Source organism: Streptomyces sp. NPDC004732 (assembly GCF_040609235.1).
Taxonomy (GTDB): Bacteria; Actinomycetota; Actinomycetes; order Streptomycetales; family Streptomycetaceae; genus Streptomyces.
This window is the reverse complement of record NZ_JBEXJR010000013.1, coordinates 54987-111034: the sequence shown is the minus strand read 5'-3', so window position 1 is coordinate 111034 and position 56048 is coordinate 54987. Positions and strand designations below refer to the sequence as shown.

The window sequence follows — 56048 nt, the reverse complement described above, 5'->3', positions numbered from 1 at the left end:
GACCGCCGTGTGCGGGCCGGTATGAACATGGACGGCCACTTCTACGCCCCGCCCAGCGGGATCGGCGGCCGCCCCTTCCTGATGATCGGCGCCGAGACGATGCACACGCCCGGCGTCGAGGACGGCAAGAACTGGGACGAGACCTGGCAGGGCCTGGACGGCTGGAAGCGGTGGCTCACCGTCAAGGGGTCGGGGCACTTCACGTTCACCGACGTGCCCGTCCTCGCCGAGCAGGCGGGGGTGGCCGACCCCGAGGTGCCGCTGTCCGGTGAGCGCTCCGAGCGGATCACGCGCGCGTACATCGGCGCGTTCTACGAGCAGTGGCTGCGCGGCACCCCGCAGCCGCTGCTCGACGGACCGACGCCGGGGAATCCCGAGGTGACCTTCCAGCGACGCTGACCGGTCGGGCCGCCAGGAACCCCTCGCGGTCCGGCTAGCATGTAACACATGAATGACAATAATGACCCTTACGAGCTGCGGGTGGAAGTGCCGTCCGTCGAGACCTTCCGCCGCCTGCGCACCGATGCCGGTCTCTCCGACAGGGCCCCCGAGGCCGTTGCGCTCGCCCTGCCGAACACCTGGCACGGCGTGGTGCTGCACCACGAGGGCGAGCCGATCGGCATGGGACGGATCATCGGTGACGGCGGCACCGCGTTCCAGGTCGTCGACATCTGCGTACACCCCGCACACCAGGGACGCGGCCTCGGCAGGCGCATCATGGCCGCACTCACCGAGGAGCTGGAGCGGCGCGCGCCCGCGACCGCGTACGTCTCGTTGATCGCCGACGGCCCCGCGCGCTTCCTCTACGAGAAGTTCGGCTTCGCCGACACGGCGACGCACGACTCGATCGGCATGTACCGCTCGATGCCCGGTTGATGACCGATGATGACCGGTTGACGACCGCCCGGCGACCGTGTGCCGACGGCGCGGGCCGCCCGGTGCCGGATCCCGTACGGATCCCGCGCCGGGCGGAGAGGTTGGTCCGCACCAACTCCTTGACGGGGCCCTGGAGTCTGCCTTAAATCAAGTACTGAACGAAGTGAGCACGACGGATCATGCGCCGCGTTCACTTCTCGACACTCCTTTGTCATGCGCATGCCCCACCCGCCACCGCCCCCACGCGAAGCGATGTGATGACAGTGCCCACCTCCCTCAGCCGCCGCACCAAGCTCTGCGCGCTAGCCCTGGCCTGCGGAGCCGCAAGCCTGAGCATGCTCCCCACAGCCTCGGCGGAGACCACGCCCACGACCGGGGCCCGTTCCTCCGCCCCGTCGGCCGCCGCCACCTTCACCGAGGACTTCAACGGCCCCGCCGGATCGGCCGTCGACGGCAGCAAGTGGCAGATCGAGACCGGCGACAACGTCAACAACCACGAGCGGCAGTACTACACGTCGGGCAACAAGAACGCGGCCCTCGACGGCCAGGGCAACCTGGTCATCACCGCCCGCAAGGAGAACCCCGGCAACTACCAGTGCTGGTACGGCCGTTGTGAGTACACCTCGGCCCGCCTCAACACCTCCGGCAAGTTCACGCAGACGTACGGCCACGTCGAGGCCCGGATGAAGGTGCCGCGGGGCCAGGGCATGTGGCCCGCGTTCTGGATGCTCGGCGCCGACATCGGCAACGTGGGCTGGCCCAACAGCGGCGAGATCGACGTGATGGAGAACGTCGGGTTCGAGCCGTCCACCGTCCACGGCACGCTGCACGGCCCCGGCTACTCCGGCTCGGGCGGGATCGGCGCGGGCTACACGCTGCCGGGCGGGGAGGCGTTCGCGGACAAGTTCCACACCTTCGCGGTGGACTGGTCACCGAACAAGGTCACCTGGTCCGTGGACGGCAAGGTCTACCAGACCCGGACCCCGGCCGACCTCAACGGCAACAAGTGGGTCTTCGACAAGCCCTTCTTCCTCATCCTCAACCTCGCGGTCGGCGGGTACTGGCCCGGCGACCCGGACGGCGGCACGACCTTCCCCAAGCAGCTGGTCGTCGACTACGTCCACGTGACAGGGGGCAACGCGGCTCCGACCGGCGGCTGAGGCCCGCCGCGGCGCGCTTTCCGGGCTCCGGCGGGGCCCGGGAGGCGGTCGGCAGGGCCGTCCGGCACCACCCCCCGCCGGTCGGTGCCCGGCAGGGCCCGCACACCGGTGACCCAGGCCACTTCGAGGGGCCGACGGCTGTGAGGCCACTCATAGGGGCCACGTCACATGCTAAGGACGGTAGTAGCAGCCCCGAGGCCCGGTACGGGGCCTGCGGCTCCGCGAGGGAGGGCTCCGACCAGGGCCTCTTCGTATCTCGGTAGTACGTCACATGATTGCGTCCGCCCCCGGGCGCCGCTAACCCTGGCTGAGTCTTCGGGACGCCGGGATCGCACAGCAGGCACAGTCGCCCGCTCGATCCGGCGCCCCATCTCGTCCCCATCCAGGAGTTGCACCCGCATGTCTCTGACGCGTACCGCCCGGACCCGTAAGTTCTCCGTCGCCGGCATCGCCGCCGCCGGAGCTGCCGCCGCCGCCCTGACCCTCGTCCCCTCCCCCGCCCACGCCGCGGAGCCCGCTCAGGCCGCCGCAGCCGCGCCGCAGGCCGCCAAGGGCGACAAGAACTACCCCGAGAACCTCGACGGCTGGATCCGCGAGTCCCTGGACATCATGAAGTCCAAGGGCATCCCCGGCAGCTACGAGGGGCTCCACCGCAACATCATCCGTGAGTCCGCCGGTGACCCGAACGCCCAGAACGGCTGGGACGTGAACGCCCAGAACGGCACCCCGTCCAAGGGCCTGCTGCAGGTCATCCAGCCGACCTTCGACGCCTACCACGTCGACGGCACCCCCAATAACCTGACCGACCCGGTCGCCAACATCACCGCGGCCGCGAACTACGCCGCCGACAAGTACGGCTCCATCGACAACGTCGACTCCGCGTACTGAGCCCGGGACCTCCGTAACCACCTCCCGGTCCCCGAGCCCGACCCTGAACCCCCGATCGATCCGCTGATCCGCTGATCTCCCGGTTCGCGAAGAGAGGCAGCGCATGCCGCACGAGAGCCATGACGAGCACCCGGCACACCCGGTAGACGGCCCCTCGGTGCCCGGCTACGGGCCCGCCCGGGTCCGCGGCTCGCGGCGCAAGCCCCGGAAGAAGGCCCTGCGGTACGTCGCGTGGGGCGCCCTGGGCCTGACCCTGGTCGGTGGCGGAGGCGTCGCCTACGCCTGGCAGCACCTCAACGGCAACATCCAGGGCACGGACGTGAACGCCGCCCTCGGACACGACAGGCCCGCCGGACAGCGGGACGGGTCGATGAACATCCTCCTGCTCGGCTCCGACTCGCGGGCAGGGACCCACGGCCGGTACGGCAGCGGTGTGAGCGGGGCCCGGGCCGACACGGCGATGGTCCTGCACGTCGACAAGTCCCACCAGAAGGCCTCGGTCGTCAGCATCCCGCGCGACACGATGGTCGAGCGGCCCCAGTGCACGCAGTCCCACGGTGGCGGCGCGGCGGGCGCCCAGCAGGCCATGTTCAACTCGTCGTACCAGGTGGGCGGGCCCGCCTGCACCGTGAAGACGGTCGAGAAGATGTCGGGCCTGCGCATGAACCACTACCTCGAAGTCGACTTCAAGGGGTTCCAGAAGCTCATCGACGAGCTCGGCGGCGTGGACATCACCACCCGCAAGGCCATCAAGGACCCCAACAGCGGCCTCTCGCTGACCGCAGGCAAGCACACGCTCAAGGGCGAAGAGGCGCTGGCGCTCGTCCGCACCAGGCACGGTGTGGGTGACGGCAGCGACCTGGGCCGGATCCAGCTCCAGCAGGCCTTCATCAAGGCCCTGATCCACCGCGCCAACACCGTCGACCCGCTGAGCGACCCCGCCAAGTCGTACGGCCTCGCGGACACCGCGACCAAGACGATCAGCGCCGACTCCGACCTGGCGTCGGCGGACAAGCTGATCGGCCTGGCCAAGGAGCTGAAGGGCATCAGCCCCGACCGCACCGACATGGTGACGATGCCGGTGACCTACGACGCACAGGACGCGGGCCGGGTCCTGCCGCTCGACAAGGCGTCGCACCGGGTCTGGACCGCGCTGCGCCACGACGAGCCGATCCCGAAGTCCGCCACCAAGGAGTCGGTGGGCGACCGGACGGACTCTCCGGTGTCGGCGGGTTCCTGAGCACTCAGGCGGAGGCCGAAGCGGAAGCTGAGGCTGAGGCTGAGGCTGAGGCTGAGGCCACGAAGAACGGAATGGCGACGAGGAAGCGGCCGGACTCGGCCCGTCGGCGCTGTTCGGCCAGCCATTCGTCCGCTTGGTCGCGGCCGACCGCCCCGGCGGCACAGACCGGGTCGACGAGCCTTTCGAGCAGCGACAGCATCGCGGGGTCGGTGAACACGCTGGTGTGCACCTCCACCGTGACGTCGTCGAAGCCACCGGTCAGGAGCAGGCCGCGGTACTGACGGCCCGCGCGGGGCATGTCCAGGATGTCGGCGCGGGCGTGCACGATCGTGCGGGTGAGCGCCGCGTCGGACGAGTCGATCATGATGGCGTCCCAGTCCTGACCTACCAGGACGATCCTGCCGCCCGGGCAGAGGACCCGGCGGGCCTCCGCCACCGCGCGCCCCGGCTCCCGGAGCAGGTGGAAGACCTTGTCGGCGCGGTAGCCGCGCACGCTTCCGTCGGCGAACGGCAGCTCCTCCGCCCCCGCCTCCCGGAACTCCGCCTCCGGCCACCGCTCCCGGGCCGCCGCCAGCATCGACCGACCGGGATCGACGCCCACCGCGCGGACGCCGCGTCCGGCCAGCTCGCCGACGGCTCGCCCGGCGCCGCAGCCGACGTCCACGACCGTCGAGCCCGGGACGAGGGAGAGCAGTTCGTAGGAGCGGTCCCGCAGCCGGGTGGCGCTCGGCATCCGGTCCGCGGCGTCGAGGACGGCCAGCAGGGCTTCGGTGTCGCGGTGAGTGTCGCGGTGCTCTTCCACCGCTTCGTGATGCACCTTGTGATGCGCGTCGTGATGCGCTTCCTGATACGTGGACATGGACGTCATGCTGCGACTTAATGTCGACATGAAGTCAAGCGACGACGGCGGCGGTGTCGGCACCGGCACCTTGAGCATCGGCGCCATCGCGGCACGGTTCGGTCTGGCCACGCACGTGCTGCGGCACTGGGAGTCGGTGGGCCTGCTGGCCCCCGGCCGGGACACCGGCGGGCGCCGTCGCTACGGCGCGGACGACCTCACCCGCGTGGCGACGATCCTCATCCTGAAGGAGGCGGGTCTCGGCCTGGACACCATCAGGAGCCTGTCCTCGACCGTCGACCGCGACACCCGGCACGAGATCCTGCGCCCCACGGCCGAGGAGCTCCGGTCGAGAATCGCAGCGGCCCAGGCCTCGCTGGAGCTCATCGAGGGCGGTCTGAACTGCGCGTACGAGGACGTCACCCACTGCCCGAACTACCGGCGGCTCATCGCAGAGCGGACCGGCCACGAAATCCGGCAGGAGAGCGGGTGAGCGGGTGAGTGAACTCTCACCCTCCACCTCATGTCGAGGGTCAGAGTCCACTCGATACGGTCAGCAGACCGGCTTCGACAGAATCCGAGCGGTTTCTGTTATCGCGGCGGGCGCAGGGCGTCTCCCCTGTGTCGGAGGAGACAGGCCCCCCACAAAGAGAGTGGACACAGCGTGAGCAGCGAACGCCAAATCGCGATGATCAGGGCAGCGCAGGACGGGAACCAGCGGGCGCAGGACGCGCTGGTGGCGGAGTACCTGCCGCTGGTCTACAACATCGTCGGACGGGCCCTGAACGGCCATGCGGACGTGGACGACGTGGTGCAGGAGACCATGCTCCGTGTCCTCGGCGGCCTGGACGGTCTGCGCAGCCCGGAGACCTTCCGCAGCTGGCTGGTCGCCATCACGATGAACCAGATACGCGGCCACTGGCGGGAGCGCGCTTCGGGCGCGATACCCGCCGGTGGTGGCCTCGCCGACGCGTACGACGTGGTGGATCCCGGCGCGGACTTCGTCGATCTGACCATCACCCGGCTCGGGCTCTCGGGACAGCGCAGGGAGACCGCCGAGGCGACTCGCTGGCTGGACGAGGACGACCGGGCGCTGCTCTCGCTGTGGTGGCTGGAGTCCGCGGGCGAGCTCACGCGGGCGGAGGTCGCCGAAGCGCTGGAGCTTTCGTCGCAGCACGCGGCGGTGCGGGTACAGCGCATGAAGGCGCAGCTGGAGACGGCGCGCGTCGTCGTGCGTGCCCTGTCCGCCAACCCTCCGTGCGCGGGTCTCCAGCAGATCACCGCAGGCTGGGACGGGGTGCCGTCGGCGCTGTGGCGCAAGCGGCTGGCCCGGCACGCCCGCGGCTGCTCGGCCTGCGAGGGCCACTGGTCCAATCTGGTGCCCGCCGAGGGTCTGCTGGTGGGGCTGGGGCTCGTCCCTGTGGGCTCCGCGCTCGCCGGTCTGGTCGTGCCGCCGGACCTCGTCGAGGTCGGCTCGGCCTCCGCCACGTCCGTGCACGGGTCGGCGGCTCCGGTCTCCGCTCGGACGCAGGCCCGCCGTGATCGCGCCAGACGCCGTCGTCGTACGACCGCAGTGGCCGCCGCGGTCGTCGCGCTCGGCATCGGCGGTGGCGCGGTGCACCTCCTCACGGGCCCGGACTCGGACGAGGACACCCCGTCCACCGCCGCGGCCCCCGCCTCGCCCACCGACACATCGGCCTCGAAGAGCGCCTCCCCCTCCGCCTCCCCCAAGCACTCCGCGTCCCCCAGCGCCAAGCCCACCCCGAGCAAGACGAAGAAGAAGCCGAAGCCCAAGCCCAAGCCGACGCCGAGCCGCACCTCGGCCAAGCCGAAGCCGAAGCCGGAGGCGTCCGACCCCGCGCCGCCGAAGCCGAGCGGCACGGCCGCGCAGGTCGTCGCCCTGGTCAACACCGAGCGCTCGAAGGCGGGTTGCGGTCCGGTCACCTCCAACGACAAGCTCGCCACGGCGGCCACCAACCACTCCGCCGACATGGCGGCCCGCGACTACTTCGACCACACGAGCCCGGACGGCAAGGACCCCGGCGACCGCATCACGGCGGCCGGTTACCGCTGGAGCACGTACGGCGAGAACATCGCCCGCGGTCAGCAGAGTCCGGCTTCGGTGATGGACGGGTGGATGAAGAGCCCCGGCCACCGCGCCAACATCCTCAACTGCGACTTCAAGGAACTGGGCGTGGGCATCCACAACGGCTCCGGCGGCCCCTGGTGGACACAGGCGTTCGGCACGGCGCTCTGAGCAGCTGCGCTCAGAGCCCTGATCCGTGACACTCGGCGAGCGAGAGGTTGCCTTTCGCCGCCGAGTGGTTGAGCCGATCGGCGGCACTTGGCAGGCTCGTGCCTCATGACTGATGACTTCGCCAAGGACTACCTGCACAACGACCTGCGAGAGAGTCGCAAGGTGCTGCTCCGGAAGCTCGACGGGCTCGGTGAGTACGACATCCGTCGCCCGCTGACCTCGACAGGAACCAACCTTCTCGGCCTGGTCAAGCACCTGTCGCTCTGGGAATCCAGGTACTTCGGCGAGGTCTTCGGCCGACCGTTCCCCGAACCTCTGCCCCGGTGGGACGACGAGGCCTCGCGGGGCGCCGACCTGTGGGTGACCGAGCACGAGACACGCGAGGAGATCACCGACCGCTACCGTCGCGTATGGGACCACGCGGACGCGACGATCACCGCACTCACCCTCGACTCCCCCGGCCACGTGCCCTGGTGGCCGCACCCCGACGTGAAGCTGTTCAACATCCTGGTCCACCTGCTCACCGAGACCAGTCGGCACGCCGGACACGCCGACATCCTGCGGGAACAGCTCGGCGGTCCGACGTCAGGAATCAGCGCCAGCGGTTGTTGCTGATGTGGTCGCCTGCGAGCCAGCGGGCGAGGTCGGCGTGTGCCGTGGCGCGCCGCTCGGCGTCGATCTTCTCCACGTCGGGGTGATCGACAGCAAACTCCAGGATCAGCCCGTTGGGATCCGTGATGTAGAGCGAGACGCAGAACCCGTGGTCGATCACATGGGCATCCGCCTTCGTACTACCGGCATCACCGGCATCACCGGCCGCGATGACGCGCTCCCGTATGGCTTCTTGGGTCGCCGCCTCGACCTTGAAGGCGATGTGGCGCAAGGGGGTGGCATTGATCTCGGTCTTGAACTCTTCCTGGTGCTCGGGGTCGGCGAACTGGAAGAAGGCGAGTGCGCTGCCGTCGGCTAGGCCGTAGAGGGCGTGGCTGTAGACGCGCTCGGCCCCGAACAGCACCTCGCGCTCGGTCCACGTGGCCACCAGGGGCAGGCCGATCACGTCCTCGTAGAAGCGCCGGTTGGCTTCCTGGTCGTCGGTGATCCAGGCGTGGTGGTGGAGGCGGAGCGGCAGGCTCTGGGGTTCGGCCTGGGGCTGGGGTTGAGCCTGGTCCTGGGTCCGGGTCCGAGTCTGGGTCTGGGTCATCTCGGGTCATCTCCATTGTTCAGACGGGGTGTTGGGCCGGATACCTGTATGGCCTCCGACGCTCTGCCCAGCATGCCGCCCAGTACTGTTGAATGTTAAATCACTTTGAGCCATTGTTCGCGGGCAGCTCCGCTCCGTCGTGGAGAGAACCGGTCCCGTCCATCTGCCTCCAGACCGGAAAGATCACCGGACACAGCGTGGCCAGGAGATATACGCCGCCAACCGTCAGCAGCGCGGAAGGCAGGCCGACCGAATCCACAAGAACGCCCGTCGCCAATCCGCCCAGCGGAGTGGCCAGTTGGACCGAGGCGGTCGTCGCACTCAGCACACGGCTGCGGAGTTCCTCCGGCACCGCCTCATAAGTCACCGTGGCCATGACGGGGTTGAGCACTCCGCAGGCAAGACCCTCGACCGCCATGGTGAAGGCCAGCGGCGTGAAGGTGTCGGTGAAGGCGGCGACCACGAACCGCGGCAGGCCGACGACGAGAAACGCGACCGTGAACACCGGCCACCGCCGAAAACGGCTGCCCACCGCCCCATAGACCAGCGCCCCCACGAGGGCACAGGCCCCGAACACCGCGTTCAGCAGGCCGAGATCAACGGAACCAGCAAGCTCCTCACGGGCATGCACGGGGAGGAGTACGGCGCTCCAGCCCTGGTCGAGGCCCCTGGTGACCAGCGTCATCAGGCACAGGCCCAGCAGCAACGGCGCGGCCGCCACGAAGCGGTAGCCCTCCGCGAGTTCACGACGGTAGGCGCGCGGCGACGTCGGCCCGACCCACCGCCCGGCCCGCGCCTCGGGCAGGCCGCGCACCCCGAACGCGAACAGCGGCGCGGACACCGCGAAGGTCGCGGCATCCACCAACAGGACGTACTCGGCGTCGAGTACGGCGATCAGCACGCCTCCGAGAGCGGATCCCGTCAGCGCCGCACAGCGCGCCGCGCCGTCGTACAACCCGGCAGCCCTGGACAGCGGCATTCCGGCGCGTTCGGCGATCGTGGGCAACAGCACGCCGCGGGCAGTTTCACCGGGCGAACGGAACAGCCCGGTCATCGCCATCAGCACGCACAGCATCCAGAACTGCAAGAGGCCGACGAACTGCAGGAACGGGATCGTCGCAACGGCGACTCCGCAGGCGAGATCCGAGGCGACACTCACCCGCCGTCGCCCGATCCGGTCGATGACCGGACCACCGACGAGCGCGGCGAGCACTACAGGCAGCAGCGCGCAGAACGCGACGATCCCCACTTTGGCGGCGCTACCCGTGCTCTGCAGTACGAGCCACGGCACGGCCATGTACGTGAGGCAATTCCCGCTGATCGAAACGAGGTTGGCGGCAAGAACCGCTGCCAGAGGACGGCGATCAGCCGTCGAGAAGTCGGTCGAGAAGAAGTCGTCGGACACGACGGTGGTCTCCCATAAGGGGAAGCGCCCACCGCGAACGGAGCAGGTCAGCCGGTGGGCGAGGCGAAGTGGTCAGCGTCTGGCGCGCAGGGCGAGGCGCACCGCGATGCGGTGTCCACGAGCAGCGCCTCCCACACTTCGCCGGGATGACCACCCGGCACCTCCACGCATCCTCCCCGCTGACGCTGGTCCTCCGCAACGACGATCCGTACACAACGGTCCAGCCGTTCGGTACACCGGTGATTTCGCCGATGTCTGTCCACCGTCATCAGCGGCACGGTGAGACCGCCAACCAACACGGCGGTCTCCGCCGGGGCGCTCTCCTCTCCCCCGCATGCCGCCCCCGCGTGGTTCCGCCACGACGAGAGGACCCCTCCGTGCAGCTGCACGCCTTCTCCCGCCCAGTGGTGCGGGCCTGTCTGGCCGCCGCGGTCGCCACCGCGGGGCTTCTCGGCACCGGTCTCGCGCCGGGCGCCCAGGCCGCCGCGGACAACCCGTACGAGCGCGGCCCCGAGCCGACCGTCTCCAGCATCGAGGCGCCGCGCGGCTCCTACGCCGTCTCGCAGACCACGGTCTCCTCGCTCGGGGTGTCCGGGTTCGGCGGCGGTACCGTCTACTACCCGACGTCCACGTCCGACGGCACGTTCGGCGCGGTCGTCATCTCGCCGGGCTTCACCGCCTACCAGTCGAGCATCGCCTGGCTCGGGCCGCGACTCGCGTCGCAGGGCTTCGTGGTCTTCACGATCGACACCCTCACCACCCTCGACCAGCCCGCCAGCCGGGGCCGTCAACTCCTAGCAGCACTCGACTACTTGACGAAGTCGAGCTCGGTGCGCGGCCGGGTCGACGCGTCCCGGCTCGGCGTGATGGGGCACTCGATGGGCGGCGGTGGCTCCCTGGAGGCGGCCAAGAGCCGTACGTCGCTCAAGGCGGCGATTCCGCTGACCGGCTGGAACACCGACACGACCTGGCCCGAGGTGCGGACACCGACGCTGGTGGTGGGTGCGGACGGTGACACCGTGGCCCCGGTCGCGAGCCACTCCGAGCCGTTCTACGAGTCGTTGCCGGGCTCCCTGGACAAGGCGTACCTGGAGCTCAACAACGCCACTCACTTCACGCCGAACTCGTCCAACACGACCATCGCGAAGTACAGCATTTCCTGGCTGAAGCGGTTCATCGACAACGACACCCGCTACGAGCAGTTCCTCTGCCCGCTGCCTCGGCCGAGTCTCACGATCGAGGAGTACAGGGGCAACTGCCCTCATACTTCTTGACACTGACGGAGTATCAGGGACTGGAGAGTCGTCGTCCGTCGCCGGGGAGCCGGTGGCGGGCGACGCCTGCGTGTCCGGCGCAGGCCCTCTCGTGTCCGCTGCACAGCTGTCGCTTGTGCTCGTGCACACCCTGGTGCGGACGCCGGTGGTGGCGTGCCCAGAGCCGCGGACCCGGGGCTTCCAGGCCGTGTTACGCGACAGTAACGTGCGGGCGTGACCCTTTCGACGTCGTCCGTACCGAGCGCGCTCGGGCCGACCGGACTGTATGGCCGCCGCCAGGAGATCGCCGCCGTGGAGTCCCTGGTGGGGCGCGTACGGGACGGCCACGGCGGCGTGCTCGTACTGGCCGCGCCTCCCGGCCTCGGCCGTACCGCCCTGGTGGAGCATGCACGGGCGATCTGCGGCCCGGTCCCATCCGTACAGCCGACCGCACCAACCCTGCTGACAGAGCTTGCGCACGAGGGGCCGCAGCTCGTCTGTATCGACGACGTCCACCGCTGGGACGCCGCTTCCCGGGGCGCCCTCTCGGCCGACCTGCGTCACGTGTCCGCCTCGGCCCCGGTGGCCGTATTCCTCACCCTCGCGGAACACCGCACCGGCGCGGACGAGTTCGCCGGGCCGACGACGTTGCGCCTGGGACCGCTCGACGACAGCGCGGCCGCCGCCCTGCTCGACCGGCTCACCGGGGGCGCCGCCGACCCCGTCGTCGGAGCCTGGCTGCTCCGCGAGGCCGTGGGGAACCCGCGTCTGCTCACCGCGCTCGTCGCGGCCCTCACCCCGGGGCAGCTCACCGGGCGTACCCCGCTGCCCGATCCACTGCCCGGCGGCGAGAACCTCCTCGGCGACTACGCGCTCCGCATCGACGAACTGCCCGGCGCCGCACGCGCGCTGCTGCTGCTCGCCGCGGCGGCCGGGGAGCACGAGCCCGACGGGGCGGGCGCGGACCTCGCCCTGGTGCTGCGAGCCGGTGGTGACCCCGCGGCGCTCGCTCCCGCGGAGGCGGCCGGGATCGTCGTCAAGGCGGGCGGCCGGATCCACTTCACCCACGCCCTGCTGCGCCGAGCGACGCTCCGACGGGCCCCGCTCGCCCGCCGCAGAGCCGCCCACCTCCGCCTCGCCCGGGTCTGCCGCGACCGTCTCCCCCGCCTGGTCCAGCTCGCCTGCGCGGCGGACGACCACGACGCGCGGCTCGCCGGATCCCTCGCCGCGGCGGCGACCGCGCACCCGCCGCACGCCGAGCGCTCCGCCGCCCTGGCCCGCGCCGCGGCGCTCACCGCGGACACGGAATCCCGTACCGACCGGCTCGCCGAGGCGGCGGAGGCGGCCCGGCTGGCCGGGGACCCCGTACGAGCCCGTGCCCTCCTCGCACAGACCGGCGCCGTCCCCGCACACGGTGGCGTCCATCGGGTGCGCGGGCTGCTCGCCCTCGCCGACGGTCCTGCCGACGACGCCAGGGAGTCCCTGCTCACCGCCGCCGCGCTGCTCCCGCCCGCGCGGGCCCGCCGCGCGCTCATCGGCGCGGCGGAGGCGGCCTGGGCGATGGGCGACGCGGCCGCCTACCGGGAGGCGATGACGCGATTACCCGCCTGCGACGACGACCCGATGCTGGAGGCGTACCGCGCGGGGATGTGCGCGGTTCTCGCTGGCCGCAGCGCCGAGGGCCACGCTCTGCTGCGTCGCTGCCTGGACGGGTTGGGCGGGGCGGGCGGGTCAGGCAGGGCTGGCGGGGTGGGTCAGGCTAGCGAACCCGGCGAGCTGTTGCGCGCCGGTGCCGCCGCCCTCGTGGTCGGCGAGGTCGAGACCGCCTGCGAGGCAGGGGCGAGGGCGCTCGCGGCCGTACGCACCTACGGCCCCGAGGTCCTGCTGCCCCGCGCCCTGGAGCATCTGGCCTACGGCGAGTTGCGCGCGGGACGCCACACCAGTGCGCGGGCACACGCCCTCGAAGGGCTCAGGGCCGCGCATCGCATCGGCCAGCCCAACGTCGCCGCCTCCCTGCACGCCGTTCTGGCGCTCGCCGCATCCGTCGAGGGCGGTGCCGAACCGTGCGCCTCGCACGCGGCGGCCGCGGCGGCGGGTGCCGGGCCGCACGGACTGACGCAGGCGGCCACACTCGCCGTCTGGGCCGTCGCCCGTACGGAACTCGCCGCGGGGCGCCCTGCCGACGCGGCGGCGCGGCTCGCCCCGCTGGTCGCCCCCGGGCCGCGGCGCGGTCATTTCGCCGTCAGGATGCTGGCCGTCCCCTGCTTCGTGGAAGCCGCCGTCCAGGTGGGGCGCACGGCGGAAGCCCGGCACGCCACGACGGAGTTCACCCGCTGGACCGAGGCCACCGCGGACCGGCTCGCGTCGGCCCAACTGGCCCGCTGCCGGGCCCTGTTGTGCCCACCGCAGCAGGCGGCCGCCGCGTACGAGAGCGCGCTCGCGCACCACGACCGCCTGCCGGGTGAGTTCGAGCGCGGCCGTACGCAACTCCTGTACGGCCAGTGGCTGCGCCGTCGGCGCCGCACCCGCGAGGCACGCGGTCCGCTGCGTGACGCGCTGGTCTCCTTCGAGCGGTGCGGGGCACGGGTCTGGGCGGACCGCAGCCGCGCCGAACTGCGGGCCGCGGGCGAGGCGGTCGCGGGCCGGCCCCGCCCCGGGCCGCTGGCCACGCTGACTCCCCAGCAGCAGCGCATCGCCCGGCATGTGGCGGAGGGCGCCACCAACCGGGAGGTCGCGATGCGCCTCTCGGTCAGCCACCGGACGGTGGACCATCACCTGCGCAACGTGTTCGCCGCGCTGGGCGTACGTTCCCGCGTCGAGCTGTCGCGGCTGCTTGCCGGGGAGCCGGGCAGCGGCGTGGTCAGCGTCGGATGAGGCCGAGTTGGGTGCCCGTGGCGACGGCGGCCGTGCGGGAATCGACGTCTAGCTTGGCGTAGATGCGGGCCAGGTGGGACTTCACGGTGCCTTCGGTGAGGTGCAGGCGGGCGCCGATGGCCTGGTTGGAAAGGCCGTCCGCGACGAGGGCGAGGACTTCGGTCTCGCGCCTGGTCAGGGCGGTGCCGGGGGTGCGCAGGCGGCTCATCAGCCGGTCGGCGACGGTGGCCGCGAGTGTGGTGCGGCCCGCGGCAGCGGTGCGTACCGCCGCGGCCAGCTCCTCGGGTGGGGCGTCCTTGAGCAGGTAGCCGGTGGCGCCTGCCTCGATGGCGGGCAGGGTGTCGGCGTCGGTGTCGTACGTGGTGACGATCAGGACGCGCGGCGCCTGCGGGCGGGCGGTGATGGCGGCGGTGGCCTGCGCGCCGTTCATCCCCTTGCCGAACTGCAGGTCCATGAGGACGACGTCGATGTCGCCCTGGGCTGCACGGGTGACGGCCTCCTCGGCGGTGGCCGACTCGGCCGCCACGGTGATGCCCTCCTCCGTCTCCAGGACGGCGCGCAATCCGGCCCTCACCACGGGGTGGTCGTCGGCCAGGAGCAGGCGGATGGGCGTGTCGGTCACGGGTGGGCCTCGTGTGTGGGGTCGGGGGCGGAGTCTGGGGCTGGGGCGGCGGACGACTGGGTTCGGTCCAGGGGCAGTCGGACGGCCAGAGCGGTGCCGTCGCCGGGTGACGAATCGATGGTGAGCGTGCCGCCGAGCGCGTGGACGCGGGCGCGCATGGCGGCAAGGCCGAATCCGCCCGCCTCGGGGTCGGGGGCGGGCAGCCGGTCGGGGTCGAAGCCGCGTCCGTCGTCGACGATGTCCAGGGCCACGCGGTCACCGAGGTAGCGGAGGGTGAGGTCGGCTGTGCGGGCCTCGGCGTGGCGGACGGTGTTGGCCAGGGCGGACTGGGCGATGCGCAGCAGTGCGACCTCGTGGGCGGTCGGCAGTGGTTCGGGCTCGCCGGTGAGGCGGAAGCATGCGGTGACCTGGTGGCGGGTGCTGGTGGTGGCGCACAGGCGTTCCAGGGCACCGGCCAGGGTGGTGCCCTCCAGGGCGGGCGGGGCGAGGGCGACGACGAAGCGGCGGGCCTCCGCGAGGTTGTCGACGGCGGCTTGGCGGGCCTGGTCGACGTAGCGTGCGGCGTTGTCCGGATTGGCGGGGAGGGCGCGTTCGGCGGCGCGCAGCAGGAGCTGGATGCTGGAGAGGCCCTGGGCGAGGGTGTCGTGGATCTCGCGGGCGAGTCGTTCGCGTTCGGCGAGGACCCCTGCGGTGTGCTGCGCGGCGGCGAGATCGGAGCGGGTGGCGGTGAGCTCTTCGATCAGGCGTCTGCGCTGGTCGCTCTCCCGGTACAGGGCTTGGTATCCCCACACCACCGCGACGGCGACGGCCGCGCCCAGGCCGGGGCCGATGGCCATGGCCACGTCGAAGGTGCCCTGATGGGCGGCGTACCCGGCGATGGCCGCCACCGCGGTCGCCGCCACGGCGGCGATTCCGGCGCGCCGCGGCAGCAGGTGGAGCTGGAGGAAGTACAGCGGGAACGCCACCCACACCCCGTCGCCGGACAGGGACAGGAGCACCAGCCAGACGGCGCCCACGGCGGCCAGCCACAGCGCCGCTGCCCGCCGCGAGCGGCTCACTCCCGGCAGCGCCGGGCCGACCGCGTAGACCAGGCCGCACGCGGCGGCCGCGGCGATGACCCATCCGGCGTGCGGGCGGCCGTCGGTCACGGCCCGGCCCGCGGCCAGCGCGAGCAGCCCGACCACCAGGAGGTGCAGGCACCAGGCCGAGGCCCGGGTGGTGGGAGTCAACGCCGGGGCGGTCGGTGCTCTCGGAGCGGTCGAGGAGGTGGGGCCGGTGGTGTTCACAGTCCTCCCAGCCTAAGGAGAACCCCCGCGCAAAGCCTCCATCGAAAGTTAGAACTCGCGTGCCGCCTTTGGATGCGCCGATTGCTGTCCTGCGCCAGATGTCCTGCCAGGGGGCCGGAGACCACGGTGGAGACACACCGATTCCACCACCTCCACCTGCCGGATCCACCCACAAATTCACCCCTGAATTCCACCCCTGTATTCCACCCCTGAAAGAGCAGGCCCAAGCTGTGTTCGTCGCCTGGAGAGACCTGAAGTTCGCCAAGGGGCGCTTCGCCCTGATGGGCACCGTGATCGTGCTCATCACCCTGCTGGTCGGGCTGCTTTCCGGGCTGACCGCCGGGCTGGGCCGACAGAACATTTCGGCGATCACCGGCCTGCCCGCGGACCGGATCGCCTTCAATGCGCCCGGTAGCGGTGAGGACTTGTCGTACGCCAATTCCACCGTCACCGAACGGCAATGGCAGCGGTGGGCCGAGGCGCCCGGCGTGCGGAGCGCCGAACCGCTGGGCATCACCACGACCAAGGCGACCGCCGGAAACAAGAGCGTCGGCGCGTCCGCTTTCGGTGTCCGGCCGGGCTCCGCACTCGCCCCGGACGGCGACGAGATCGACGAGCACTCCGCGGTCCTGTCGACCGAGGCCGCGGACCAGCTCGCTGTGGCCGCGGGTGACACCATCGCCTTGGCCGGACAGAAGCTGACCGTGGCCGCGGTGAGCGGTGACGCCTCCTTCAGCCACACCCCCGTCGTGTGGACCAGCCTCGACACCTGGCAGCGGACGGCACCCCCCGTCGGCGGCAGCGACGGACGGCCGACCGCGACCGTCATCGCCCTCGACACCACCTCCGGCTCCGACCTCGGGGCCACCGATCAGGCCGCGGGCACCAGGACGGTCTCCAAGGACGACTCGCTCTCCGCGATCGGCTCCTACACCTCGGAGAACGGCTCCCTGCAACTGATGCGCGGCTTCCTGTTCGCCATCTCGGCCCTGGTCATCGGCGCCTTCTTCACGGTGTGGACCATCCAGCGCAGCGGCGACATCGCCGTCCTCAAGGCGCTCGGCGCCTCCACCGCCACGCTGCTCAAGGACGCGCTGGGCCAGGCCCTGGTGCTGCTGGCCGGGGGAACCGTGATCGGCACCGGCATCGCCGCCGGTGTCGGGGCGCTCGTCGCAGGCTCCGCGGTGCCGTTCCTCCTCACCCCCGCCACCGTCGTCGTCCCGGCCGCCGTGATGATCGCGCTCGGCGCGCTCGGGGCCGTGCTGTCCGTCCGCCGCATCACCTCCGTCGACCCGCTGACCGCGCTGGGGAGCGTCCGATGAGCCTCAACCTGACCGATATCACCCTCACCTACCCCGACGGCGACACCCGTCTGACCGCCCTCGACCACGTCACCCTCGACGTGCCCAAGGGCAGCCTGACCGCCGTCCTCGGCCCCTCCGGTTCCGGCAAGTCCAGCCTCCTCGCGGTCGCCGCCACGCTCATCACCCCCGATACCGGCACCGTCACCATCGACGGCACGCCCACCGCCGGACTGACCCGGGGTGAGCTCACCGCCCTGCGCCGCCACAAGATCGGCATTGTCTTCCAGCAGCCCAACCTGCTGCCTTCCCTCACCGCGGCCGAGCAATTGCAGGTCATGGCAGAGATCGACGGCCGCAAGGCACGTACGGCGCGGGTCCTGGCCGCGGAGCTGCTCGACGCCGTCGGCCTCGCCGACCAGGCCGGACGACGCCCCCACCAGCTCTCCGGCGGCCAGCGCCAGCGCGTCAACATCGCCCGCGCCCTGATGAACGACCCCACGGTGCTCCTGGTCGACGAGCCCACCAGCGCCCTCGACCACGAACGCGGCGCCACCGTCATCGACCTGATCACCCGCCTCACCCATCAACGGGCCACCGCGACGGTCCTGGTGACACACGACCGCACCCACCTCACCGCGGTCGACCAGATCGCCGAGGTCCGCGACGGGCGCATGCGTGTCAGTACCGATCCGGTGCACCCGAGATGAGGTTGGCGCTGCACCTGGGAGGGCCGCCTGCCCCGGGCCCCGCATGTCCGGGAGCGGGACGGTGTCCCTGGAAGGTTGAAGCGGGGCGGGGCTCCGCAGTCGATGTGTGTAGCGGGCAGGTGATGGGCCCCGCGAGGTTGGCGGGGCCCATCAGGCTCTGAAAAAGTCGGCGCGGCGACGTTATGACTCGCCGGTGATCCTGGCCGATCCGATCGTCGCCGCGGCGATCTCCCTGGCGGCGGTCCGGGTCGACGAGCCGGAGTTCAGGTTGGTCAGCGATGCCCGGTTGAGCGCGTAGACGACGAACTCGTAGGTGTTCACCGTCGAGGGCGAGCACGGTCCCTGGTAGCCGTAGAGGCTCGCGCTGCCACGGTAGTAGACCTGCCTGGCTCCCGCCGGGGTCGAGGGCTGGTATGCATGGTCGACGTTCTGGGGGAGCGAGGCCGTGCTCGCCGCGATGTCGTAGATGACCCAGTGGATGAGGCTGGCGTTGTCGAGATCGCGCATGACGATCGCGTAGCTCTTGGCGGCGGTCGGAGCCCCCGACCAGGTCAGGGCAGGGGATTCGTTCCTCTTGCCGGGGTCGCTTCCGCCACCGCTGGTGCACTCATGGACCTTGGGGATGACGCCGCCGTCGGCGAATGCGCTGCTGGACAGGGCGAACGCGCTCCGGGGTGCCGACGAGGCCGACGCAGCGGTGGCTGGCGAGAGGCCGACGGCCCCGGTGACGAGCAGAGCGCAAAGCGCAATTCTTGCACTTCTCACGGGAGGCTCCCTGGATACGTGTGGTCGCTTAGGTGTCCGTGGTGTGAGAGTGGGATGCGTGCGGCGGAACCAGCGTATGTATCGCGGATTCTGACGTCATGTCACTTATCGATCCGGTCGGGGTACTTTTCACTTTCGGCTTCGTCATCGCGGACGGGACTGTCAATTCGACGGGCCCAGTGCGCGTTCGGTGCCGGGTGCGCTGCCTTTCGAAGCAGGCCCTGAGGCTCTGCGGGAGGGGGGCTGCCGCACCTTCCCCTGACGGCTCAGTTGCCGCCCATGCCGTCGGTGGAGTTCAGCGCGGTGGTGAATGCCTCGATCGTGCGGCGGCGCGCGGTGAGGAAGGCGAGCCAGCTGCCGTCCGCGTAGTGGAGCCGGAAACGGGCCATGAGCTGGAGGCGGGGGCGGCGCTCCACGTGGGCGGCCCAGGTGCGGGGGATCTCCCAGACGGGGGTGCCGTCCATGTGCCGTACGAGGCCGACCCGCTGGTCGGTCACCCGCATCAGCAGCGCGCCGGACGTGGGCGGCATGGCCGCGGCGATGCTCTGCGCGCCGCCGGACTGGGCGCCATAGCGCTGCATCAAGTGGTCACCGAGCATCCCGCCGGCCTTGCCGTGCTTCATCTTGATGCCTTCGGCACTCTTCACAGGGACGACGATTCCGTAGGCGAGAAGCTGCTCACCCGGCGCCAACTGGCTTTCGGCGGACTTCTGCTGGATGGATATGACTTCCGGCATGCGATGTTCCCCGTGATCGTTTCGGCTTCGACGAGGGATCGTATCGGCCGAGGGTGCCGCGGCGGACGGCGCCCCTTGCCGTGCCGTCCACCGATACCGGTGTGAAACTGGCGCAGTGACGCACACCGAACGGCAGACGGAGCAGCGTCTGGAACAGGCCATCCTGGATCTGCTGGATCGTCGTGGGCCGACTGCCACCATCTGTCCCTCGGACGCCGCACGGGCGGTCTACGAAGGAGCTGACGACGGCTGGCGCGCACTCATGGAGCCCGCCCGCCGCGCGGCCCGGCACCTGATGGCGACCGGCGAAGTGGACATCACCCAGGCCGGTCGGACCGTCGACCCGGCCGAGGCACGCGGTCCGATCCGCATCCGCCGCGCCCGCCGCATCCGCTGACCATGTGTCCCGGGGTGACTGTCCCGACCGCCTTGGCCGTCCTGCCTGTCCGCCCTGCCTATCCGTCCCGCATGTCCCTCTTGCCTGGGCCCGTTCACACGGCGTTCAGTGCACAACCATCAGCCGTTTCCGCATGTCTCTCAGGTGAATCACATCCGCGCACACGCGTTTCGAGCCTCGTGCGCGCTCTAGGAGGAACCGTGGGCATCCGCCGACCTGCCATATCCACCGCCGTAGCCGCCGCTCTGATCGGCTCGTTCGGCGTGCCGCTCGTCGCGGGCACCGCGTCTGCGCAGGACGCCGCCGCCACCGTGCGCGAGGACTTCGACGGCGACGGCCACCAGGACGTCGCCGTCGCCGCCCCCGGCGGGACCGTCGGCGATCATGCCTGGGCCGGGTACATCACCATCAGCTACGGCTCCGCGCACGGCATCGACCCCGCGCGCACCACGGTCATCACCCAGGACACTCCCGGCGTGCCCGGCGCCTCCGGCGACGACCAGGCCTTCGGCTACGCGATGATCGCCCGCGACCTCGACGGCGACGGACTGACCGACCTGGCGGTGACCGCCCGTGGCTACCTCCCGGAGAACAACGTCAGCGGATCGGTGATCGCCCTGTGGGGCCGGAAGGACGGCATCTCGGGGCAGGGCGCCGTCCGCGTCTCCGCACCGGCGAACGCCCAGGTCGGCGAGGACATCACCGCGGGCGACTTCAACGGCGACGGGCACCCGGACGTGTTCATGGGCAATGGCGAGGACCGCGACTTCCACGACGTGCTCTACGGCCCCTTCACTCGTGACGGAGCTCCCGCCCGCGAGCAGCAGGTGCAGGTGTACAGCACCGACAACTTCATCAACTCGACCGCCGCGGGCGACTTCAACGGCGACGGCATCGAGGACCTCGCGACGTTCTACGTGTACGAGAACCACGCCGAGGGCGGCAAGCTGTGGCCCGGCACCAAGGACGGTCTGTCCACCGTTCCGCAGCGCCTGAACTCCGCGTCCGGCACCGCCGTCGCCGACTTCGACCAGGACGGCCGCGCCGACCTCGCCACCCGGATCTTCCCGAACGGCGACACCGAGGGCACCGAGGAGGACCCCGGCACCGTCAAGATCTACTACGGTTCGCCGTCAGGACCGAGCCAGTCCCGTACGCAGACGATCACGCAGAACACGGCGGGCGTGCCCGGGGCGAGCGAGAAGGGCGACCAGTTCGGCGGGCGGCTGAGCGCGGGCGACGCGAACGGCGACGGATACCCCGACCTGGCCGTCGGCGTCCCCGGCGAGGCGATCGGCACGAAGAAGAAGGCCGGTGCGGTCGTGCTGCTCAAGGGTGGCCGGGGCGGTCTCACCGGCCAGGGCGCGCAGGCGTTCCACCAGGACACGGCGGGCGTGCCGGGCGTCGCGGAGTCCGGCGACGTGTTCGGCGGGTCGGTACGGCTGCTCGACGTCACGGGTGACGGCAAGGCGGACCTGGTCGCGGGCGCCCCGGGCGAGAACCTGGGTGCCGTCGTGAACGGCGGCGCGGTGTGGCTGCTGCGCGGTGCCACCGCCGGTCTGACGGCCTCGAATTCGGTCGCGGAGAACCCGACGGACATCGGGGCACCGGCGGCGAAGGCGCTGTTCGGCGAGAACCTGAGCGGGGACAACGGCACGGGAGTGGTGATCCCTTAGCCCTCCCCTGGTCCCCCTGGTCCCCCTAGTCCCCCTAGTTCCCTTAGCCAGGTAGTCCGGCGGCCGCTGCGGCTGCCGCCGGGCGGGAGCGCCAACCCGCTCTCCCGCCCTGCGGCCCACGCACGTCAGGAGCGTGCTCGCCGCGAGTGGCGGGCGGTGCCGTCCGGGTCCGGGTCCACCCGCTGGATGCGGGCGCGCTCCACGACCTTCGGTCCCACCTCGGCGGCCTTGCGCACCAGCGCGCGCCCGTCCCAGTCGGTGGGCCAGCCGTGCCACAGCCGCAGCTTGCCGTCCACGAAGACCGCGCTGATCTGGTCGCGGTCGGCCAGCCGGACCAGTTCCCACGACAGGTCGTAGGACGGGGTGAGTTCGGGCACTTGCAGGTCGACGAGCAAGAAGTCGGCGGCCTTGCCGACCGTGATCTCGCCCGTCACCTTGCCGAGCCCGACGGCGTCCGCGCTCCGGGCAGTGGCGTGGGTCAGCCACGTGCGTCCCGCACCGCACGAGGAGTCGCCGGAGTTCATGCCGTAGGTCAGGCGCTGCGCGCTCTCCGCGGCGTCGACCAGGCGGAAGCCGCCGCCGCGGGTGCCGTCGGTGCCGGTGCCGAACCGGATGCCCATCGCCTGCCACATCAGGGCGTGCGCGACGGCGTTGCCCTTCCAGGCGCTGGCCACCGGGTTGTAGCTGACCGCGGCGCCGGTGTCGGCGAGCATGCGCATTTCGTCGGGGGTGAGCAGGGTGGCGTGGGCGCCGAGGGTGTGCGCGTTGAGGGCGCCGATGTCGTGCAGGTAGGACACCGGGCGGCGGCCCACGCTCTTAAGTGAGCGTTCCACGGCGGCCAGGTGCTCGTTGACGTGGACCTGGAGGACCGCGTCGGCCTCCGCGCACAGGTCGGCGGTCTTCTTGAGCACCTCGGCGGTGGCGTCCTCGGGGACAGGTATCGCCAGCGAGGGGTGGACCAGCCGCGAGTCCTGGAAGCGCTCCAGGTGTTCCTTGCCGCCCTTGCCGTCGGAGACGACCTTCGACAGCACGCAGCGCAGCCCGGCCTCTTCGGCGGCCTGGGCGATGACACCCACGTCGATGGGCGCGCGGGTGCCCGCGTCGGCGGCGGTGGTGAACCCGCCGCGCAACGACTCCAGGGCCGCGAGCTTCGCGGAGAGGTGGGCGGTCTCCTCGTCCAGGGCGTGTTCCAGCGGCTCCCAGACGGTCTTGAAGATCTCCGAAGGCTGCCCGAACGCCTGTGCCTTGCCGAAGCTCTGCGTCAGGTGGTGGTGGGCGTCCACGAAGCCCGGCATGAGCAGGTGGCCCTTCAGCCGCACCAGGTGGGCGTCCCGATGCGCCTGGGTGAGCTTGCCGACCGGCCCGACGGCCCGGAACGTGCCGTCCTGGACGAGTACGGCGCGGTCCTTGACCGGCCCTTCGGGCAGTAGGACGACGTCCGGTACGAGCAGCAGCCGCCGGGCGCGGAAGTCTTTCGGGCCGAAGGTGGCTTGGCCGTCGTGTCCAGCTGCGGCCGCCGGTGCCGCAGATGCCGGTGCTGCGGCCGCCGGTGCTGCCCCGGCGGCGCCGAGCAGGCCGCCGGTGCCGACCAGTCCGGCCCCGACGACGAAGCTGCGACGCCCCACGCCCATGCCTGCCCCCTGGCCTGCCTCGCCTGCCTGGCCTGCCTCGCCTGCCTGGCCTGCCTGGCCTACTTGTTCTTGGGGCTCCGCCCTCGCGCCCTCGTCCCGTCCGACGATGTCGTGCCCCTCGTCCTCGTCCTCGCCCGACGATCCGTCCAGCCACACCTGCCGCACCACCGCACGCTCCTTTGCGTTCGCACAGGGAAGGCCCGGCCGCGCGGGGCGGCCGGGCCGGAGGCACCGACCCTAAGCGAGTCCGGAGGGCGGAACAAGGGTTTCGACAGCCGGAAATGGAAGGCGAGGTTCGGGCCGGAGTGTCGACCGGCCCCTGCCCACGGCACTGTCACGTCGGCCGGGGTGGCGCAACGGATCCACGCCCCTCACCAAACCGCACGTCACAACCGTAGCCGCAGGTCAGCACAGGTGGCGTAACTTGCCGGAAACGTTGGCGTCCTAGGTTTGACGGATGCCGTACGGGCACGGCCCCCTCCCAACAGGAGCCGTCCCGGCGGGACATGCTCGACGACGGCCGAACACGCTTCACCATGGTCGGACGCAGCCGGTGGCGTACGGGCAAAGCCCGTGCCGCCCACCGAGCAAAGGCGCGTACGGGCACGGTCCCCGGCCCCGACGTCCTGCGGAGGTCCCATGAACGACGCCTCACCCACCGAGCCCGCGCCCCCGGCCGACGGAGTGGATCCGGGTCGGCCCAGTGCGCACGGTCCGGCGCCGCGGAGCCGACGGCGGATCCGCGCGGACCGGGCCCGGCAGGTCGCCGAGGTGCTGCGCCGTCAGATCGCCTCCGGGGCATTCGCCTCGGGCCTGCTGCCGGATGAGCGGACGCTGATCGCCGACTTCGCGGTGTCGCGCAACACCGTCCGCGAGGCGCTGGGCGTGCTGCGCGACGAGGGCGTGGTCGAGCGGCGCCAGGGCGTGGGCACGGTGATCGTGCGACGGCCCTACGAGCACACCTTGGAGCGGCTGACCGGCCTCGCCGAAACGCTCGGTACGCATGGCGAGGTGATCAATCAGGTGCGGGTCGCGGACCTGGTGCGCCCGCCCGGCGAGGTGGCGCGCAAGCTGCACGTCCCCGACGGCGGGCGGGTGGTCTACATCGAACGGCTGCGGCTGCTGGACGGCGTACCGCTGTCCCTGGACCTGACCTACCTGGCCGCGGACATCGGGGAGCCGCTGCTCGCCGCCGACCTGGCAGGACAGGACCTGTTCGGGCTCATCGAGCAGTCCACCGGCGGCCCGCTGGGCTCCGCGAGCGTCACCGTGCACGCGGTGGGCGGTGACCCGCACACGTGCGAGCTCCTTGACATCCCGTCAGGCTCGGCACTGTTCACCGTCGAACGGCTGACCAGAATGCCCGACGGGCGCCCGGTGGACCTGGAGTTCCTGCGCATCCGCGGCGACCGGCTGGCATTCCGCGCGGAACTCGTCCGCGCCGCGCCGCAGTCGCCGCAGGACGACGGCGGCGTGCGACGGACAGGAGGCGAACGGTGAACCCCGACCACCCCACGACCCCGGCCCCCACGCCCACGTCCCCCACGCCCCCTTCCCCCATGAACCCGTCCCCCACAGCCCTCTCCCCCTTGGCCCCCTCCCCCAAGCCCACGGACACCAGCAGCGCCCCACACGGCCCCGGCCCACTGACCATCACCGTGCTGTGCCTGTGCGTCACCTTGGTCGTGGGAATGGTCTCCGCCGTGAACCTCGCCGTCCCCGCGCTGTCGCGCAGCGCGCTGCACCCTTCGGCCGAATCGGTGATGTGGGTGGTCGACGGCTATGTCGTGTTCTTCGCCTGCCTGCTCATCCCGGGCGGCGCGCTCGCCGACCGGCTCGGCCGCAAGCGCGTACTGGCCGCGGGCATGGGCCTGTTCACCGCGGGATGCGCGCTGTGCGCCGTGGCGCCGGGCATCGGCACGGTGATCGCGGGCCGGGTCGTCAGCGGCGTGGGCGCGGCCGCGGTGCTGCCGACGACGCTGGCCCTGATGGTGGACGGTGCGCCGGAACACCGTCGGCCGCGGCTGGTGGCGGTGTGGGCGTCGATGACGGGCCTTGCGGCCGTGCTGGGCAATGTCGGTGGCGGTGCGGCGCTGCAACTCGGCTCGTGGCGGGCGCTGTTCTGGTGCGTGGTGCCGTTGGCACTGGTGGCGCTCGTGCTGGTGGTGGCGTTCGCCCCGGCGCCCCCGCGGCACGACCGGCCGTTGTCGATGGTGTCCGCGGGTCTGCTGACGGCCGGGTTCCTCGCGCTGCTGTCGGGCATCGTCTCCGGCCCGGAGGCAGGTTGGGGCAGCGCGCGGGTGCTGGGCGGGTTCGTTGCGGCGGTGGCTCTGCTGCTGGCCTGGGCCGTCCGGGAGCTGCGGCGTGAGCATCCGATGCTGGACCCGCGGCTGTTCACCGTGCCGGTGGTGCGGGCCGGGGCGGTCGGCCTGGCGCTGGTGTTCCTCGGCATGTTCGGCCTGTTCTACGTCAACGGGCAGTATCTGCAGTACGCCAAGGGCTACTCGCCACTGGAGGCGGGGGTGCGGCTACTGCCGATGGCGGCAGCGCTGTTGCTCGCGCCGCGCTGCGCGGTGGCGCTGGAGCGGCGCACCGGCCCGCGGCTGACGCTGGGGGCAGGGCTCGCGGTGCTGGCGGCCGGTCTCGGCACGGTCTCGCTGGTCGGCCCGAGCACCCCGTACTCCCTGTACGCGCTCGGGGCGACGCTCACCGCGACCGGGTGCGGCCTCGCCACGCCGCTGCTGTCGCACGGCATGATGTCCGCGCTGCCCGCGCACCGGGCCGGGGTGGGCTCGGGGTTGCAGAGTCTCGCGCGGGAGCTGGGCAGCGCGCTGGGCGTGGCGGTCAGCGGCAGCGTGGTGACCCAGGCGTTCACGGCGGGTCTCCCGGCGCCGCTGCAGGGTCCCGACGCGCCGACGACCGTCCCCGCCGCCGAACAGCGCCTGGTCGCCGAGCAGTTGACCTCCCCCGGTCTGCGGCACGCCGTCGTCACCGACTTCACGAACTCCCTGGACACCGCGATGCGGGTGCTGGCCGTCCTCGTGGTGGCACTCGGCGCGCTGGTGGTCACCTGGTATCCGCGCCGCGAGCACCGGGCGCCGAGGCCGTAGCCATTTGTCACCCGGGTGGCTAGTCCCCCAATGCACCGCTGGTTCACGGTGGTTGCTCCTAGCCGAGTGGAAGGAGCAAGCGGTGAGACGAAGACGATTTGTGGCGGGGACGATCGGCGCGCTCTCGGGGATCACTCTCGGTACGAACCCGGTCCGGGCCGACGCGGAGGCGCCCCGGTCGCAGGGCCCGCGGAACGTACAGGACCGAAACGTGCAGGACCGGAACGTACAGGACTGGCGGGCCGTGCCTGCGCCGGGCAGTACCCCCGCCGCGCAACTGCGCCGCGTTTCCGCCGCCGGAACCGCGCTGGCGTGGGCCGTCGGCGAGGAAGGTCTCGCCGGTCCCTCGCGGGGGCGGGCGCTGGCCATGCTCTGGAACGGCAGCGCCTGGTCGAAGACCGACCTGTCGCATCTCGACTACACCGGACGGCTGAGCGACGTCGCCACTGTCGGCGCCACCGCCGCGTGGAGCGTCGGCCTGCCCACCGGGGACGCAAGTCCGCTGCTGCGCTGGGACGGATCCATCTGGCGCGAGGCCTCCTTCCCGGGCCGCGGCGAATCCGGTGTCCGGCTCGAATCGGTGGCGGTCGGTTCCGACCGCCGGGTGTGGATCTGCGGCGCCCGTGGCGGCGCGGCCCGTCTGCTGCTGGGAGACGGAAAGCGCTGGACGTGGCTGGAGCCGCTGCCGGTCGCGAGCGCCAGCCTCTACCGTGTCGTGCTCCGCACCCCGGACGAGGTCTGGGTCAGCGGCGACCAGGCATCCGGAGGCGGCTGGTCCGGGCTCGTGGCCCGCTGGAACGGTACGTGGACCGTCCTGCCCCCGATCACGGGCGCCCGACTGAGCATCAGCGATGTGTACGCGGCCGCCGCGGACGACGTATGGGCCGTCGGCACCGAAGCGGGCGTCGGCGGACCACCGGGACGCCCCGGCAACCCCGTCCTGGCCCACTGGGACGGCACGGCGTGGAACCGGGTCCAACCGGGCTTCGCCGTCGGGTCGTTGTCGGGAATCGCGGGTGACGCGCAGGGCCGCGCCGCCTGGATATCCGGCTGGAACTATCAGGACCAGAGCCGCAGTACGTATCTGCGGCGGGAGGGCAGCGGCTGGACCGTCGTCCGTGGCCCGGCGGGCACGGCGACGGGCCCCTACCTCAACGACGTGACCGCCGTCCCCGGGACCGGCGGGTACTGGTCGGTGGGCATGACCAGTACCGTGCCAGCCCCGCCGACCGAGGCGTACACGGAACGTCTCGACGCCTGACGCGGCGCGCCAGTCGCCCCTGCACCTGACGGGGCCGCGCCCGTTCGGCGCGGCCCCGCCGGGAGATTCCTCTTCCCGGCGCTCGGGCTCAGCGGTCCTGAGCCAGGGCGTACAACTCGCCCAGCAGACTCCCCTCGGTCGCGACGAGTTCGTCGAAGGTGCCCTGTTCCCGGACGGCTCCCTGGTCGAGGACGACGACGCGGTCCGCCATCCGTACGTTGTCCAGCCGGTGTGTCACGACCACGGTGATCCGGTCGGGGGCCATGGCGCGCAGTTCCTGGAAGATCGTGTGCTCGCCGCGGGCGTCCATCTCGCTGGTCGGCTCGTCCAGGACGAGCACGCCAGGTTCCCGGTACATGGCCCTGGCGCAGGCCAGACGCTGCCACTGCCCACCGGACAGCTCGTGGCCGCCCCACACCGACCGGGCGAGGAGCGTGTCCAGTTGGCCGGGCAGTTCGCGCAGCGCCTTGGTCATGCCGACGCGTTCCACCGCGTCCCAGATCCGCTCGTCACCGTACTCGCGGGGCTGTCCCAGCGTGATGTTCTCCCGGGCCGCCAGGGGCCAGTGGCCGTTCTTCTGCGGGACCAGGCCCACGTGCCGCCAGACCGACTCCGCGTCCGCGGTGGTCAGATCGGTGTCGTCCCACAGCACCTTGCCGCCCGTGGGCACGGTCAGCCCCGTCAGCATCCGGATCAGTGTCGACTTGCCGGCACCGTTCTCCCCGACCAGCGCGACGACCTCACCGCGGTTGAGCGTGAGGGTGATCGGGCGCACGGCCGAGGTGTCCTTGCTCGGGTACGTGTACGAGGCGTCCTGGAGACGGATCCGCTGCGGGGACCCGGCCTGCACGGTGCCGCGGGCCGTGGTCATGGCGCGGACCTCGTCGACGAACTCGTAGTAGTCGGAGAGGTAGAGGCCGTGGTGGAACATCACCGTGCTGTATCTGATGATCGAGTTCAGGGCTCGCCCGGCGGTCTGGGAGGCGACGACGGCCGTGCCCGCGATGGCCGTCGACATGGTGCCCGCGAGCACCAGCGCGGCCAGGGAGGCCCACATACCGAGGGTGAACAGGCCGCCGAGGGAAGCGGCGAGCAACGTGATCAGCAGATAGGGACGGGCCCCCTCCAGCTCACGTCCCTCCACGCGGTCGCACATCGCCCGGTACCAGAAGTGCAGGTAGCCGCCCATCGTGTTGGCCCGCAGTTCGTCGGCGAGCTCGGCCGTGGTCAGCCACCAGCGCATCATCCCGCGGACGTTGCGGGCGGAGACCGTCCGGTCGTGGACGCGGTAGTCGACCCGCGCCGCGATGACTCCGCCCAGACCACGGGGTACGACGGACAGCAGCAGCACACCCAGCAGCAGCGGGTGCAGGGACGTGAGCACGGTCGCCGCGGACACCAGCTGGACGAGGCCGTTGGTCAGGGTCTTGGCGTCGTCGGCGAGGTCGACGGCGCGCATGGCGCCGATCTCCGCCGCCTTGCTCCGGTCCCCGAAGCCCGCCGCGTCGTACGCGGCGAGCTCGGCCCGCATGTGCAGGTCGACCAGGGTGAGGTCCGCGGCCGAGGCGATCTTCGGGTTCAGCCGCCGGGTCGCCCAGTCCGCGAGGATCCACATCGCGGCGCCGGTCGCCATCGCCACCACGGCGACGGCCAGCGCGGGCCACGCGCGGGTGAGGCCCTCGCGGGGGTCTGCGGCCGTCAACTGTGGCAGGGCGCGGGCGACGGCGCCGAGCATCACGGCCGTGCCGAGGCCGGAGAGCAGCTGGCACACCACGACCGTGATGGCCATACGGCGGTCGACCGTCCAGGCCAGCCGGGCCGTCTGGAGCAGTGCGGCGGGAATGCGGCGGGCCATGTCGCGCAGGGTGGCATCGTCCATGGCGCGCCGGTGCTTGCGGCCGTTGTAGTCGAGCTCCGGCGGCTCGGAAGGCTCCGGAACTGCGGTACGGGGAGCGGGGACGGAAGCGGATGGCGCTTCCTTCGCCGTCTTCTTGTTGTCGTGCGGCGTCGTCATGCCCCCCACCCCGATGACGGTCGTGATGCGGAGGCGAACAGGACGCGACGTACATCGACCGGTCGCCGGAACGCGGTCGCCGCGACAGCCTGCGCGGGAGGATTCTCGAACACAGGACGAAGGGCGATAAGCACGCGGACGGGATTCACAAGGTCTCCTCGGTAGTGGTGAACGAACACGACACCGGGACAACGCTGCTGATCAAAGGGCCGATACGGGCAGCCACGGGCGACGGATCGAGCGAAAGTTCGATGTCGAGCGGGCAGCGCAAGTGCCTGCGGCCCAGACGTCTGACACGTCCGCGTTCGATTCACTCTCACGGGGATCGACCTGCCGGACACGACCGACGGGCACGGCCCGGAGCTGGTAATGGCGCTCCCCGAGAGCACCGGAGTGCTCTGTTGTGCGCTGGCGTGTGCTGGCGTGCGCTGGAGAACGGCTGAAACTCGCTCAACTCGCTTAAGCGCAGGCAACCTTCATAACAAGCCATCCGGTCCCTCAGCCTCGACGAACCCATCGATCAAAGGGGCTGGACATGTCAGGACGGACTGCTCTGGCGGGTGTGACCGCATTGGCGGCAGTGACCGCGGTGACAGCAGGGGCACTCGTAGCCCCCGCCACGGCCTCCACCCACGACCGCCACTCCGCGACCCAGCGGGCCATGGACGCCGCAGTCAAGGACGGCGTCCCCGGAGTGACGGGTCAGGCGAAAGACAAGTACGGCACCTGGCACGGCACTTCGGGCGTCGGCGACCTCACGACCGGCAGACCGCGCGACTCCCGCGACCACTACCGCATCGGCAGCATCACCAAGACCTTCGTGGCGACGGTTCTCCTGCAGCTCGCGGGAGAGGGGAAGATCGACCTGGACGACACGGTCGACCACTGGCTGCCCGGCCTCGTGCGCGGCAACGGTCACGACGGCAGGCAGATCACGGTCCGCCAAGTCCTCAACCACACCAGCGGCATCTACGACTACTACGCGGACGACGACTTCGCAGCCTCCTTCAGGCTGCGGGACGGCTTCTTCGAGCACCGCTACGACACCTGGCGCCCCGAGCAGCTGGTGGCGGTCGCCATGCGGCACGAGCCGACCAGCTCCACGCCGGGCAGATCGTGGCACTACTCCGACACGAACTACATCGTCGCCGGAATGATCGTGCAGAAGGTCACCGGGCAGTCGTACGCGCACGAGGTCCGCAAGCGCATCATCGAGCCACTGGGACTGCGCGGCACCACGGACCCAGGCACCGGCCCGGACATGCCGCGGCCCAGCAGCCGCGCGTACTCCAAGCTTGCCGACGACAGCACGGGCCCGACGTACGACGTCACGGAGTTCAACCCGTCCGCCGCCTGGACGAGCGGCGGCATGATCTCCGATTCGGCCGATCTGAACCGCTTCCACGCCGCCCTCCTCGGCGGCAAGTTGCTGCGGAAGCGGCAGCTGGCCGAGATGATGACGACCGTCCCCATGGGCGAGGGGTTTCCCGGGGCCCGCTACGGTCTCGGCCTCGCCCAACGCACCCTCAGCTGCGGCCAGGAGGTCTGGGGCCACCACGGCGGCATCCTCGGTTCCACCTCCGAGGCAGTGACGACCAAGGACGGCCGCCACTCGCTCGCCTTCAACTTCAACGGCGACTGGAGCGGCAACAGCAACGCGGTGCTCGAAGCCGAGTTCTGCGGGCCGGGGACCGGAGGACAACGAGATCAATAGGATGACCGCATGGGACGCTCGAGGCCGATAGAACCACTGACTCAGCCGCTCGTGGACGGCGTGGTGGCCGTGCGGTCCCGACGCGCTTCGGACCTGCCCGCCATCGAGGCAGCGAGCCACGACCCCGAAACCCTCCGCTGGCTCGACGACCCGCCCATGGACACAGCCGACCGCGCCACGAACATGTCCCGGGTCGAGGAAGCCTGGCGAACCGGGCGGTCGGCGCCTCTGGTGATCGTGGACGCCGCGACGGACCAGCCCGTCGGGATCATCAATCTGCAGTTCAGGGATGATGCCGTGGCAACCGTCGCGTACAGCGTGTTTCCCGCGCAGCGCGGCCGCGGCATCGCCCCGAGGGCCGTGCGACTGCTCGCGGGATGGGCTCTGGACGGACTCGGGCTGACGCAAGTGCTGCTCGAAGCCGCGGAGGACAACACGGCGTCGGTCAGGGTCGCCGAGAAGTGCGGGTTCGAGAGGATCGGCAGTCGGGTCGAGCCCGGTGCGGAAGGTCCGTACACGAAGCTCGTCTTCGCGTGCACGAAGGGCTGAACGCCTCCAGGGCAGGGGGTTCCGGGCGGCTCTCACCGCCCGGAACCCCCTGGCCGGCGCCCTCTACCTGGCGAGCTCCGCGAGCTCGTCCAGGCGCGTCAGCTTCTGCGGGTTCGCCACCGCGTGGATCCGGGTGACCCGTCCGTCCTCCACCACAACGCTCACCGCCGCCAGTTGGCCGTCGGCCTCGACCCGGCCCGCGGGCGCGCCGTTGAGCCACACGGTCGACACCGTCCGGTCCTGGCGGGCGAGCAGTGCCGCCACGGTTTCCGCCCCGTGGACGGGGGCCAGGGCGGCGGACGCCACTCCGCCGCCGTCGGCGATCAGGACCACGTCCGGCGCCAGAACCTCCATCAGGTCCTGCACCTGCCCGGTGCGCAGCGCGGCCAGAAACTGCTCGACCACGGACTGCTGCTCCGAGCGGCTCACCCGCATCCGGGGCTGCCGCGCCGCCACATGCTCACGTGCGCGCCGTGCGATCTGGCGCACCGCGACCGCGGACTTGCCGACGGCCTCGGCGATCTCGCCGTACGGCATATCGAACACCTCGCGGAGCACGAACACGGCCCGCTCGGTCGGCCCGAGCGTTTCGAGCACCGTCAGCAGCGCGATCGAGACGCTCTCCGCCAGTTCGACGTCCTCGGCCACGTCGGGGCTGGTCAGCAGTGGTTCCGGCAGCCACTCGCCGACGTAGTCGACACGGCTGCGCGCCACCGTCCGCAGCCGGTTGAGCGCCTGCCGCGTGACGATCCGCACCAGATACGCCCGCGGATCACGCACCTGCGAACGGTCGACGTCGGCCCATCGAAGCCAGGACTCCTGCAGCACGTCCTCCGCGTCGGCCGCCGACCCGAGCATCTCGTAGGCGACGGTGAACAGGAGGCTGCGGTGGATGACGTACGGGTCCTCGGTCATGCCGTCGACGCCACGCCGGAGGCCTCGGGACGCCTGGCGAGCGGTACCTCGCAGGCGTCGGAGAAGCCCTGGGAGGAGACGCCGTTGGCCACGTTGGCCCGGGTCGCCAGGTTGACGTAGGCGATCACCGTGGTGAGCTCGACCATCGCCGCGGGACCGAGCCGGTCCAGGAGGCTTGCGTACTGTTCGTCGGTGACGGTCATGGGTGTGTCGGTCATGGCCTCTGCATACTCCATCACGTCCCGCTCTAGCGGCGTGAACACCTCCGAGGTCCGCCAGAGCGGCACCTGGCTCGCCTTGGCCAGGTCGAGGTTCTCGTTCTGGGCGAGGAAGTAGCCGACGTCGAGGCACCAGCTGCAGCCGACCTGTGCCGCGACGGCCATGTGCGCGAACGACTTGAGACTCGCGTCGGCCGCGGCCCACGCACCCACCTTGCCGCCGAACTCCAGGCTGTCCTGCGCGACTTGGGGGCTGTGCCAGACCACCTCGACGTTCTCGGGCACGGCGCCGAACTGCTGGATCATGTTCGCTGCGAGCTCGGCGGGGAGCTCGGCCTTCGGGAGACGTAGCGTCACGGGGTACTCCTTGTACGTGTGCCTGTCGGGCTGTTCGGCATGAAGACACCGGCGCCCCCTCGGATGTGACAGCGGAGACCGTACGCCGCCCCATTGACTGTGCCCCGTCAAGACGGGAATCTATTGCACACTCGCGAACAAGGTTCATGTACATGAATTTCTACATGAACCACAGGTTCTGCATGTGCAGCTATGAGGAGGCAGCGGGACATGGGTGCATCGAGACGGTCCGTATTGGGTGCCGCGCTGGGCGGAGTCGCAGGGGCCGCGCTGCCAGGAGCCGCGGCGGCCCACACCGCATCGCAGGGCGCGGCCGCCGCCGAGTGGCAGTTGCGGTGGTCGCCGACCGCGCGCGACGACGGCATGCGGGCCTGGGAGACCGTCGAGGACGACCGCGCCGGGTCGCACCCGGCGGCCAAGCCGCACATCCGCACCGACGGCGACAACTGGCGCTTCACCATGCACACGGTGGACCGGGACAGCTCGACCGACCGGCAGCGGCAGGAGGTCACCGGATGCCGTGACGGCGACACGTTCCTGCGCTGGCTGCCCGGCCAGACCTGGCGGCTGACGTACTCCATGTACATCCCGGACTCACTGCGGGCGACCACCACGTTCACGCACATCATGCAGATGAAGCAGCCCGGCAACGACACCTCGCCGATCGTCGTGCAGTCGCTGCGGCGGGTGGACGGGGCACAGACCATCGAGCTGAAGGTCTTCGAGTCGGACACGCTCGTCGGCCGCACCGCGCTGCCGCCGCTGCACAACAAGTGGACCGACGTGGACTTCCAGATCAAGATCGGCGACGGCTCTTCGGGTTCCGTGCGCTGGATCCTCAAGAGCGGCGGCAGCACGGTGATCGACAAGACCAAGACCGGTGTCGACACCCTCCTCGCCGACCGGGTGCGGCCCAAGTGGGGCATCTACCGCTCCCTGGGCGACAGTTCGGGCTCCCTCAAGGACTGCCACCTGCTGCTCGCCAAGCCGCGCGCGTACCAGCTCGTCTGAGACGGGACGCCGACGTCCCGGCCCGCCGCGCGGTGGCGCTACCGCACGAACTTCCACGTGATCCCGTTGATCACGCCGACGTCGAGGGGCGCGAGGCGCTGGAACGCGGTCCGGCTGAGGTCGATGTGCGTCGAGGCGCAGGACGGGCACTTGTCCCGCACCGGCACGGTGATCGTCCTGCCCTGGTACGTCACCTGCACCGAAATGCCCTGGCACAGCGGGTCGTTGTTCGGGTTGGCGCTGGTCCACCAGGCGGCCGACACGGCGACCAGGTCCTGGGTGGACGCGTCGATGGGGGTGCCGCAGGCGCCGTAGCCCTGGGCCGACCGCGGAGCGGCAAGGTTCCTACGCCCCTTTTGGCGTTATTACACCCTGGTCCGTGGGCAGTTAAGGATCTCGTGCGTCAATTGCTGACGAGGCACGGGAGGTCGGGGACCGACCGCCGCACCCGCCCGTGACGCGCGGCCGCGAAAGGCGTGATGGCGGTGCGCGGAGGTCGCCGAAGACCGGAGAGTGACCGCGTTGCGCGCTTATGAGGTCGCCGCGCTCCCTGGTGAAGGATCCCCCGCGCGACACCGCCGGATGAGGGCGCGTTCGGGAGCACCTCGTCGACGTACCGGCACGCCTCGATCACCGCGACCCGCTCCGCAAGCGTCATGATGGGCCTGCGCTTGTACGTGGCCACGACCTCGTCCGAGAGCACCCCGACGATCAGCCGCTCCCCGAAGTCCCGCGCGGCTCTGAGCAGCGCGACGTGTCCCGGGTGGAACAGATCCCCGACCATGTCGGCGTAGACGTTCCCCTGCTCAGCCATGCCTGTTGCCTCCTTCAGACGCGGTGGACGGTGTGCAGGGAGTCCGCGTAGGTTCCCGGCCCGTCCAGGGTGGACGCACCCGAGAGGTCGGCCATGGTCGGGCCGTCGGCGCTCTTGCGGCTGGAGAGGAAACGCCGCTTGCCCGCCCGGTCGGGGCCGAGGTAGATGCCCACGTGATCGACGTCGTACGCGTCCGGATCCTCGGGGTCCCCCGCCACGTCGTTGACGTCGAACAGGACCAGGTCACCCGGCTGCAACTGCCCCAGATCGGGCGTGGCACCGCCACTGCCCGCCCGCTGGGCGACGCGGACGCCGGGCGCGAAGTCCACCATCGCGCCGGACTTGCGGGGCAGCCTCTTCTTCGCCGGGTCCTTCACCGCCACCATGCCCAGGCCCAGGTGGAAGCCGTAGACCATCCGCACGTAGCCAGAGCAGTCCAGGTTTCCGCGCTGGCCGTCCTCCGGCCGCCGGGTCTGGTCAGGGAAGGTCCACGGCCGTTCCAGGTAGTCGTGGAAGTCCGCGCCGACGGGCCGCAGCCCCTGGCTGTCGGGCTTTCCGTACCCGGCCTCGCCCAGGACGTCCGCGCCCGCCACCCGCGGGTCCGCGCCCCGCACGCCCGGGGCACCGGGCAGGAACATCATCGCGTACGAGAGGACGTCCGGGGCCATCGAACCTGCCCAGCCGCGCACGGAAGCCTCGACCGCCGGTGTCCACTCGCCGTCGAACGGCGCGTCCAGGAGCCGCACCCAGTCGCGATGGGTGACCGAGGGCGGCGTCTCCCAGGTCGCGGCGGTCACCTCGAAACGGCCGACGGTCAGGGTGACGGGCAGATTCGTGCAGCCCGGAGAGGCGAAGCCGCGGGCGCCCACCCGCCCGCTGCGCAGCCCTGCCTCGGAGTCCTCGATCTCCGCGGTCGGCCGCGTGGGTTCCGCTCCGGCAGCGGGCCACGCCGTTACCTGCGCCTTCGCACCCTTGCGGCGCACCCGGATCCGCCACGCGTCGCCCGCCCGCACATCCGTGGCGAGCGGTCCCGCCTCGGCCAGCAGCGTCGTCTCGCCGTTCATCACCTTCTCGACCCGCAGGTCGACCTCCCCCTTCGTGGTGAAGGAGAGCCTGGCCCGGTAGTGGGCGCCGCCGCCCCGGTACCCGAAGAGCAGGGCGAAGGAACAGGCGTTGCCCGTGGGCACCTTGTCGAAGGCGGCCTCACAGGAGACGTCGGCGTCGGATATCCCGTCGTCGGCCAGGGTGGCGTAGCGGCCCGCCTCCGTGTCCTTGAGGAGCATGGTCGCCGCGCCCTTGGCGTGGACACCGAAGTCGGCATCACCGGCCGTCCCCCCGTACACGCTCCAGGTGCCGCCTGCGGGCGAGGTGCCCCAACCGGGCTTCAGCCGCTGGGCGGGCAGGAGCGCCGGGTCGGGGACCAGCCGGTCGAACACGTCGGTGAAGGACTGCTTGTTCTCCGTGAACGTCCGCTCGGGCCCGGGCAGCAGGACGGTTCGGGCCCCCTTGGTCAGCACGGCGACCCGCTGCTGCCCGTGCCGGATTTCCGTGCGCGCGGGCGCACCCGGCAGCACCGTCGCGCTCAGCTCCCCGAGAGAGGAACGGGCGAAGGCCGCCGTGTCGTACGGCGTGCCGGTGAAAGTCATCGAGGAGCGCGGGCCGGTCGTGGAAGCGGACGCCGGTACGGGCAACGCGGCGGGTGCGGCGGGAGTGGCGCGGGCCGGGGACGCGGTGGCAGCGGCCGAGGGAATCGCGGCCGAAACGGTGAGGGCCCTGAGGGCGCCGAGGAGACTGCGGCGGGAAGTGTCGGTCACGCGTCACATCATCACCACGGCTCCCCGGAAGAACCTCGTCCGGTACCAGGGCCCCAGGCCCCCACCGCTGCCGCAAGCTGTCAGAAGGCCTCGACCCGTACGCGCTCGCCCGTCTCGCCCGCCTCGCCCGAGAGGAACGCCGCCATCGCCCGCCCCTCCTCCGCGACATCGGCGCGCTCCGCACGGGAGAAGCGCCGCAGCGGGGTCGCCACCACGGTGTCCTTCTCCACGGTCCAGGTCGCCGCGACCCGCCCGTCGACCAGCACGACACGTTCCCCGGCGACCGACAGGCCGCGGTGGGCGTCGTCGATGATCCGGCCGCGCTCCTGGTAGCCGAGGATCGCGTTGTCGAACGCGGGCAGGAAGCGCACCGGTGCGGGCGTGTCGGGGTCCGGGCGCGGCGCGTCGGGGAGGTCGAGCAGTTCGCGGCCGCGCTCGTCGCGGAAGGAGACCAGCTCCGCGCGGGTGGCGGCGACCGCTGCCGGGAGCCCGGCAAGGCCGCTCCAGGCGCGCAGGTCGGCGGTGGCGGCGGGGCCGAACGCGGCCAGGTAGCGGCGCAGCAGGGCTTGGCCCACCAGGACCGGGTCAGCCGTGTCGGGCTCCCTGCCCAGCCAGGTGGCGAGCGGGAGGTTGCGTACACCCCCCTTGGTGCGCCACAGGCCCCGCGGCGGCAGCTGGACCATCGGCACCAGGGCGGCGATCAGCATCTCCCCCAGCGCGCGCGGCGCCACCCCCGGCCAGCGCTCCGCGACCGCCCGCGTGAGTTCGGCCATGGTGCGCGGCTCCCCGTCGGCCATCGTCTTCCGGCCCGCCGCGGCGAGTTCGTCGAGGTCCACTCCGTCGAGCTCGCGGCGGTAGACGCCGAGGACCCGCTGGCGGAGCATCGCGTCGTGCCGGGCGCGCCAGGCGAGGACGTCGTCGGCGGTGACGAGGTGGACCGTGCGGCGCATGAGATGCGTACGCACCACGCGGCGCTCGACGAGCAGGTCGGAGAGGGCTTCCGGCTCGAAGGCCCGCAGCCTGGACCAGAGTCCGACGAACGGCTCCTGCGGTTCCTGCGCCTGCAGCCCGCAGAGGTGCGCGACCGCGTCCAGCGCGGGCATGTCGGCACGGTCGAGGAGCAGTTGCCTGGCGAGCGTGGCGCGGCCCAGGGTCCGGGCGTCGAGGACGGTCACCGGGCCACCGCCGGGCACTCGTCGGCCGTCCGGTGGGCGGGCCCGGGGGCCGGTCGGGTCGTGGTGACGTGCACGGACATGCGGCTGCTCCTGAGGTCTCACGGCTCGGCACGGCCCCGGGACGCGGCGTGCTGCGCTGCCACGTCCCTCGGCCGAGCACCACAGTCGCAGACGACGCGGTCAGCTTCTGTCCGCGACTCCCTCCCCCGCTCCCCCTCAGATCGCGATCGACTGCTGGAGCCAGCGGCTGACGCGGTACGGGAGCCACCAGGCGTACGGGCCGATGTCCATGACGAGTTGTTCGGCGCGGAAGTCCTCCAGGACGGCCTTCGGCACGCTGTCGGCGAGCGCGCCGTGGTCGAGGCGGTCGATGACCGTCTCGTACTCGGGTTCGTCGGCGGTGAAGCGGCGCAGTTCGCCCCAGCGGCGGTCGCGGATCTGGATGAAGCCGGGGCCTTTGCGCCACAGGCACTTGCACAGGTAGTGGCCGCGCCGCCAGGTGTTCAGGGCCTCCTCGGCGCCTGCCGGGCCCAGCAGTGCGGCGGGCGGCTGGAGGTGGCTGAGCAGCCGCCAGGTGTCCTCCGCGGCCGGGTCCAGGCGCAGTTCCCACTCCACCATGACGGCCCGCGCGGTCAGGTCCCGGACGAGGCCGAGTCCGTGCAGGGCGGCGGACGGGTCCGCGGTGGCGGTGAGGTCGACGGGGGCGGGCAGCCGCACCCGGCGCGCGCCGAGCTGCCACAGGCGCTCGGCCTGGCCGCGGGGCGGCCCCGGCAGCGGCACCTCGCCGAGGAACATGCCGGGCAGCTCGCACGCGGCGGGGTCGTAGTCGCGCCAGGCCAGGAGTGTCGGCGTGGCGAGGGTGGCGGTCATCTTGCTCCTCCAGGTCGGGCCGGTGCGGGTGGGTCAGGCCGGTTCGTGGACGCCGGTGCCGTCCTGGGCCATGGACGCGGGGTCGGCGTCCGCCGCGTGGATGTGCCGCATGAAGTCGAGGCGGAGCAGGTCCTCGTTGACCGCGGCAGGAGCGATGTGGACGTACTGGCCCGCATCAGTGAAGACGATGCCGAGGGCCGTCCAGGAGTCGAGGAGCTCCTGGACGTGGGTCTCGTCGCGGGCCGGGGCGGGAACCCGTGCGGCGGCCTTCCGCAGGAGGGCCTGGACGCTGTGCGGCTGGTCGAGGAGGCGGAAGACGGCCAGCTCGAAGGGGTCGGTCAGCTCCATGGCGTGCCAGGAGAAGGTGCGTCGGCGGCTGACGAGGACGATGCGGTCGCCGTGGTCGTCGTGAGTGAGACGGGCATCCGTGTGGTGCTTGCGCCAGTCGGCGAGGGCCGCGTTGAGCGTCTTCACAGTGGGCTCGTCGATGCCGCGGGCCGGGGCCTCGAAGACGTACGCCATGCCGTACAGCTCTTCTTCGGGCAGGTCGTAGGTGAAGCGGTAGTGCCCTTCGGGCCGCAGGCCGGTGAAGCCCAGTTCGGGGCGTTCGAAGTAGGGGCTGAAGCGCTCGATGGCGATGCGGGCCGAGAGGTCGACCGGCGGGTCGAGGTGTTCGAGGGCGGGGATCTGCGCGATGACGGGGTCGTAGTCCTCGACGCTCTCGCCGGGGAAGCCGTGGAGGTAGTTCCAGGCGACGGAGAGTCCGGTCTCGGCGCCGTCGCGCAGCATCCGGACGTTCTGGCAGCCGCTCACGCCCTTGTCCATCAGGTCGAGGACCCGGCTGTTGAGGCTCTCGATGCCGGGCTGGACGTAGATCAGTCCCGCTTCGGCGAGGGTGCGCAGCTGGCTGCGCTTCATGTTGGCCTTGATCTCGATGTGCAGGCGCAGGTCGTAGCCGCTGTCGATGATGCGCGGCAGTACGGTCGTCAGGTAGCGCATGTCGAGGATGTTGTCGACGACGTACATGTCCAGGACGCGGTGGCGGCGGGCCAGGTCCATGATTTCGTCGTAGAAGGTGTCCGGGCTCTTGGAACGGAACTCCATGAACGAGCCGTTGAGCCCGCAGAAGGTGCAGTGGTGCTTCTCGCCCCACCAGCAGCCGCGTGCGCCTTCGACGACGAGTTTGGGCTCCACCCAGTTGCGGGCCACGGACGCGGCGAGGCGTTCGAAGTAGCCGCTGTAGTCGGGCGGCAGGATCGCGGCGGGCGGCAGCGGCTTGGTGGCCATGGGGTTGGCGACGCTCTTGCCCGTGGCGTCGCGGTGGCAGAGCCCCGGGATGTCGTCGAGCGGCGTCTTCTCCGTGAGCGCGGTGAGGAGCGCGGGGAAGGCGGCCTCGCCCTCGCCTCGTACGACGTGGTCGACGAAGGCGAAGTTGCGGTGCACGGCGGCGCCCTGCTCGCCGTCGCAGTTGGCGCCGCCCATGACGGTCACGAGGTGCGGGGCGAGCTCCTTGACGCGGCGGGCGCAGGCCAGTGCGGCGGTGTTCTGCTGGAAGGTGGAGGTGAAGCCGACGACGTCGGGTTCGCTCGCCACGACCTGCCGGGCGATCATCTCGACGAACTCGGGGACGATCCGGTGGAGTTCGCGCGTCATCTTCATCCGCGCGGCCTTCAGCTTGCCGGTCATCGTGGCGGTGAACTCCTCGTCCCGCCAGTTCGGATCGTCGTAGAGGGCCGAGGAGAAGACCCAGTCGCCGCAGCCCATGAAGTACGAGGAGAGCGCGTAGTACTCGTAGTCGTCACCGGTGAACTCGGTGCGCTCGGTGATCCAGTCGGTGAAGGCGAGGTTGGCGTGCAGCACCTCGGCGGTGGCGCCGGGAACGCGCTCGTCCACGCTCCGTTTGAGGATGCCCAGCGCGAGCGACGGAAGGTCGATGGGCGACCAGGGCATGTTGACCAGCAGTACGCGCACGGGCGCTCCTCCGGGGGTGTGGGTCGGCCGGCCCCCGGGGTGTGCCCGGGAGCCGGCCGGTGAGGATCAGTCCTCGACGGTGTCTTCGCCGTCTTCGGCGTTGCGGAACGGGACGGTGACCGTGATGCCGACACTCGGCCTACGGTTCGTCTCGTCCTCCGCGAGCGGGTCGTTGTGGATGACGTCCTTCTGCATGGGCTCTCTCCTCTCGGTCGTTCAGTGATTCGGTGATCCACTGATTCAGTGCTGAACTGTGTGGTGCATCGACCCCGCACCTTTCGGAGCGGGGCGTCTGGGTGGGCGGAGCTCCCTGTCGAGGAAGAGCACCGCGCGGCGCAGTACGGCCATGTGGTCGCCGCCGTCGTAGCCGTCGTGCCCGGAGTCCAGCCACAGGGACTCGTGCCGGGCACCGGCCGCGTCGAGCGCGCCGAGGTAGGAACGGACCTGGTCCGCGGGGCACTTGGTGTCGTGCGTGGCGGCGACGACGAGGAGTGGGTCCCGTACGCGGGCGGCGTACCGGATCGGGGAGCTGTGCGCGTACCGCGCGGGCACCTGGTCGGGGGTGCCGCCGAACAGCCGCTCGTCCAGGGCGCGCAGGGCCACGGTGCCCGAGGCGTGGGCGGCGGCGTAGTCGGCGACGGGCTTCACGGCGACGCCCGCCCGCCACAGGCCGGGCCGCGTGCCGAGGGCGAGCAGGACGAGGTAGCCGCCCCACGAGGTGCCCCACAGTCCGGTCGCGTCCGGGCGGATCAGGCCGCGCGCGGCGAGGTCGGCGTGGACGGCGGCGAGGTCGGCGACCTGGGTGTGGCCGACGCCGTCCCGGAACGCACGCTGCCAGCGGGGTCCGTAGCCGGTGGAGCCGCGGTAGTTGACCCGGGCGACGGCGAATCCGGAGGCGACGAGCGAGTGCACGGTGCCGTCGTAGGCGTCCCTGTCGTGGTCGGCGGGGCCGCCGTGCACGAGGAACACGGCGGGGTACGGGCCCGGGCCGTCCTCGGGGAGGCTCAGCAAGGTGTGCACGGGGCCGTCGGGGCCCGGTGTGCGGACGTCCTGCACGGTGCCGGGGACGCGGCCCGCGACGGTGCCGAGCGGGGGCAGCGGGGTGCCGGTGCTCGAGGTCATCGTCGGCGGGTGCGTGGTGTCGGTCCAGAGGGTGTGGAGGTCGCCGCCGGGGCGCGGGGCCGCGTCCAGGAGCGTGCCGGGCGGCGTGGGCACGGGTTCCAGGGTGCGGCTTTCTAGGTGGGCGCGGTGCAGCAGGGAGCGGCCGCGGCGGTCCTGGCGGATCAGGACGGAGCGCCCGTCCGGGTACCAGCGGGCGGTGATCTGGGTGTCGAAGGCGCACCAGTCGTGGGTGACGGTGCCGGTGGCGGGGGCCCAGGTGGCGAGCAGGTAGCGCTCCTCCCGCTCGCGGACGAGGAGGAGCGTGGAGCGCGGTCCCGCGGGTGCGAAGCCGAGGGCCCACAGTCTGCCGTGCGGGCCGTCCCCGGGCAGGACCGCGGCCACGGCGCCCGCGGGGGTGAGCACGGTGACGGCGGCGGGCGAGTCCGCGGTGCGCGTGAGGGCCAGCAGGTCGCCGCCGGGGGCGAGTCCGGCGAGGGCGGCGGGTCCTTCGACGCGCGTCACCTCACGGCCGGGGCCGCCGCGCGGGCCGATGCGGATCGTGGTGCTGTCGTCGAGCCCGATGCCGACCGTGGCGATGGGCCCGCCGATGACGGCGAGTCCGCGGGCGGTGCCGTCCGGGATGCCGGTGAGCCCCGGCCGGTCGGGGCCGCCCGTGAAGGCCTGGTGGCGCCAGTGGCCGATGCCCCTGGCGTCCTCGGCGAACCACCAGACCCGTGCGTCGCGGTCGATGGCGCCGTGCAGGGTGCCGCCGGGCCGGTCGGTGACCCTGCGGGAGCTGCGGGCCGCGGTGTCCCAGGTGTAGACCTCGCAGCGGCCTTCGGCGTCGGCGGTGAAGACCATCCGGCGCGGATCGGCGGCGCACACCTCGGGCAGCGCGGCGCGGTAGACCTGGAAGCGGCTCACGCGGCGGCCTCCGCGAGGGCGGACCGCCGCGTGGTGTGCACGGCGAGCAGGGCCAGCAGGGCGGCGCAGCCCAGTGCGGGTGCCGCGGTGCCCACCCGGTCCGCGAACAGTCCGGCGAGGACAGGGGCGAGGGCCGCGGTGCCGCCGGACGCGGTCGCGAGCACCGCGCCGACCCGCGCCTGCAGCGAGGGCTCCGTCACGACGAGGGCGCGCGCCTGGAGGACGACCGCGGGCAGCGGCACGAGCAGGCAGACCGCGCCGAGCAGCAGGCCGTACGTCCAAGGTCCGGCGGCGGTGGCGAGGGCCGCGGTGAGCGGCACGAGCAGCCAGGTCACGGCGACGAGGACCCGGGCGGCGCCGACCCGGACGGCGACCCGGGGCGCGGCGAGCGAACCGGCGAGACCCGCGGCGCCGGAGACGGCGAGGACGCCGCCCAGCGGGAGGGCGCCGGAGCCGGAGCGTTCCAGCGCGAAGACGGCGGCGTAATAGAGCGCGACGGCAACGCCGTTGACGAGGGCGATCCACACCAGCACGAGGCGGAGCAGCGGCTGCTGCCGCACCAGGCGCAGTCCCGCTGCGGCCTCGCGGAGCAGGCCCCCTCCGGTGGGCTCCGCCGGGGCCTTCAGCTCGGCCCGCATGCCGCGTACGCAGCAGGCGGCGACGGCGTACGAGAGGGCGTCGGCCAGGAAGGGCAGCGCACGCGAGAGCTGGTAGGCGGCGCCGCCGAGGGCGGGCCCGAGGATGAGCGCGCCCTGGTCGGCGGCGGCGAGCCGGGCCACGGCGCGGGGCTGGTCGTCGGTCGGGCAGACCAGGGCGACCGTGCCGCGTGAGGCGGCGTCGTGGGTGGCGGTGGCGAACCTCTCGACGAGGACGGCGCCGAGCAGGTGCGGGAGTTCGAGGTGTCCGAGGGCGAGCACCAGGGCGACGGAGCCCATGGCGAGCGCGGAGACGGTGGCGGACCAGAACATGATCGTCTTGCGGGCGCCGCGGTCGGCGGGGACGGCGGCGAGCGGCCCGAGCAGGATTCCGGCGGCCAGCGAAAGCCCGGCGACGAGTCCGGCGGTCTGCGCGGAGTGGCCGAGCGAGAGGAGCAGCAGCGGGAGTACGACACCGGAGGCCTGGGTGCCGAGTGCGTCGGCGGCGTTGGCCCACCAGAAGAGGCGGAAGTCGCGGGCGGAGGTGCCTTCGTGGGAGGCAGGTCCGGTGGTGTTGGGTCCGGAGGGGATAGGTCCGGAAGGGGTGGATCCGCCGTGGTCCGGCGTGTCCGCCTGCGCAAACGACTCCACGCATTTCCTCCATGAACATGAAGCAGCTGTGAAGAGATGTGTAGGAAGTGAAATGAGAGCGGGATCGTAGCCAGCGCTCCGAGCGGGCTACAAGGCGTGGGAGCCGCTGACCGAAAACCGCGGCGGAGGCGGCATGGGACGGGTTTCTGCCGCGACCACAAGCGGATGCGCAGCCTCCGGCAGAGCCCATGAGACCGGTGGTGCGTGAGTGACATCTGCGACCCGAGCGACGCCATAGAGGACACGTACATCAATGCGCGAAGGGGGGTAATCACGTACGTACGAGCCCTCGCCTAGGGTGGTGGGGGCAGCAGTCGGCGGCGCCGGTCGAACGGGAGTATGGCCGGTTCGCGACGATACGAACGGCACCGCCAGGACCGCGGAGGACGAGCGATGGAACCCAGTGGGCAGGGCTGGTTGCAACTGGCCGAGTTCGCCGTGGCCTTCGCCCTGTCCGCCGCGATCGGCCTGGAGCGGGAGATCCGGCAGAAGGCCGCGGGCCTGCGGACGTACACCATCGTCGGCGTGGGCGCCGCCCTGTTCACGCTGGTCAGCAAGTACGGGTTCACCGACGTGCTGCAGGCGGGCACCGTCACCCTCGACCCGTCACGGGTGGCCGCCCAGATCGTCTCCGGGCTCGGCTTCATCGGCGCCGGAGTCATCTTCGTACAGCGGGGGTCCGTGCAGGGCCTGACCACGGCGGCCACCATCTGGCTGACGGCGGCCGTGGGTTCGGCGGCGGCGGCCGGTCTGCCCTGGCTCGCGGCGCTCGCCACCGCCTCGTACTTCCTCGTCGCGTACGCCATCAGACCCCTGGCCCGCAGGCTCTCGCTGCTGCGCTCGGTGCCCGTGCACTTCCGCATCACCTACTTGCAGCGCCCCGGTTTGCTCCACGACCTTTTCGAGGAGTGCACGCGCGCCGGTTTCGACATCGCCGAAGTACGCACCCTCAGCGCCACCGGCCCCATCGGTGCGTTCGGCGGCGACACGGAACACACCGTCGAGGTGCTGCTGGCCCTGGCGGGCCACGGCGACGGGGACGCGCTGACGGCGCGGTTCGTGGCGGTGGACGGCGTCGTGGCGTGCGCCCGGCCCGGCTACGGCGACGAGTGAGCGTCGAGCACTCCGGCCACCAGCGACCGCGCGTAGGCCGCGTCGTGCCCTGACGGGCGGAACAGGATGCGGTACATCATCGGTGCGACGACGTGGTCAAGGACCGTCTCGACGCCGGGTCCGGCCTCCCCGCGGTCGGCCGCGCGGCCGAGGACGACGTCGATCTGTTCGGCCGCGTACGCGGAGCACTGGCCCGCGTTGCTGCCGTCCGGATCGCCGAGCAGGGCGTCGCGGATGTACGCGCGGCCCGCGGGCGACGCCATCTCGTCGAGGAACTGCTCGGCCCAGGCCTGCAGATCGGCCCTGAGGTCCCCCAGGTCCTCCGGCGGCGCCTCGGGACGCAGCCGTTCGACCGCCACGTCCGACAGGAGCGTCTGCAGATCGCCCCAGCGACGGTAGACCGTCGAGGGGGTGACTTCGGCGCGGGCCGCGATCAGGGGAACCGTCAGCGCGTCGCGGCCCACCTCCTCCGCGAGTTCACGCACGGCGGTGTGCACCGCCTCCTGGACGCGGGCGCTGCGCCCGCCTGGGCGCGCCATCGGTCTACGACTCACGACATCACCTTAGAACCGTCCCTACGACGCCATGGCCACCGGAGCGTGTCCACGCGCGGGCACCGTCTCGTCGTACGCGTGCCCCACCCGCAGCACCATGGCCTCGGTGAGGGGGCGCCCGAGCAGCTGCATGCCGATGGGCATCCCCGCTCCGTCGTGCCCGACCGGGACGGACAGCGCCGGGACACCGGTGATGTCCGCGGGGGCCGACAGGCGGACGTACGCGTCGGAGACGCTCTCGCTCGTGCCGTCGGGCCAGACGATGACCTCCTGGTCAGAGCGCACCGCGGTCACGGGAACGGTCGGGGCGGCGACCACGTCGACCTCGTCCAGCATGCGCAGCCACGCCTGCCGCATGAGCGTGCGGGCCCGCTGGGCACGCAGATAGTCCCCGGCGGACATGAGCGCGCCCGCCTCCAGCAGGACACGGATGTCGGCGCCGTACTGCTCGGGGGCCGAGCGCAGGGTCCGCTCGTGGTAGGCGGTGGCTTCGGGGACCATCAGGCCCCACTGCGTGGCCTGGACGTAGCGGGCCATCGGAATCTCGACCTCGACGAGCGTCGCGCCGAGCGCCTCGAGCTGGGCGATGGCGCTCCGCACCGCCGCCTCCACCTCGGGGTCGACGTGCTCGAAGTAGTAGTTGCGCGGGACGCCGACCCGCACGCCCGTCAGGTCCGCGCCCGGGAGCGGCCGGTAGTCCACGGACGACGGGGTGGGAAGGCTGGCCGGGTCGCGGGGGTCGTGTCCCGCGAGGACGGACATGACCAGGGCGGCGTCCTCGACGGTCCGCGTCAGGGGGCCCACGTGGTCGAGCGACCAGGAAAGGGACGTCACGCCGTGCCGGGGAACGAGGCCGTACGTGGGCTTGAGGCCGACGACACCGTTCAACGCGGCGGGGACGCGGATCGATCCTCCGGTGTCGGTCCCCAGGGCGAAGGTCGCCGCGGCCGCCGCCACGGCGACGGCCGAACCGCCGCTGGAGCCGCCCGCCACGCGGTCCGGGTCCCAGGCGTTCCTGGTCTGGGGCGTGGTCAGTCCGTAGGCGAACTCGTGCGTATGGGTCTTGCCCACCAGGGCGGTACCGGCCGCGGCCAGTCGTGCGGCGACGGTGCTGTCGGCGACCGCCCGGTGGTCCGCCCGGACCCGGGAGCTTGCCGTGGTCGCCACACCGGCGACGTCGATCAGGTCCTTCAGCGCCATGGGGATTCCGTGGAGCGGGCCCTTCAGATGACCGGTTGCGGCTGCGCGTGCCGACTCGCGCGCCCGCTCCGCCGTCACGGTGACGTAGGCCTGGAGGCTGGGCTCCGTCCGTGCGATCCGGTCGAGCACCGAGTCCACCAGTTCGACGGGGGACAGTCGACGCGCCCGGATCTCGTCCGCGGCGGCGGCCAGGGACAACTCATACGGCTGCATCGTGCGCCTCCTCTGCCACGCGGTGGGCGGCGGGCGGGGTGTCGGCGAAGTCCAGTTCACGCAGGACGGCGACGACGGAGTGGATGTGGTCGGCCGTGGCTGCCACCGCCTGACTGCGGTCGCCCGCCAGCGGAAGTCCGGAGCGCGCGGCCCACCGGGCGGCCTCCGGCGGCGTGAGCTGCGGTTGGGCGTCGGACATGGAGATCCCTTTCGCTGCGGTGCGGTGTGGGCGTGGGAACACCCCGTACCGCTAAAAGCTAAGCGTTTGCGTTAGCCACAACGTACGACCTACTCTCACTTAAAGCAAACGGTTAGCTTTAGGCCCGCCAGTACCGAAGGGACCGCCCCATGCAGGCACAGACCTCGTCCACCCACCCCACCGAGACCCTCACCCCGGCCCCCCACTGGGCCGTCGGCGACGTCACCGTCCACCGCATCGACGAGATCCCGCTGCCGCCCGCGACCGGCCCCTGGCTGCTCCCCGCCGCGACGCCCGACGTGACCGCCGATCACCACTGGCTGCGCCCGGACTTCGCCGACGACGCGGGCGTCCTGCACCTCGACAGCCACAGCTTCGCGCTCACCGTGGGCACCCTGCGCGTACTCGTCGACACCGGCATCGGCAACGGCAAGACGCGGGCCAACCCGGCCTGGCACGACCTGAGCACCGACTATCTGCAGCGCCTCACCGACGCGGGCTTCCCGCCGGACTCGATCGGCCTCGTCATCCTCACCCACCTGCACACGGACCACGTCGGCTGGAACACCCGGGAGGTGAACGGCACTTGGCTCCCCACCTTCCCCAACGCCCGCTACGTCACCTCCCGCGTCGAGCGGGAGTTCTGGGCCGGATTCGACATGGACGAACCGCGACGGCAGATGTTCCGCGACTCCGTGCATCCGGTCGAGGACGCGGGCCTGCTCGACCTCGTCGACGTCCCGGCCGAGGGCACCGAGGTCGCCCCCGGCGTGCGCCTCGTGCCCACCCCCGGTCACACCCCCGGCCACATCGCCGTCCAGGTGCACAGCGGCGACACATCAGCCCTGATCACCGGTGACCTGCTCCACCACCCCGTACAACTCCCCCACCCCGACATCGGAAGCTGCGTCGACATCGACCCCGAACAGTCCGAAGCCACCCGCCGCGACCTGCTCGCCTCGCTCGCCGGTACGGAGACACTGCTCCTCGGCACCCACTTCCCCGACCCGACGTCCGGCCACGTGGTCTCCCACGGCGATGGAGATACGTACCGTCTGGCACCGGTCCCACCGACGCGCACCGGGTCCTGACACCCTGCCCGCACTCAGGCCCGGCGGGCGAAGGAAGCCATACGGTCGGCGAACTCGGTGACGAGGTCGCGCAGTTCGTCGGGGCGTTCGATGACGAAGGGCCTGTCGAGCGAGGCGAGCAGCGGAGGCAGCCAGTCGAGCCGCTCCGCCCGCACTTCGGCGCGCAGCCAGGGTTCACCGTCCTTGCCCTCCGCGGCGGCACACTCCTCCAGCCTCGCGACACTGGCTGGCAACCGGGTGCGGACCTGTTCGACGGTCCCCTGGATCCGCAGCGTCACCTCGTACCGGTACGCGGCGTCGGCGAACCCCGTCAGGACACGTTCCGCCGGATCGAGCCCGTCCGGCACCTCGAACGAGCCGGTCAGGGGCCGCACGGTCACGATGCGGTCGAGCCGGAACGTCCGGTCCTCCTCGATCTCCGGATCGACGCCCGTCACGTACCACCGGCCCGCATGCGCGACGAGGCCGTACGCGTGGAACCTGCGGTCGCTGCGCCGGTCCTTGCGGTCCGTGTACCGGAGCGAGACCGGCCGACGATGGCGTACCGCATCGGCGAGAGCGAGCAGGACCTCCGCGTCCGGTGCGGCGAACACGCCCGGTTCGCCGGTGAAGGCCAGGGAGTCCAGGACCGTGTCGAGTCGACGGGCGAGGCGGGCGGGCAGCACCCGCCGGATCTTGGCCGCCGCGGTCTCGCTCGCCGTGTCCCCAGGAGTGAGCCCCGCCCGGCGCCCTGCGACCAGGCCGAGCAGCACGGCGAGCGCCTCGTCGTCGCCGAACATCAGCGGGGGCAGCGCGGTGCCGGGGGCGAGCCGGTATCCGCCGTAGCGGCCGCGCACCGACTCGACCGGTACGTCGAGGTCGACCAGCTGATCCACATAGCGCCGCACGGTCCGCCCGTCGACCCCGAGCCGGTCGGCCAGTTCGGCCACCGTGCGGGTACCGCCCGACTGCAGCAGTTCCAGGAGTGTGAGTACACGGCCGACGGGTCGAGACATGTTTGCACCCTAACGCCAATACAGGACCGATTCTGTCCCCTATTTCTCCTAGCGTGTGGTGCACACCGACCGCAGCAGCCAAGGAGAAGAGCATGAGCACCACGGAATCCACGAACTTCGTCTCCGTCCGCATCATCACCGGCGACGTCGCCCGTCTCGTCGAGTTCTACGAGAAGGCCACCGGCGCGCAGGCCGCCTGGGCCACCGAGGACTTCGCCGAACTCAGGACCCCCACCGCCGCCCTGGCGATAGCAGGCACGCGCACCGTCCCGCTGTTCGCACCCGGGTCCGCACGCCCGGCCGCCAATCAGAGCGTGATCATCGAGTACCTCGTCGACGACGTGGACCACGTGCACGAGAACCTGTCCGCCTGGGTCACCGACTTCGTCAGCGGACCGACCACCATGCCCTGGGGCAACCGCTCCCTGCTGCTCCGCGACCCCGACGGCAACCTCATCAACTTCTTCACGCCCGTCACTCCGGCGGCCGTCGCGAAGTTCGCACGCTGAGAACCGGGAGCGCGGGATGCGCCTCGCGCCAAGCTGCCATGGAGAGGTTCCAGTCGTCGCCGTCGAGCGCGGTGAGCGAAGCCGGGAAGAGGCCGTCCTCCTCCTTGGCGATGTGTCGATGCAACTCGTCGACGGCTTCGACGAGGGTGCGTACGTCGCCAGGGTCCGACAGGTCTAGGGCGGGCAACAGGGCGGCCAGCTCGCGGTGTTCGAGCTCCAGGTTCGCGATGTAGTCCGCGTACTCGGGATCCTCGCGCATCACCGTGAAGAGGCCGTTCTCCTCGCCCCGCCAGTGCGCGTCCAGTTCGCGGGCCATCTCGTCCACTAGTACGCGCGCCCGGTCCGTGTCACCCCTCTGCAGCGCGCGGATCGCATCCCCCGCGGCGTTGGTCACGCGCTCGTGCTCGGCGATGAACTCCTTGATCAGAGGGACCTCTCGGCAACCGCAGTAGTGGCACATGAGGGTGTTCTAGGCGAGATTCCGGCTCCCGGCACGGTGCCACGCGCGCGTGGCCGCCCCCATCACCCCACGTGTCTGAGGTCGGCAGACATCACGCGTCCGGCGTGCGCTCTTGTGCGTACATCGGGGTGCCTTCCGCGTCGTACGGGAGGGTGGAGATGACGTCGGCGTAGCCCCGTTCCATGGCCTGCCGTTGGCGGGCCGTGTGCGGACTCGCGGGGTGCCTGGCCAGGCGTGCCAGCACTTCCTCGTGTGCCTCTGTGATCTGCTCCGCGGTCGCCCGCCAGTCAGCCTCGTCCGGTACGCGGACCAGTTCCACGCAGGGCGGCGGCGCGCCCTCCGCCAGGGCGGCCGCCGCCCGGTCGTGACCGTCGAGGAGCAGCCAGCCGTCCAGGAAGGACACCCACCACAGCAGCACGGGCGCGAGGGTGCCCGCACGGGCGTGCTTGCGCTGGGCCTTGACGCGTGGGGCGTCCGGCGCCGGGAGCGGGCGCAGCGGCAGGACACCGTGTCACCCTCCCCCGCAGAGCATTTCGAGGGTGGCGTCGGGCCAGTCACTGACGAGGTCGCAGCTCCAGATGCCGGGAGCGAACGTGGTGCGCGGGGACAGCCGCCAGCGTCCGTGGTGGAGGGGGCCGTATCCCTGCGCATCCTCCAGCCAGCGCGCGTACCGGTGGGTCCAGTCGCCCCCGGCGCGCATCATCGCGGCGGACAGGGGCGGCAGCGGGGAGCGGTGTCCCGGCAGGCGGTGCAGGTGGAGGTCGCGGCAGCATCCGTCGCCCTCCGACCGGGCCCGGATCAGTGGCCGTTCGCCCTGCAGCAGGGTCCAGCGGCGGCCCGTGGTCCGCTCGAAGCGCAGTGCTGGCAGAACCGACGGTGACTGTCCCGGGGGCGCGCCCGTCTCGGCGTGCGGTGCGGCATCCGGCACGGTCAGGACCAGCCCGCCTCCCGGCAGTGGTTCCCTCGTCGCCCTGTTCATGGGATCAGTGTCGGTACCAGGGGCCCGGCTCGGCAAAAGCATTTCCCGATCGCCGCTTCGCACCCCGTCGTCACGCGAGCGCTTCCGCGATGCGGGCGAGCCAGCGGTCCACGGGTCCTGCGGTGAGCACCCCGCTCCCCGCACCGGCCAGCTGTCCGGCGGCGGGCAGCAGTCGTGCACGCACCCGCTCCAAGCCGGTCCGGTCGCCCGACCGCAGGGCCGCCTCCGCCTCCACGCAGCACAACGCCTCGTAGAGCAGGTCCGGCGGCGGCTCGGGGAGAGCCAGCAGTGCCGCACGCGCCTGGGCGTGGCGCCCCGTCTCCGCGAGGGCCAGCGCCTCGGCCCAGGGGCGGTGCGGGCCCCAGTCCGCCGTCAGGTCGACGTCGGGTGGCCGCAGGTGCGCCAGGCGCAGCGTGACCAGTGCCAGCGGCAGAAGGCCGGTTCGCATCCCCGGCATTCCGGCCTCGTCCAGGTGCGCGGCCGCGACGCGCGTGGCGGTCTCGGCGCGTGCCACTTCCCCGGAGGCTGCCAGTCGCAGGGTGTCGTACCACCGCGTGAAGACGCCCACCAACGGCAGTTCGTGACGCTCCGAGAGCCGTGTCGCGGCCGCCGCGTGCGCGTCGGCCCCCGGAAAGTCGCCGAGCGCGGCGCGCGCCTGCAGACGGATGAGGTGACCGAGCACTTCGAAGGTCACCAGGCCGTGCCGGGCGCAGAGTTCGACGAGTTCGGCGCCTATGGCGTCGCGCCGTGGGGCAAGGCCCGCGCGGGTGCAGGACTGCATGAACGTCCCGTTGAGCGCGAATGCCAGCAGCGCGGGGTCGTCGAGGTGCCGGGCGAGCCGCTCCGCCTCGCGCGCGGCTTCCGGCCCGCGCGGTGTTCTGGCGCCGCGCGTCTCCACCGCGACGGTGGCGAGGAGACGGCAGCGCGTCGCGTCGGACGCGTCCTCCGGCAGGTGCGCGAGGGTCCGTTCCGCGGCCGCGACGATCTGGCGGGCGAGGTCCGGGTCGTCACTGCGCGGCCAGATCGCGGGGACGTCGAAGGCGCCGATGACGCGGGCGGTCAGCTCCGTGTCGCCGAACTCCTCGGCCGCCTCGACGGTCGCCATGCGGTGGCGCCGGGCCGCCTCCAGTCCCCCGGCGCCGGTGACGGCGAGGCTGCGGACGAGCCCGACCGTCGACTCCAGGCGGGCGCGGGCTCCGGCCTCGACGGTGCGGTCGTACGATGCGGCCGCCTCGCTCCAGAGCCGGGACGCCGTCGCGGCGGGGCCGGACGGCGGGGGTGTCATGGTGGTCGCCGGACGGGGCCCTCCGGCCAGGTCCAAGGCGGCGTCCTGCGCGAGGATGTCCGCCTCCAGGCGGCGCAGGGCGGGGCCCGGGTCGAGTCCCAGTTCGTCGGCGAGCGTGGCGCGGGCGCGGCGCAGCGTCGCGAGCGCGTCGCCCTGTCGGCCGGTCCGGTACAGCGCGAGGGACAGCAGCCGCCAGGCGTCCTCGCGCCACGGGTGGCGGGTCACGTGCGCGTCGAGGTCGGGCACGACGTCGGCAGCGGCGCCGAGCGCCAGTGCTGCCTCGGCCCGCCGCTCGACGGCCAGCGCCCGCAGCTCGGCGAGCCGGGAACGCTCCGTGCGCGCCCATTCCTCGTCCGCGAACTCGGCGTAGGCAGGCCCCCGCCACCACCCCAGTGCCTCGTCGAGCCGGTGCACCGCGTCCTGCGGCGGCAGCTGCCTGGCCTCGCTCACGGCGGTCTCGAAGCGCCAGGCGTCCACGGCGTCCGGTGCGGCCCGCAGCACGTACCCGGGGCCCTCGGTCACGAGGAGGCGGGCGGGGGCGCGGTGGGGCCGGTCGGGTTCCAGGACCTTGCGCAGCGCGGCGACGAACGTCCGGACCGTGCCCAGGGCGCGTTCCGGCGGGTCCTCCCACAGATCGTCGATGAGGCGCGGGACGGGCACGACGTGGCGGCGGGCGACGATGAGACGGGCCAGGACGGCCCTCTGCCGCGGGCCCGCGAGGGCGAGCGGGCCGTCGGAGTTCCAGGCCGCCACGGGGCCGAGGACGCCGAAGCGGACCTGCTCCGTTGCCGTCGCACCCGTCGCACCCGTCGACCCCGTCATGCCCGACACGTGCGCTCCACCGCGCTCTCCATACCCGTCGCTCACCGGAGGCTTGCCTTTCGCTCTCTGATGGCGTGCCGTCCGTTCACTGATCGCTTGCTGATTCACCGGCGGCAGGCTGAAGGCGTCCGCCGCCGGCGGCCTCGCCCCATCCTCCCGGAGAACTCACCATGACACCGACCGTCCCCGGCTTCGATCACCAGCACGTCCCTGTCGCGGACGGCGTACGTCTCCACGTCGCCGTCGGCGGCTCGGGCAGCCCCGTCGTACTGCTGCACGGCTTCCCGCAGACGCACCTCATGTGGCGGCACGTCGCGGCCGACCTCGCGAGGGAGCACACCGTGATCTGCCCCGACCTGCGCGGGTACGGAGCCAGCGACAAGCCCGCCGACCTCGACGGAGCAACGTACTCCAAGCGCACGATGGCGGCCGACGTCGTCGCGCTCGCCCGCACCCTCGGCCACGACCGGTTCGCCCTGGCCGGGCACGACCGCGGCGCCCTCGTCGCCGTACGGGCCGGTCTCGACCACCCGGAGGCGGTCACGCACCTTCTCTCCCTCGACGTGCTGCCGACCCTCGACATGTGGGACGTCATGCACGGCACCACGGCCGCCGTCGGCTTCCACCTGTATCTCATGGCCCAACCGACGGGCCTGGCAGAGGAGTTGATCGGCGCCGCCCCGGATGCGTTCTTCGGCCACTTCCTCGACATCTGGACGCGCGATCCCGAGGCGATCCCCGCCGACGTACGTGCCGCCTATCTCAAGGCGTCGCGCGAAGCCGTGCCGTCCATCGTCGCCGACTACCGCGCCTCCGCCCACATCGACGTGCAGCACGACCGGGCCGACCGGGAGGCGGGCAACCGTCTCACCATGCCGGTGTCCGTGCTCCAGCAGGACTGGGGCGCGGCTCTCGGCTTCGACGCCGCCACGCTGTGGCGCGCCTGGGCCCCCGACCTGCGGCACGGGACCGTGGACTGCGGCCACTTCATGGCGGAGGAGGAGCCGACCGTGGTCGGCGGAGCGATCCGCGATCTGCTCGCCCGCTGACGGAAGCCCTCGCTATCCCCGGACGCGTACGAGTTGCTCGATCAGGTCGGCCAAACCGTCGGCGTGGAGATCGAACGTGTCCGAGGGGGCGGGCGGATCGCCGACGGGGCGTGCGACGTAGGCGGTGCGCAGGCCGAGCTGTTGTGCGGCGCGCAGGTCCCAGGCGTGGGCGGCGACCATCAGCAGCCGCTCCGGAGGGCGTCCGGAGACGGCGACAGCCAGTCGGTAGACCGCCGGGTCGGGCTTGTAGGACCGGGCGTCCTCGGCGGACAGCGCCTGGTGCCAGCGCAGTCCTGCGTACGCGTTGAGCTCGAGCAGCGCCGATCTGCTCGCGTTGGAGAGCCCCATCAGCGGAAACCGTTCGGCGAGCCGTGAGAGCCCGGCCACCGTGTCGGGCCAGGGAGAGAGCCTTCTACCTGCCGGAGCCAGCGTCGCCACCGCGTTCGCGTCCTCCACGCCCACGGCGTCGGCGACGAGCCGGGCGGCCTCCAGGTCGAGGGCGTCGCTGGCGCGGTAGGGCCGGGCACCCTCGACCATGTTCCGCTGCTCGCGCTCGATGTGTTCCTGCCACAGCGACAGGAGCTGCTCGACCTCGGAATCGTCGAGCGAGGGGGCGAGAGCACGGATTCCGGCGCGGATCCCGGCGGGTTCGTCGACGAGCGTGCCGAGGACGTCGAACACGACGGCGTCGATCTCGAGCTCTGGCATGGGAGGGGCTCCTGGCGTGTGGTGGGGCGGGCGGGGCGAAGGGCCGACAGTCGGCCCAACACAGCGAAACACCAAGCGAATTCCCCTGCTGCCTCCCCTACCGCTTCCCCCTACTGCACAGAGCGCGTGTCGGAGTCGCTCGGATTCATGAGGCCTCCCCGCCTTCGATGAACGCGGCGACCAGGCCGTGGGGCGCGGTGTCGCCGAAGAGGAACTCGTGGAGCTCGATGCCGTCACTGGCGGCTTCGGCGCTGCGCGGGAACATGGCCTGTTCGTAGGTGGTGAGCGCGGCCTCGGTGTCGCCGGGGTGTGCGGCGAGAGCCTGGCCCAGCTCGGCGCCGTCGAGCATGGCGAGGTTGGCGCCCTCGCCGTTGGGGATCGAGAGGTGGGCGGCGTCGCCGAGCAGGGTCACACCCGGTACCCGCTCCCAGCGGTGCCCGGTCTGCAGGGCGTGCAGCGGGCGCAGCACCGGCGGCGTGTCGGTGCCGGTGATCAGCATCGTCAGCTCGGGCGCCCAGCCCTGGAACTCCCGCGCAACGCGCGCGGCCGCCGCATCGGCAGCGCCGAAGTCGATGGCGGCGAACCACTCCTGCGCCTCGGTGAGCGCGACATAGGCGTGGAGGGTGTCACCCCGCTCCCTGTGGGCCTGA

The 56048-nt window shown here is 71.8% G+C and carries 53 protein-coding genes and 1 pseudogene (2 of these 54 cut by a window edge); 24 read left to right on the top strand and 30 right to left on the bottom strand.

Annotated elements, in window-relative coordinates; all coding sequences use genetic code 11:
• The 5 genes from ABZV77_RS34005 to ABZV77_RS33985 all read left to right on the top strand — a co-directional run.
• A protein-coding gene (locus tag ABZV77_RS34005; protein WP_356265481.1) for an alpha/beta hydrolase crosses the window boundary here: on the top strand, positions 1–399 show its final stretch. 804 nt of this gene lie to the left of the window's left edge; the window shows 399 of its 1203 coding nt (coding positions 805–1203); its start codon lies beyond the left edge, outside the window; it ends in the stop codon at positions 397–399.
• Positions 400–447: 48 nt separating this feature from the next.
• Positions 448–876 (top strand): GNAT family N-acetyltransferase, encoded by a 429-nt coding sequence (locus ABZV77_RS34000; RefSeq protein ID WP_356265478.1) that lies wholly within the window; start codon positions 448–450, stop codon positions 874–876.
• A 257-nt stretch (positions 877–1133) separates the two neighbouring features.
• Positions 1134–2036: a glycoside hydrolase family 16 protein gene (locus ABZV77_RS33995; protein ID WP_356265476.1), complete on the top strand. Its 903-nt coding sequence runs from the start codon at positions 1134–1136 to the stop codon at positions 2034–2036.
• 399 nt (positions 2037–2435) lie between these two features.
• Positions 2436–2924, top strand: a complete 489-nt coding sequence (locus ABZV77_RS33990; RefSeq protein ID WP_356265473.1) for a transglycosylase SLT domain-containing protein — start codon at positions 2436–2438, stop codon at positions 2922–2924.
• A gap of 103 nt (positions 2925–3027) precedes the next feature.
• Positions 3028–4164 carry an LCP family protein gene (locus tag ABZV77_RS33985; RefSeq protein ID WP_356265471.1) on the top strand — a complete coding sequence of 379 codons (1137 nt, stop codon included), beginning with the start codon at positions 3028–3030 and terminating at the stop codon, positions 4162–4164.
• A gap of 4 nt (positions 4165–4168) precedes the next feature.
• On the opposite strand, the gene ABZV77_RS33980 is transcribed toward ABZV77_RS33985, so the two are convergent.
• Positions 4169–5023, bottom strand: a complete 855-nt coding sequence (locus ABZV77_RS33980; RefSeq protein ID WP_356265469.1) for a methyltransferase domain-containing protein — start codon at positions 5021–5023, stop codon at positions 4169–4171.
• 28 nt (positions 5024–5051) lie between these two features.
• Between ABZV77_RS33980 and ABZV77_RS33975 the strand changes: the two genes are divergently transcribed.
• The 3 genes from ABZV77_RS33975 to ABZV77_RS33965 all read left to right on the top strand — a co-directional run bounded on the left by ABZV77_RS33975 (position 5052) and on the right by ABZV77_RS33965 (position 7874).
• Positions 5052–5495, top strand: a complete 444-nt coding sequence (locus ABZV77_RS33975) for a MerR family transcriptional regulator (RefSeq protein WP_356265467.1) — start codon at positions 5052–5054, stop codon at positions 5493–5495.
• 195 nt (positions 5496–5690) lie between these two features.
• Complete coding sequence (locus ABZV77_RS33970; protein WP_356265549.1) at positions 5691–7259, top strand: sigma-70 family RNA polymerase sigma factor; 1569 nt, start codon at positions 5691–5693, stop codon at positions 7257–7259.
• Between the two features lie 105 nt (positions 7260–7364).
• Positions 7365–7874 carry a DinB family protein gene (locus tag ABZV77_RS33965; protein WP_356265464.1) on the top strand — a complete coding sequence of 170 codons (510 nt, stop codon included), beginning with the start codon at positions 7365–7367 and terminating at the stop codon, positions 7872–7874.
• Here the strand turns inward: ABZV77_RS33965 and ABZV77_RS33960 are convergent.
• Positions 7852–8460 carry a VOC family protein gene (locus ABZV77_RS33960; protein ID WP_356265462.1) on the bottom strand — a complete coding sequence of 203 codons (609 nt, stop codon included), beginning with the start codon at positions 8458–8460 and terminating at the stop codon, positions 7852–7854. The two genes, ABZV77_RS33965 and ABZV77_RS33960, sit on opposite strands and share 23 nt — an antisense overlap.
• A gap of 100 nt (positions 8461–8560) precedes the next feature.
• Positions 8561–9865, bottom strand: coding sequence for an MFS transporter (locus ABZV77_RS33955; protein WP_356265459.1), 1305 nt, complete (start codon positions 9863–9865; stop codon positions 8561–8563).
• A 377-nt stretch (positions 9866–10242) separates the two neighbouring features.
• On the opposite strand from ABZV77_RS33955, the gene ABZV77_RS33950 reads away from it, so the two are divergent.
• Together ABZV77_RS33950 and ABZV77_RS33945 are read left to right on the top strand one after the other, a co-directional pair.
• Positions 10243–11139: a dienelactone hydrolase family protein gene (locus ABZV77_RS33950; protein ID WP_356265456.1), complete on the top strand. Its 897-nt coding sequence runs from the start codon at positions 10243–10245 to the stop codon at positions 11137–11139.
• 213 nt (positions 11140–11352) lie between these two features.
• Complete coding sequence (locus ABZV77_RS33945) at positions 11353–13992, top strand: LuxR C-terminal-related transcriptional regulator (protein ID WP_356265453.1); 2640 nt, start codon at positions 11353–11355, stop codon at positions 13990–13992.
• Here ABZV77_RS33945 and ABZV77_RS33940 read toward each other — a convergent pair.
• Together ABZV77_RS33940 and ABZV77_RS33935 are read right to left on the bottom strand one after the other, a co-directional pair.
• Positions 13979–14614 (bottom strand): response regulator transcription factor, encoded by a 636-nt coding sequence (locus tag ABZV77_RS33940; RefSeq protein ID WP_356265450.1) that lies wholly within the window; start codon positions 14612–14614, stop codon positions 13979–13981. The two genes, ABZV77_RS33945 and ABZV77_RS33940, sit on opposite strands and share 14 nt — an antisense overlap.
• Complete coding sequence (locus tag ABZV77_RS33935; RefSeq protein WP_356265447.1) at positions 14611–15843, bottom strand: sensor histidine kinase; 1233 nt, start codon at positions 15841–15843, stop codon at positions 14611–14613. The genes ABZV77_RS33940 and ABZV77_RS33935 overlap by 4 nt, the downstream gene beginning before the upstream one ends.
• Before the next feature lie 287 nt (positions 15844–16130).
• Here ABZV77_RS33935 and ABZV77_RS33930 point away from each other — a divergent pair, with 287 nt between their 5' ends.
• Entirely contained in the window at positions 16131–17222 is a 1092-nt protein-coding gene (locus ABZV77_RS33930; protein ID WP_356265444.1) for an ABC transporter permease, read from the top strand.
• A complete protein-coding gene (locus tag ABZV77_RS33925; RefSeq protein ID WP_356265441.1) occupies positions 17219–17911 on the top strand; it encodes an ABC transporter ATP-binding protein in 693 nt (230 codons plus the stop codon). The genes ABZV77_RS33930 and ABZV77_RS33925 overlap by 4 nt, the downstream gene beginning before the upstream one ends.
• 180 nt (positions 17912–18091) lie before the next feature.
• On the opposite strand, the gene ABZV77_RS33920 is transcribed toward ABZV77_RS33925, so the two are convergent.
• Together ABZV77_RS33920 and ABZV77_RS33915 are read right to left on the bottom strand one after the other, a co-directional pair.
• On the bottom strand, positions 18092–18676 hold the full coding sequence (locus ABZV77_RS33920; RefSeq protein WP_356265438.1) for a YbhB/YbcL family Raf kinase inhibitor-like protein: 585 nt from the start codon (positions 18674–18676) through the stop codon (positions 18092–18094).
• A gap of 266 nt (positions 18677–18942) precedes the next feature.
• On the bottom strand, positions 18943–19413 hold the full coding sequence (locus ABZV77_RS33915) for a hypothetical protein (RefSeq protein ID WP_356265435.1): 471 nt from the start codon (positions 19411–19413) through the stop codon (positions 18943–18945).
• A gap of 115 nt (positions 19414–19528) precedes the next feature.
• Between ABZV77_RS33915 and ABZV77_RS33910 the strand changes: the two genes are divergently transcribed.
• Together ABZV77_RS33910 and ABZV77_RS33905 are read left to right on the top strand one after the other, a co-directional pair.
• The gene (locus ABZV77_RS33910) at positions 19529–19810 is read left to right on the top strand and encodes a DUF3253 domain-containing protein (RefSeq protein ID WP_356265432.1); all 282 of its coding nucleotides are present in this window, start codon (positions 19529–19531) and stop codon (positions 19808–19810) included.
• A gap of 200 nt (positions 19811–20010) precedes the next feature.
• Positions 20011–21486 (top strand): FG-GAP and VCBS repeat-containing protein, encoded by a 1476-nt coding sequence (locus ABZV77_RS33905; RefSeq protein WP_356265429.1) that lies wholly within the window; start codon positions 20011–20013, stop codon positions 21484–21486.
• A gap of 125 nt (positions 21487–21611) precedes the next feature.
• Here the strand turns inward: ABZV77_RS33905 and ABZV77_RS33900 are convergent, their stop codons facing one another.
• Positions 21612–23117 carry an amidohydrolase family protein gene (locus ABZV77_RS33900; RefSeq protein ID WP_356265546.1) on the bottom strand — a complete coding sequence of 502 codons (1506 nt, stop codon included), beginning with the start codon at positions 23115–23117 and terminating at the stop codon, positions 21612–21614.
• Positions 23118–23756: 639 nt separating this feature from the next.
• Between ABZV77_RS33900 and ABZV77_RS33895 the strand changes: the two genes are divergently transcribed.
• From ABZV77_RS33895 to ABZV77_RS33885, 3 genes are all read left to right on the top strand, one after another.
• On the top strand, positions 23757–24617 hold the full coding sequence (locus ABZV77_RS33895) for a GntR family transcriptional regulator (RefSeq protein ID WP_356265426.1): 861 nt from the start codon (positions 23757–23759) through the stop codon (positions 24615–24617).
• A 59-nt stretch (positions 24618–24676) separates the two neighbouring features.
• Complete coding sequence (locus tag ABZV77_RS33890) at positions 24677–26227, top strand: MFS transporter (RefSeq protein ID WP_356265423.1); 1551 nt, start codon at positions 24677–24679, stop codon at positions 26225–26227.
• A gap of 82 nt (positions 26228–26309) precedes the next feature.
• Complete coding sequence (locus ABZV77_RS33885; RefSeq protein ID WP_356265420.1) at positions 26310–27488, top strand: hypothetical protein; 1179 nt, start codon at positions 26310–26312, stop codon at positions 27486–27488.
• Positions 27489–27576: 88 nt separating this feature from the next.
• On the opposite strand, the gene ABZV77_RS33880 is transcribed toward ABZV77_RS33885, so the two are convergent.
• On the bottom strand, positions 27577–29502 hold the full coding sequence (locus tag ABZV77_RS33880; protein WP_356265417.1) for an ABC transporter ATP-binding protein: 1926 nt from the start codon (positions 29500–29502) through the stop codon (positions 27577–27579).
• A 535-nt stretch (positions 29503–30037) separates the two neighbouring features.
• Between ABZV77_RS33880 and ABZV77_RS33875 the strand changes: the two genes are divergently transcribed.
• Both ABZV77_RS33875 and ABZV77_RS33870 read left to right on the top strand, forming a co-directional pair.
• On the top strand, positions 30038–31216 hold the full coding sequence (locus ABZV77_RS33875; RefSeq protein ID WP_356265414.1) for a serine hydrolase domain-containing protein: 1179 nt from the start codon (positions 30038–30040) through the stop codon (positions 31214–31216).
• A 9-nt stretch (positions 31217–31225) separates the two neighbouring features.
• A complete protein-coding gene (locus ABZV77_RS33870; RefSeq protein WP_356265411.1) occupies positions 31226–31765 on the top strand; it encodes a GNAT family N-acetyltransferase in 540 nt (179 codons plus the stop codon).
• A gap of 63 nt (positions 31766–31828) precedes the next feature.
• On the opposite strand, the gene ABZV77_RS33865 is transcribed toward ABZV77_RS33870, so the two are convergent.
• Entirely contained in the window at positions 31829–32680 is an 852-nt protein-coding gene (locus tag ABZV77_RS33865) for an RNA polymerase sigma-70 factor (protein ID WP_356265408.1), read from the bottom strand.
• On the bottom strand, positions 32677–33255 hold the full coding sequence (locus ABZV77_RS33860; RefSeq protein WP_356265405.1) for a carboxymuconolactone decarboxylase family protein: 579 nt from the start codon (positions 33253–33255) through the stop codon (positions 32677–32679). The genes ABZV77_RS33865 and ABZV77_RS33860 overlap by 4 nt, the downstream gene beginning before the upstream one ends.
• A gap of 210 nt (positions 33256–33465) precedes the next feature.
• Here ABZV77_RS33860 and ABZV77_RS33855 point away from each other — a divergent pair, with 210 nt between their 5' ends.
• Positions 33466–34266 carry a heparin lyase I family protein gene (locus tag ABZV77_RS33855; RefSeq protein WP_356265403.1) on the top strand — a complete coding sequence of 267 codons (801 nt, stop codon included), beginning with the start codon at positions 33466–33468 and terminating at the stop codon, positions 34264–34266.
• 38 nt (positions 34267–34304) lie between these two features.
• Here the strand turns inward: ABZV77_RS33855 and ABZV77_RS33850 are convergent.
• The 9 genes and pseudogenes from ABZV77_RS33850 to ABZV77_RS33810 form a co-directional block, all read right to left on the bottom strand.
• Positions 34305–34574, bottom strand: a pseudogene (locus ABZV77_RS33850) (cysteine/serine endopeptidase inhibitor); the annotation flags it as partial.
• Between the two features lie 95 nt (positions 34575–34669).
• A complete protein-coding gene (locus ABZV77_RS33845) occupies positions 34670–35080 on the bottom strand; it encodes an adenylyltransferase/cytidyltransferase family protein (RefSeq protein ID WP_356265400.1) in 411 nt (136 codons plus the stop codon).
• Between the two features lie 14 nt (positions 35081–35094).
• Entirely contained in the window at positions 35095–36894 is a 1800-nt protein-coding gene (locus ABZV77_RS33840) for a hypothetical protein (RefSeq protein ID WP_356265397.1), read from the bottom strand.
• An 80-nt stretch (positions 36895–36974) separates the two neighbouring features.
• Positions 36975–38069, bottom strand: a complete 1095-nt coding sequence (locus tag ABZV77_RS33835) for a winged helix DNA-binding domain-containing protein (protein ID WP_356265395.1) — start codon at positions 38067–38069, stop codon at positions 36975–36977.
• 216 nt (positions 38070–38285) lie between these two features.
• Positions 38286–38939, bottom strand: a complete 654-nt coding sequence (locus tag ABZV77_RS33830; RefSeq protein ID WP_356265392.1) for a DUF5825 family protein — start codon at positions 38937–38939, stop codon at positions 38286–38288.
• A 33-nt stretch (positions 38940–38972) separates the two neighbouring features.
• Positions 38973–40910, bottom strand: coding sequence for a RiPP maturation radical SAM C-methyltransferase (locus ABZV77_RS33825; protein ID WP_356265389.1), 1938 nt, complete (start codon positions 40908–40910; stop codon positions 38973–38975).
• Between the two features lie 66 nt (positions 40911–40976).
• Positions 40977–41105, bottom strand: a complete 129-nt coding sequence (locus ABZV77_RS33820; protein ID WP_263399473.1) for a hypothetical protein — start codon at positions 41103–41105, stop codon at positions 40977–40979.
• A gap of 45 nt (positions 41106–41150) precedes the next feature.
• Complete coding sequence (locus ABZV77_RS33815; RefSeq protein ID WP_356265385.1) at positions 41151–42935, bottom strand: alpha/beta fold hydrolase; 1785 nt, start codon at positions 42933–42935, stop codon at positions 41151–41153.
• On the bottom strand, positions 42932–44221 hold the full coding sequence (locus tag ABZV77_RS33810) for an MFS transporter (RefSeq protein ID WP_356265382.1): 1290 nt from the start codon (positions 44219–44221) through the stop codon (positions 42932–42934). Before ABZV77_RS33810 ends, ABZV77_RS33815 begins: the two co-directional genes overlap by 4 nt.
• Positions 44222–44614: 393 nt before the next feature.
• Here ABZV77_RS33810 and ABZV77_RS33805 point away from each other — a divergent pair, with 393 nt between their 5' ends.
• A complete protein-coding gene (locus ABZV77_RS33805; RefSeq protein ID WP_356265379.1) occupies positions 44615–45334 on the top strand; it encodes an MgtC/SapB family protein in 720 nt (239 codons plus the stop codon).
• Here the strand turns inward: ABZV77_RS33805 and ABZV77_RS33800 are convergent.
• The 3 genes from ABZV77_RS33800 to ABZV77_RS33790 are packed head-to-tail and all read right to left on the bottom strand — an operon-like array spanning position 45319 to position 47500.
• Complete coding sequence (locus ABZV77_RS33800; protein WP_356265543.1) at positions 45319–45873, bottom strand: TetR/AcrR family transcriptional regulator; 555 nt, start codon at positions 45871–45873, stop codon at positions 45319–45321. The genes ABZV77_RS33805 and ABZV77_RS33800 overlap by 16 nt on opposite strands.
• A 36-nt stretch (positions 45874–45909) precedes the next feature.
• On the bottom strand, positions 45910–47301 hold the full coding sequence (locus ABZV77_RS33795) for an amidase (RefSeq protein ID WP_356265376.1): 1392 nt from the start codon (positions 47299–47301) through the stop codon (positions 45910–45912).
• Complete coding sequence (locus ABZV77_RS33790; RefSeq protein ID WP_356265373.1) at positions 47288–47500, bottom strand: hypothetical protein; 213 nt, start codon at positions 47498–47500, stop codon at positions 47288–47290. The genes ABZV77_RS33795 and ABZV77_RS33790 overlap by 14 nt, the downstream gene beginning before the upstream one ends.
• Before the next feature lie 149 nt (positions 47501–47649).
• Between ABZV77_RS33790 and ABZV77_RS33785 the strand changes: the two genes are divergently transcribed.
• Positions 47650–48591, top strand: coding sequence for an MBL fold metallo-hydrolase (locus ABZV77_RS33785; RefSeq protein ID WP_356265370.1), 942 nt, complete (start codon positions 47650–47652; stop codon positions 48589–48591).
• A 14-nt stretch (positions 48592–48605) separates the two neighbouring features.
• On the opposite strand, the gene ABZV77_RS33780 is transcribed toward ABZV77_RS33785, so the two are convergent.
• Positions 48606–49586, bottom strand: a complete 981-nt coding sequence (locus ABZV77_RS33780) for a WYL domain-containing protein (RefSeq protein WP_356265367.1) — start codon at positions 49584–49586, stop codon at positions 48606–48608.
• A gap of 92 nt (positions 49587–49678) precedes the next feature.
• Here ABZV77_RS33780 and ABZV77_RS33775 point away from each other — a divergent pair, with 92 nt between their 5' ends.
• Positions 49679–50095, top strand: a complete 417-nt coding sequence (locus tag ABZV77_RS33775) for a VOC family protein (protein ID WP_356265365.1) — start codon at positions 49679–49681, stop codon at positions 50093–50095.
• Here ABZV77_RS33775 and ABZV77_RS33770 read toward each other — a convergent pair.
• The 4 genes from ABZV77_RS33770 to ABZV77_RS33755 form a co-directional block, all read right to left on the bottom strand.
• A complete protein-coding gene (locus ABZV77_RS33770; RefSeq protein ID WP_356265362.1) occupies positions 50061–50555 on the bottom strand; it encodes a hemerythrin domain-containing protein in 495 nt (164 codons plus the stop codon). The genes ABZV77_RS33775 and ABZV77_RS33770 overlap by 35 nt on opposite strands.
• Before the next feature lie 91 nt (positions 50556–50646).
• Positions 50647–50973, bottom strand: coding sequence for a hypothetical protein (locus tag ABZV77_RS33765; RefSeq protein WP_356265359.1), 327 nt, complete (start codon positions 50971–50973; stop codon positions 50647–50649).
• Positions 50974–51066: 93 nt separating this feature from the next.
• Positions 51067–51534, bottom strand: a complete 468-nt coding sequence (locus tag ABZV77_RS33760) for a hypothetical protein (RefSeq protein ID WP_356265357.1) — start codon at positions 51532–51534, stop codon at positions 51067–51069.
• 70 nt (positions 51535–51604) lie between these two features.
• A complete protein-coding gene (locus ABZV77_RS33755) occupies positions 51605–53641 on the bottom strand; it encodes a BTAD domain-containing putative transcriptional regulator (protein ID WP_356265540.1) in 2037 nt (678 codons plus the stop codon).
• 170 nt (positions 53642–53811) lie between these two features.
• On the opposite strand from ABZV77_RS33755, the gene ABZV77_RS33750 reads away from it, so the two are divergent.
• Complete coding sequence (locus ABZV77_RS33750; protein WP_356265354.1) at positions 53812–54690, top strand: alpha/beta hydrolase; 879 nt, start codon at positions 53812–53814, stop codon at positions 54688–54690.
• 12 nt (positions 54691–54702) lie between these two features.
• Here ABZV77_RS33750 and ABZV77_RS33745 read toward each other — a convergent pair whose 3' ends face one another.
• Both ABZV77_RS33745 and ABZV77_RS33740 read right to left on the bottom strand, forming a co-directional pair.
• On the bottom strand, positions 54703–55398 hold the full coding sequence (locus ABZV77_RS33745; protein ID WP_356265351.1) for a haloacid dehalogenase type II: 696 nt from the start codon (positions 55396–55398) through the stop codon (positions 54703–54705).
• A gap of 145 nt (positions 55399–55543) precedes the next feature.
• Positions 55544–56048, bottom strand: the 3' portion of a protein-coding gene (locus ABZV77_RS33740; protein WP_356265348.1) for an NAD(P)/FAD-dependent oxidoreductase. It continues 629 nt past the right edge of the window; 505 of the gene's 1134 nt are visible here — the last part of the coding sequence; its start codon lies beyond the right edge, outside the window; its stop codon occupies positions 55544–55546.

What these genes read in the sequence shown, in the direction of transcription:
- ABZV77_RS34000 (WP_356265478.1), top strand. Translation starts at nt 448, where the DNA reads ATGAATGACAATAATGACCCTTACGAGCTGCGGGTGGAAGTGCCGTCC.
- ABZV77_RS33995 (WP_356265476.1), top strand. Translation starts at nt 1,134, where the DNA reads ATGACAGTGCCCACCTCCCTCAGCCGCCGCACCAAGCTCTGCGCGCTA.
- ABZV77_RS33990 (WP_356265473.1), top strand. Translation starts at nt 2,436, where the DNA reads ATGTCTCTGACGCGTACCGCCCGGACCCGTAAGTTCTCCGTCGCCGGC.
- ABZV77_RS33985 (WP_356265471.1), top strand. Translation starts at nt 3,028, where the DNA reads ATGCCGCACGAGAGCCATGACGAGCACCCGGCACACCCGGTAGACGGC.
- ABZV77_RS33980 (WP_356265469.1), bottom strand. Translation starts at nt 5,023, where the DNA reads ATGTCCACGTATCAGGAAGCGCATCACGACGCGCATCACAAGGTGCAT.
- ABZV77_RS33975 (WP_356265467.1), top strand. Translation starts at nt 5,052, where the DNA reads ATGAAGTCAAGCGACGACGGCGGCGGTGTCGGCACCGGCACCTTGAGC.
- ABZV77_RS33970 (WP_356265549.1), top strand. Translation starts at nt 5,691, where the DNA reads ATGATCAGGGCAGCGCAGGACGGGAACCAGCGGGCGCAGGACGCGCTG.
- ABZV77_RS33965 (WP_356265464.1), top strand. Translation starts at nt 7,365, where the DNA reads ATGACTGATGACTTCGCCAAGGACTACCTGCACAACGACCTGCGAGAG.
- ABZV77_RS33960 (WP_356265462.1), bottom strand. Translation starts at nt 8,460, where the DNA reads ATGACCCAGACCCAGACTCGGACCCGGACCCAGGACCAGGCTCAACCC.
- ABZV77_RS33925 (WP_356265441.1), top strand. Translation starts at nt 17,219, where the DNA reads ATGAGCCTCAACCTGACCGATATCACCCTCACCTACCCCGACGGCGAC.
- ABZV77_RS33915 (WP_356265435.1), bottom strand. Translation starts at nt 19,413, where the DNA reads ATGCCGGAAGTCATATCCATCCAGCAGAAGTCCGCCGAAAGCCAGTTG.
- ABZV77_RS33900 (WP_356265546.1), bottom strand. Translation starts at nt 23,117, where the DNA reads ATGGGCGTGGGGCGTCGCAGCTTCGTCGTCGGGGCCGGACTGGTCGGC.
- ABZV77_RS33895 (WP_356265426.1), top strand. Translation starts at nt 23,757, where the DNA reads ATGAACGACGCCTCACCCACCGAGCCCGCGCCCCCGGCCGACGGAGTG.
- ABZV77_RS33890 (WP_356265423.1), top strand. Translation starts at nt 24,677, where the DNA reads ATGAACCCGTCCCCCACAGCCCTCTCCCCCTTGGCCCCCTCCCCCAAG.
- ABZV77_RS33880 (WP_356265417.1), bottom strand. Translation starts at nt 29,502, where the DNA reads ATGACGACGCCGCACGACAACAAGAAGACGGCGAAGGAAGCGCCATCC.
- ABZV77_RS33875 (WP_356265414.1), top strand. Translation starts at nt 30,038, where the DNA reads ATGTCAGGACGGACTGCTCTGGCGGGTGTGACCGCATTGGCGGCAGTG.
- ABZV77_RS33870 (WP_356265411.1), top strand. Translation starts at nt 31,226, where the DNA reads ATGGGACGCTCGAGGCCGATAGAACCACTGACTCAGCCGCTCGTGGAC.
- ABZV77_RS33865 (WP_356265408.1), bottom strand. Translation starts at nt 32,680, where the DNA reads ATGACCGAGGACCCGTACGTCATCCACCGCAGCCTCCTGTTCACCGTC.
- ABZV77_RS33855 (WP_356265403.1), top strand. Translation starts at nt 33,466, where the DNA reads ATGGGTGCATCGAGACGGTCCGTATTGGGTGCCGCGCTGGGCGGAGTC.
- ABZV77_RS33845 (WP_356265400.1), bottom strand. Translation starts at nt 35,080, where the DNA reads ATGGCTGAGCAGGGGAACGTCTACGCCGACATGGTCGGGGATCTGTTC.
- ABZV77_RS33830 (WP_356265392.1), bottom strand. Translation starts at nt 38,939, where the DNA reads ATGACCGCCACCCTCGCCACGCCGACACTCCTGGCCTGGCGCGACTAC.
- ABZV77_RS33820 (WP_263399473.1), bottom strand. Translation starts at nt 41,105, where the DNA reads ATGCAGAAGGACGTCATCCACAACGACCCGCTCGCGGAGGACGAGACG.
- ABZV77_RS33805 (WP_356265379.1), top strand. Translation starts at nt 44,615, where the DNA reads ATGGAACCCAGTGGGCAGGGCTGGTTGCAACTGGCCGAGTTCGCCGTG.
- ABZV77_RS33800 (WP_356265543.1), bottom strand. Translation starts at nt 45,873, where the DNA reads ATGGCGCGCCCAGGCGGGCGCAGCGCCCGCGTCCAGGAGGCGGTGCAC.
- ABZV77_RS33795 (WP_356265376.1), bottom strand. Translation starts at nt 47,301, where the DNA reads ATGCAGCCGTATGAGTTGTCCCTGGCCGCCGCCGCGGACGAGATCCGG.
- ABZV77_RS33790 (WP_356265373.1), bottom strand. Translation starts at nt 47,500, where the DNA reads ATGTCCGACGCCCAACCGCAGCTCACGCCGCCGGAGGCCGCCCGGTGG.
- ABZV77_RS33785 (WP_356265370.1), top strand. Translation starts at nt 47,650, where the DNA reads ATGCAGGCACAGACCTCGTCCACCCACCCCACCGAGACCCTCACCCCG.
- ABZV77_RS33780 (WP_356265367.1), bottom strand. Translation starts at nt 49,586, where the DNA reads ATGTCTCGACCCGTCGGCCGTGTACTCACACTCCTGGAACTGCTGCAG.
- ABZV77_RS33775 (WP_356265365.1), top strand. Translation starts at nt 49,679, where the DNA reads ATGAGCACCACGGAATCCACGAACTTCGTCTCCGTCCGCATCATCACC.
- ABZV77_RS33770 (WP_356265362.1), bottom strand. Translation starts at nt 50,555, where the DNA reads ATGTGCCACTACTGCGGTTGCCGAGAGGTCCCTCTGATCAAGGAGTTC.
- ABZV77_RS33760 (WP_356265357.1), bottom strand. Translation starts at nt 51,534, where the DNA reads ATGAACAGGGCGACGAGGGAACCACTGCCGGGAGGCGGGCTGGTCCTG.
- ABZV77_RS33755 (WP_356265540.1), bottom strand. Translation starts at nt 53,641, where the DNA reads ATGACGGGGTCGACGGGTGCGACGGGTGCGACGGCAACGGAGCAGGTC.
- ABZV77_RS33750 (WP_356265354.1), top strand. Translation starts at nt 53,812, where the DNA reads ATGACACCGACCGTCCCCGGCTTCGATCACCAGCACGTCCCTGTCGCG.
- ABZV77_RS33745 (WP_356265351.1), bottom strand. Translation starts at nt 55,398, where the DNA reads ATGCCAGAGCTCGAGATCGACGCCGTCGTGTTCGACGTCCTCGGCACG.